The following is a 53,238-nucleotide window of genomic DNA, read 5'->3' as shown; positions in this document are numbered from 1 at the left end:
CCCCGCCCGCTTCTCTCCACACCACCGTCCCCCCCCCCCCCCTCGCCTCATACCCAAAACAAAAGAAGCCCACACCCGGACTTGTTCTCCCCCGCCCCCCCCCCCCCCCCCCCCCCCCGCCCGCTGACTTGTGGGAGCCTGTTGGCGGAGCCGAAGATCGACGCCGATCGCGGACGCGGGTTCACCGACACACATTTGGGGGCGGAAGATGGCGAACGGTGACCTGCTCACCCCGGTCGAACTGGACTTCCTGTGGGAGAGCGCGAACGCCGGTGAGCTGCCGTACCCGCTGCGGCTCCGCTCGCACGGGGCGACCATGGACGAGCGCGGCGCGCTGCGGGCGCGGACGTTCCAGTCGCTGAACCAGCGTCGTCTCGCCGACGAACGCGGCCGTCCCGAGCCGCATATCGAGGACTTCTTCGGTGTCCTCGCGCGGCCGGACCTGAGCCTGGACTGCGTCCAGCTCAACAACCCCGGTACCGAACCGCTGCTCGCGGTCGCGTCGCTGCTCAGCGGCCAAGGCCTGCTGACGGTGCAGGACCCGCGCGGTTTCCACTTCCACCCCATCGCCCCGGACGGCCTCGCGAGCGCGATCGTCTCCCTGCTGCCGCCGGGTTCGCGCGGCACGGAGAAGTCGATCACCCTCCCGCTGGACGGCCTGGTCGGCACCTCGGGGGCGGACTTCCTCCAGCGTCGTCAGCCACAGGTCGACGGCTCCGCGACGTCCGATGAGGACCGAAAGGCCCTGTCGCGGCTCCAGGCGCAGCCGCGGCTTCGCGGCGGACAGTTCGGTGCCAACGCGCGCAGCAAACACGGCACGCGGACCCGGTCTTCGGTGCTGAGCTGGTTCGACACGCAGTCCGGCCGGTACTTCACCCAGGCCACGCGCGGTTCCGACGGACGCGACTGGATCACCATCGCGCCCGCGGACCCGGCGACGCTGCGGCACCGGCTCACGGAGATGCTGGGGAAGATCGCGGCGGACGCTTCGCCCGCGCGCTGACCTGTCGGTCCCTTTCCTGACAGCTGGCGGGACACTTCCCCCGATCCGGCCGCCGACTGTCGTACCCCTTCGCTATCGTGAACCCCCTGGGCGTCCCGAGGCCCAGGAGCCAAGGTGCCGGGAGGGCACGGAGCAATGCACCAGGAACACTTCACACCGATGGCGTTCGACTTCCTCTGGGAGTCCGCCGAGCTCGGCGACCTGCCCTATCCGCTGCGCGTCCGTTCGCACGGCGCCACGGAGGCCGAGCGCCGGGCGCTGCGCCGGCGCACCGACGTCGAACTCCAGGCCCGCGGGATCCGCGACGGCCGGGGAAGGCCGGAGCGGAGGATCGAGGACTGGCTGTACCTCCTCGCCCGCGGTTCGCTGACCATCGACGCGCTGCACATCCCCGAGTTCCAGGCCCCGACGGTCGCCGTGCTCGGCGCCACCGACGGCCGCGACGGGGTGATCGCGATCCAGGACCAGTCCGGGATCTGGCTGCGTGAGGCGCCCGCCGACGGCCTTCCGACGGCGGTCGTCGAACTGCTGCCCCCGGGGCAGCGCGGCTCGGAGGCGTCCGTCACGCTGCCGATCGACGACGCCCGCCGCACCGAGCCGATCCGCGCCGCCGTCAACCCGGCGAAGAAGGCCGAGGAGCCCGAAGCGGCGAAGACCCGGCGTAAGGAGAAATCCCGCGTTTCACTCAGTGAACGCATCACCGCGGATCCCCGCGAGGCGTTCGGCAAGCTCACCGGCCAGCCGAGGCTGCGCGGCGGTCAGCTGGCAGCGAACAGCCGGTCCCACGTTGGCGCCAAGCAGCGGTCACGGGTCCTCGGCTGGTTCGACACCGCCAGCGGGCGCTACCTCAGCACGTCACAAGCAGGTCCAGACGGACGCGAATGGGTCACCGTCTCACCCGCCGACGTCAAGACACTCCGCACGCGCCTGGGCGAAATGGCCGCCGGTGTGGCGGTCGACACACGTTAGGGTGACTCCCTCGTTCACTCTCCGGGAACCCTCGCGCGGCGTCCACCGTTTACGTCCGAGAGGCTCACCACCCTCATCCGTCCAGGCGGGCGGTATCCTGAGGGGCGGGTGTCGGAGCACCATGGGTCGTCAAGATCGTGATGGCGGGTAACAGCATGAGCCGCCCAACCAGGAAGGGTCGAGGCCACCAGGGCCGAGTCGTATGAACCGGAAGAGCGTGCTCAAGAACCCAGTGCTCTGGATTCTCGCGGCGGTACTGGCGTTTCTCGCCTACAACACGATCTTCGACAGTGATCGTGGCTATACCCAGGTGCCGATCTCGATCGCGAACCAGCAGATCACCGCGAACAACGTCAAGGAAGCCTCGCAAGAGGACAAGGAGCAGCAGATCAAGCTGCTGCTGAACAAGAAGATCGAGGTCGAGGGCCAGCAGGTCGACCAGATCATCGCGCAGTACCCGTCGAACGTCGCGGGCGTCATCTACGGTCAGCTCATCGGCCTCAAGAGCGGTGACAACCCGGTCAAGTTCACCACCAAGGTCACCCAGCAGAACGTCCTCACCCAGATCTTGATCTTCGCGATCCCGCTGGCGCTGGTGCTGGGCCTGCTGATGTGGATGATGAACAACGCCCAGGGCGGCGGGAACCGCGTCCTCAACTTCGGCAAGTCGAAGGCCAAGCAGCTCAACAAGGACATGCCCAAGACGACCTTCGGGGACGTCGCGGGCGCCGACGAGGCCGTCGAAGAGCTGTACGAGATCAAGGACTTCCTGCAGAACCCGGCGCGCTACCAGGCACTCGGCGCGAAGATCCCCAAGGGCGTGCTGCTCTATGGGCCGCCCGGTACCGGTAAGACGCTGCTCGCGCGAGCCGTCGCCGGTGAGGCCGGCGTGCCGTTCTACACGATCTCCGGTTCGGACTTCGTCGAGATGTTCGTCGGTGTCGGCGCCTCGCGCGTCCGCGACCTGTTCGAGCAGGCCAAGCAGAACGCGCCCTGCATCATCTTCGTCGACGAGATCGACGCGGTCGGCCGCCAGCGCGGCGCCGGCCTCGGCGGCGGCCACGACGAACGTGAGCAGACGCTGAACCAGCTCCTCGTCGAAATGGATGGTTTCGACGCGCGCGGCGGCATCATCCTGATCGCCGCGACCAACCGTCCCGACATCCTCGACCCCGCGCTCCTGCGTCCCGGCCGGTTCGACCGCCAGATCCCGGTGGCCGCGCCGGACATGCGCGGTCGCAAGGCGATCCTCGAGGTGCACGCCAAGGGCAAGCCGATCGCGCAGGGCACCGACCTGAGCGGCCTCGCCAAGCGGACCGTCGGCATGTCCGGCGCGGACCTGGCGAACGTGCTCAACGAGGCCGCGCTGCTTACCGCCCGCCAGAACGGGCACGTGATCACCGACGCCGCGCTGGAGGAGTCGGTCGACCGCGTCGTCGGCGGCCCCGCCCGCAAGAGCCGGATCATCTCCGAGAAGGAGAAGAAGATCACGGCCTACCACGAGGGCGGGCACGCGCTCGCCGCGTGGGCGATGCCGGACATCGAACCGGTCTACAAGCTGACGATCCTGCCGCGCGGGCGCACCGGCGGTCACGCCCTGCTCGTCCCGGAGGACGACAAGGAGCTGATGACCCGTTCGGAGATGATCGGGCGCCTGGTCTTCGCGATGGGCGGCCGCACGGCGGAGGAGCTCGTCTTCCACGAGCCCACCACCGGTGCCTCCTCCGACATCGAGCAGGCGACCAAGATCGCCCGCGCGATGGTCACCGAATACGGCATGAGCGCCCGGCTCGGCGCGGTCAAGTACGGCCAGGAGCAGGGCGACCCGTTCCTCGGCCGCTCGGCGGGCCGCCAGGCGGACTACTCGCTCGAGGTCGCGCACGAGATCGACGAGGAGGTGCGCAAGCTCATCGAGACCGCGCACACCGAGGCGTGGCACGTGCTGAGCACCTACCGCGACGTGCTGGACGAGCTGGTCATCGAGCTCCTCGAGAAGGAGACGCTGACCCGCAAGGATCTCGAGCGGATCTTCGCGACCGTCGAGAAGCGCCCGCACATCACCATCTTCAACGAGTTCGGCGACCGGAAGCCGTCCGACAAGCCGCCGATCAAGACCCCCGGCGAGCTGGCGATGGAGCGCGGCGAGCCGTGGCCGCCGCCGGAGGAGAAGAAGGAGCAACCGGTGCTGCAGCCGGCGCCGACCCCGGTCGGCACCGTGCAGGGCGGCGGCGACCTTCCCGGTGGCCCGCCGTACGCGCAGCCGGCTCCGCCGCCGGACCCGAACGCGAACCCGTACGCTCCGCCGCCGCCGGGCGCCTACCCCAACGGTGGTCGCCCCAACGGTGGGCCGAACGGCACCGGTCACTGGCCCCAGGCATATGGTGGGCAGCAGCCGGGCGGTCCGGCAGGCGGTTACCAGGGTGGGCCCGTTGGCGGCCCGCCGAACTACGGGGCTCCTCCCGGATGGACCCCGGCCACGCAGCCGGGCGGCCAGCCGAACCAGCCCTGGCGTCCCGCCGAAGACCGCCCGCGCGACGGCTGGTTCGCTGACCAGCCCGGCGGTCAGCAGGACGAAGGACAGCAACGGCGTGACGACGGACAGGACGACACCAAGCGGTAACGGCGTAGGCCCGGTCTTCGACCAAGACCGGGCCGAGAAAGCCGTACGCGAACTCCTGCTCGCCTGTGGCGAGGACCCGGACCGGAACGGTCTCCTTGAGACCCCGGCCCGGGTCGCTCGCGCTTACCGGGAAATGTTCGCCGGGCTCTACACCGAGCCGGACCACGTCCTGGACCGCACGTTCGACGAGGCACACGAAGAGCTCGTGCTCGTGACGGACATCCCGATGTTCTCGGTGTGCGAACACCATTTGTTGTCGTTCCACGGTGTCGCCCACGTCGGCTACATCCCCAATGAGCACGGCAAGGTCACCGGGCTGTCCAAACTGGCCCGCCTCGTCGACCTGTACGCGAAGCGCCCGCAGGTCCAGGAGCGGCTCACCTCCCAGGTCGCCGACGCGATCATGCGCAAACTCGAGCCCCGCGGCGCGATCGTCGTGGTCGAGGCCGAGCACCTCTGCATGGCCATGCGCGGCATCCGCAAACCCGGGGCCAGGACGACGACGTCGGCCGTACGCGGTCTGTTGCAGACTTCGGCGTCCTCGCGGTCGGAGGCGCTGGACCTCATCAAGGGCCGTCGATGACCGCCCTGCCCCGGCCCGGCCGGTGCGCGGTGATGGGCGTTCTGAACGTCACCCCCGATTCCTTTTCGGACGGTGGCCGCTACCTCGGCGTCGAGCAGGCGCTGGAGCACGCGCACGAGATGTGGGCGCGCGGGGCGGATCTGATCGACGTCGGCGGAGAGTCGACGCGGCCGGGAGCCTCCAGAGTGGACGCCGAGACCGAGATTTCCCGGATCATGCCGGTGATCCGCTCGCTCGCCGCCGACGGTGTCACGATGTCCGTGGACACCACGCGTGCCGAGGTCGCCCTCGCCGCCGTCGAGGCGGGCGCGTCCGTCATCAACGACGTCTCCGGTGGGCTGGCCGATTCGAACATGGCGAAGGTCGCCGCCGAGACCGGGGTGCCGTGGGTGCTGATGCACTGGCGTGGGCACAGCAAGGACATGAACGCGCTGGCGTCCTATGAGGACGTCGTCGCGGACGTGCGCGCCGAATTGCTGTCCCGAGTGGACGAAGCAGTCGACGCGGGCGTCGACCAGAACGCGATCGTGCTCGACCCCGGACTCGGGTTCGCGAAGAACGCCGAACACGACTGGGCGCTGCTGAACAGCCTGGACTCCTTTCTGTCATTGGGTTTCCCGGTTCTCGTCGGTGCCTCGCGCAAACGGTTCCTCGGGCGCCTCTTGTCCGGAAAGGACGGAAAGCCCGCGCCGCCGGACGGCCGCGAGAACGCGACCGCGGCCGTGTCCGCGCTCGCCGCGGCGGCCGGTGCCTGGGGAGTGCGGGTGCACGAGGTCGGCGCGAGCATCGACGCCGTGACCGTCGCGGCGGCCTGGCGGAAGGGGAGTCCTGTTGTCTGACCGGATCACGTTGACCGGCTTGCGGGTTTTCGGCAGGCACGGGGTCTTCGACCACGAGAAACGCGACGGGCAGGAGTTCGTCGTCGACATCGTGGTGTGGCTGGACCTCGGCCCGGCCGCCGCCTCCGACGATCTGACCAAGACGCTGCACTACGGCGAGCTGGCGGAACTCGCCGCCGGGATCGTGGCAGGCGAGCCGTACGACCTCATCGAGAGTGTCGCCGGGAAGATCGCCGACGAGGTGCTGCGCGACGAGCGGCTGAGCGCCGTCGAGGTGACGGTGCACAAACCGTCCGCGCCGATCCCGCTGAACTTCGACGACGTCGCCGTCACGGTGCGACGCGAACGATGAGCCGCGCGCTGCTTTCGCTCGGTTCCAATCTGGGGGACCGGCTCGCGTTCCTGCAATCCGCCGTCGACGCCGTGCGGCCGGCTGTCGTAGCCGTGTCGAGTGTTTACGAGACGAAAGCGTGGGGCGTCGAGGACCAGCCGGACTTCCTCAACGCCGTCGTCCTGGTCGACGACCCGGCGCGTGACCATTGGGATTGGCTGCGCACCGGGCAGGCCGCCGAGCAGGCGGCGGAACGCGTGCGCGAACTCCGCTGGGGGCCGCGCACGCTGGATGTCGACATAGTGACCGTGGACGGGGCGCGCTCCGACGACCCCCGGTTGCTGCTTCCGCATCCCGGCACGCCGGAGCGCGCGAGCGTGCTGATCCCCTGGCTGGAGATCGAGCCCGGCGCGGTGCTCCCCGACCACGGTCCTGTCGCCGACCTCCTCGCCGCCCGCCCCGTTTCGGACCGCGACTCCGTCCGGCTGACCTCGCTCACCCTCACCTGAGCATTTCGTCCTCTGAACGCGTTAGTTGGCGATACGCACTACCGCATTCAGAGGACGAAATGCGGTAGTGCGTGGGGCGAACTACCGCATTCAGAGGACGAAACGCGGGAGGGGCGAGAGCAAAGGTCCCTTGCTACCCCAGCGCGGCGCGCAGGGCGGCGATGACCCACTCGGCCTGCCGCATCTGCGAGGGGAACGACGGCCAGCCGTTCATCTTCCCCAGCAGCATCCAGTACCGCTCGGCGCGCGGGTCGGAGCTGATCGCCATGCCGTCGGCCAGCCGTTTCCGCCAGGCCGGGTCGGCGGGGTCCTGCCCGTTCCGCGAAGACTGCGTGAAGATCGTCTCCGCCAGTTCGCGGCCCTCGGCCGAATCAGGCGCGAGGCCGGCTTCGAGTGCTTCGGTCGCCTTCGCACTCCACGCGATCCACAGCTGCTGCTGCTTCTCACCGAAGTCCGCTCCGTCCTCCTCCCGGAGCTTCGAGTGCCACTCGCTCATCCGGCGGATCGACGCGCGGAACTCCTCGTCCTGGACGAGTTCGGCGAACTCGATCCAGGCCTCCAGCTGCTCGGGCGTCGGGTCGTCGGGCAGTTCCGGTTTCGCCGAGCGCATCCGCTCGTAGAACTGCGGATCCAATTCGAGACCTTCGACCATGTCCGCCCAGAACTCGTCGAGCAGACCTTTGCGGTCTTCGTCCGACATCGACGCGAGTTTGTTCATCAATTCGACCTCCTCCAGTGGTGAGTCCCGTTTGGCCACCGCTCGCAGGACCGCGCGGCGCAGTTCCAGCCGCCGGATCTGCTCGTCCAGGGCGGCGACGTGCTGGACCGCGAGGTCCCCGATGGTCGCTTCCCTGGTCAGCGCCCGCTCCACGTCCGCGAGGCCCAGCCCGAGTTCGCGCAGCGTCCGGACCAGCTCCAGGCGTGCCATCGCGGTGGCGTCGTAGAGGCGGTAGCCGGCGTCGGTGCGGTCGGTCGGTGGCAGGAGCCCTTCGTCGGAGTAGAAGCGGATGGTCTTCACCGGCAGGCCGGTCCGTTTGGCCAGCTCCCCGATGGTGAAAACCGCTGCGGTGCCCATGAGCTTCATCGTCGACTCTCCAGTTGGTGGAGAGTCAAGCCTGCCAGGTAGCGTTGGACCATGCACTTCACCCGGCCACGCGAGCTGGCGGTGGCCGGCCTCCTGGGTCTGGTCCTGGCCTATCTGCTCTTCCAGGTCGCCTACGGATCGATCCCCGCGCTTCCGCTCTTCGCCGGAATCACGCTGTTCGTCCTCGCGCTCTGCGAGGTCGTGCTCGCCTTCATCGTCCGTTCGCGGATCAAGGAGGGCCGGGTGCTCGCCGCGATCTCCGTCGCCCGATCGGTGGCCCTCGCCAAGGCCTCGTCGCTCGCCGGATCCGCCATGACGGGGGTCTGGCTGGCGGCCTTCGCGTATCTTTTTCCGCGACGTGACGAACTCCTCGCGGCGAGCGGGGACCTCCGTTCGGCGACGGTCGGGATCGGCAGCTCGGTAGCGCTGGTAGCTGCGGCTTTGTGGCTCGAACACTGCTGCCGGACCCCCGAGGGCGGTGATCGGGGCCCCGATCCCGAGCCGACCGGTTAACGCTCGAGAGCCACCGCTCGAAGTACCGACTAGGTCTCGTTCGGATTACTAGAAGGTACGGTGTTGGGCATGACCGGGGTGGGTGACGACTCGCGCGGCCGCCTTGCGGGTAGGCCGTGGCTTGTCGTCGGCTTGGTTCTCGCCGTCGGCGCGACTCTCGCATTGGTGCTTTCCGACGACCTCCGCTACTTGCGGCTGGGCATCGTCGCGGCGCTGTGGGCCGCCTTGATCGGTGCGTTCCTGGCGGTCCGCTACCGCAAGCACGTGTCGCAGAGCGAGGACGCCGTCGCCGAGGCGCAGGCCGTCTACGAGCTGGAGCTGGAACGCGAGATCGCCGCCCGCCGCGAGTTCGAGCTGGAGATCGAAGCGGAGAGCCGGCAGGCCGCCGAGAACCGCTCCCATGACGAACTCGAAGCGCTCAGAGCCGAGGTGAGCGCCCTGCGTGAAAGCCTCCAGTCGCTCTTCGGCGGTGGCGAGGTCCTCCTCGAACGCGTCGCGCTCACCGCGCAGGCCACCCGGATGCGGTCCCTCGACAACAAGCAGCTGATGAGCGCCGGATCCGAAAACGGCAACGGCAACGGCAAACCCCAGTTGATGCCCGCCAAGAGCACCACGATCGACGTCGACGATCGTGAGCGTGAGCGGGACCGCCCGACCGAGATGCTCGACCGGGTCCTCGAACCCGCGTCCGCCCGGGCCGGGACGCCGCCCGCCGCGCGTCGCAAGCCGTCGAACGGCCAGGTCAACGGCACCAACGGCTACGGCCAGAGCAATCAGGTGCAGCGACCGAAGCCGGTCGACGAATCCACTCGCCGCAGCATGCGCAAGGCGGACGCCCGCGCTTCGAAGGCGGCCGAGGCGCTCGCCGCCGAAGCCGCCCGCCGCGAGCGGCTCGAGATGTCCAACCCCGGCATGTCGCCCGCCGAGGTCTCCCGGCCGATGCCGAGGGTCGACGCGCAGCGCAAGACTCCACCGCCGGTGACGCCCGCCGAGGTGTCCCGCCCGTCCATGCCGGGGGTCTCCCGCGCCGAGGCCTCGCAGCCGTCGATGCCCGCTGTCGCCCGGCAGCCCCAGCGCCCGGAACCCCAGCGCAGCGAACCCCAGCGCAACGAGCCGCCTCGCCGTCCGCAGCAGCCTTCGTTGCAGCAGCGGCTCGACGCCGGCACCGTGCAGCGGCCGCCCGCGTCGCGGCCGGAGGAGCAGACCCGCAAGGAGACACCGCCGGTGAAGCCCGCCGCGCAGGCGAAGCCGGTCAAGCGGGTCGAGCCGGACCGTCCGCGGCCGAACCGCGAGCTCGGCCTGACCCGTCCCGGGATGAAGCCGGTCGAACAGTCCCGCCCGGCCGGTGGCACGCCGCCGCCCGCGAACAAACCCGCCGCTCAGGAGCCGATGGAGGCCACCGGCGAGTGGAAGCCGTCGTGGACGCAGGAGCGCCCGGTCTCCGACCTGAGCGCGGCGTTCCCCAGGAAGGACGACTTCCAGGACCGGTTGCGCCCCACGCCGCCACCGAAGCCTCAGCAGTCCCAGCAGTCGGCGTCCCTGCCGCGGCCGGAACCGCGCCCCGAGCCGCGCCGTGAGCCGGAGCCGCCGACCCCGGTGTCGATCCCGGTCGTGTCCGAGCCGCCTCGCCGGGCCGAGCCCGTGCGGCAGCCGGAGCCCGAACCGGTGCGCCGTCCGGCGGCCGAGACCCCGTCGCGGCACGGTGCCGGCGCCGAGGAGCCGCCCGCGGTCAACCTGACGCTGCCCGAAGAGGTCCGCATGACGCAGAACGGCAGCGGTGGACGCCGCCGCCGGGCGGCGGAGGACTCCTCGGTCTCGCTCACCCCGGCCCCGAACGTTCCGGAACCCACCGGTGGCGGCCGTCGCCGCCGTCCGGACGGCGAGCCCCCCGCCTGGCAGAACTCCGAGTCCTCCGGCGGCCGTCACGGCGGCGGGCGGGCGAAGCCGGACGACGAGGCGCCGTCGCGCAACGGGTCGTCGCACAGCCGTCCGGAGACCCCCGCCGCGGGTTCCCACGCCTCCGGCCGGTCGGTGATGGACCTGCTCGCGGCGAACGGCGCGAACGAGTCCACGCCGCGGCGCAGGCGGCGTGCGGAAGACTGACCGCGTACCGACGGTAGGGTGACCCGCTGTGAGCGAGCCTTCCTCCCCGGCGCCCGGTCTCGACCGGCCACGCCGGTCTCGGTCGATCACCGTGCTGCTGCCGGTGCTCGGGCTGATCGCCGTCGCGCTGTGCGGGCTTTTCGTCTTCGGCACGGTGACCGAGAAGGTCGGTTTGCCCGCGGTGACGATCGGGGTGCTCGCGGCGCTGGTCCCGGTCGCCGTGGTGGTCACGGCTTTCCTGTGGGTCGACCGTTGGGAACCGGAACCGCCGAAGCTCCTGCTGCTGTCCTTCGTCTGGGGCGCTTGCGTCGCGACGATCATCGCGTTGCTGCTCAACAGCGGCGCCGAGGCCGTCGGTGACCTGCTGCTCGGTACCGGCGTGGGCGGGAAGATCAGCGGACTGGTCTCCGCGCCCCTGGTCGAGGAAGCCGCGAAGGCCGCCTTCATCCTGCTGCTGTGGTGGCGCCGCCCGATCGAGTTCGACGGCGTCGTGGACGGCATCGTCTACGCCGGCTTCACCGCGGCCGGGTTCGCCTTCACCGAGAACATCTATTACTTCGGCCGCGCCTTCGCCGAGCACGGCTTCGGTGACGGCACGAGCGCCGGCGTGCTCGCGGCGTTCTTCCTCCGCGGCGTGCTTTCGCCGTTCACCCATCCGCTGTTCGCCGTCATGACCGGGATCGGGCTCGGCATCGCCGCGAGCAGCAAGGTGCGCTCGCTGCGGATTCTGGCGCCGATCGGCGGCTACGTCGTCGCGGTGCTGCTGCACGCGCTGTGGAACGGCGCCGCGTTGCTCGGCGGTGCCACGACCTTCCTGAACGTCTACTTCCTGATCATGGTGCCGCTGTTCATCGGGGTCTTCTCGGTGGTGGTCATGCAGCGGCGCCGCGAGCAGCGGATCGTCGCGGCCGCGTTGCCGCTGATGGTCGACGCGCGCTGGATCGCGCCGTCCGAGGTGCCGCTGCTGGCCAGTCTGTCCGGACGGCGGTCGTGGCGGAAACAGGCGCGGAAGCAGTCGGGGCGAGAAGCGGCGAAGGCCGTCGGCCGCTATCAGGCCAGCGTGACCGAGCTCGCGTTCCTGCGCCGCGGCCGGAAGCTCACCGACGATGCGAAACAACGGCAGCGTGAGCTGCTCCAGGTCCTCAAGACGTCGCGGGCCGAGGCCGTGCGGCTGGCAGACGGCGCGCCGCGCGGATGACCACTGTCAGGTGAAGCTGGTCACGAGGACCGGTTCGGACACGGGCCGGAGGGTTACCCTCGCGCCGTCGTCTGGTACCCGCGCCCACCGAGCGGGACTGGAACGAGTTGAGGAGTTTCGACCATGAGCGTCCACTGGCGCACGCCATGATGAGGCCCGCTCGCCTGGCCGTCGGCGTCGTTTCCGCGGGCCGGGTCGGCAGTGTGGTCGGTGCCGCGCTGTCCAGGGCGGGGCACACCGTCGTCGCCGCTTCGGGCCTTTCCAACGCTTCGGTTCGCCGGGCGGAGCGACTGCTCCCCCACGTGCCCCTCCTGCCTCCCGACGAGGTCGCCCGCCGCGCCGACCTGGTCCTGCTGGCCCTGCCGGACGACGCGCTCGCCGGGATGGTGCGCGGCTTCGTCGCCACCGGCTCCCTGCGGCCGGGCCAGATCGTCGTGCACACCTCCGGCGCGCACGGCATCGACGTCCTCGCGCCCGCCGCCGAGGCCGGGGCGCTGCCGCTGGCCCTGCACCCCGTGATGACCTTCACCGGCCGCCCCGAGGACCTCGACAGACTGGCCGCGTGCAGCGTCGGCGTCACAGCCACAGAGGGTGACGAAGCGGCGTGGAACGTCGGTGAGGCGCTGACCGTGGAGATGGGCGCTGAGCCCGTCCGGGTCCCTGACGAAGCGCGAGCGCTCTATCACGCGGCGTTGGCGCACGGCGCGAACCACCTGATGACCCTGGTCGCCGATTGCGCGGAATTGTTGCGGGAGGCGGGAATCGCCCAGCCCGAACGCCTGGTGGCTCCGTTGTTGTCGGCGGCGTTGGATAATGTTCTGCGACACGGGGACCGGGCGCTGACCGGGCCGGTGGCCCGTGGTGACCTCGGCACCGTGCGTGAACATCTCGCGGTGCTGGCCGAACGTGGCCCCGATGTCGCCCCGAGCTATCGCGCGCTGGCCAGGCGCACGCTGGCGCGCGGCGACGCCGCCGGGCTACTGGACGCCTCGGCCGCCGCCGAGCTCGCCGAACTCCTGAGTGATCCCCCAGATCCCGCCGAAGGGCAGCAAAACCAGTGACCACACCGAAATTCGCCCGAGGCACGCTGCACACCTTCCAGCCGCCCGAGCAGGTCAGCAAGGTGACGCGTGCCCTGCACGGCGTCGGCCGCAAGGTCGCGCTGGTGCCCACGATGGGCGCCCTGCACGCGGGACATCGCGAGCTGATCCGCCGGGCGAAGCGGCTGCCGAACACGGTCGTCGCGACGTCGATCTTCGTGAATCCCCTGCAGTTCGGGGAGGGCGAGGACTTCGAGGCGTACCCGCGTCCGCTGGACAAGGACCTCGAGGTGCTGAAGGAGGACGGCGTCGAGCTCGGCTTCCTGCCCAAGGCGTCGGATCTGTATCCCGACGGGGCCACCGTCACGGTGCATCCCGGCGCGCTGGGTGACGAGCTGGAAGGCGCGGTGCGGCCGGGGCATTTCGCCGGCGTGCTGACCGTGGTGGCGAAACTGTTCAACATCGTGCGGCCGGACTACGCCTTCTTCGGGGAGAAGGACTACCAGCAGCTGGTGCTGATCAAGAAGATGGTGCGTGACCTGAACTTCGACACCCGCGTCATCGGGGTGCCGACGGTACGGGAACGCGACGGGCTGGCGTTGTCCTCGCGCAACGTCTACCTGACTCCGGAACAGCGCGAGGACGCGATCGTGTTGTCGGCGGCACTCACCGCGGGTGCCTTCGTCGGACGCGACGGCGCGGAAGCCGTGCTGGCGACCGCCAGGCAGACCCTCGCCGCGCGACCCGCGGTCGAGGTCGACTATCTGGAATTGAGGGGAATCGACCTCGGGCCCGCGCCCGTGGACGGTGAGGCGCGGTTGCTGATCGCGGCCAGGGTGGGGAGTACCCGGCTGATCGACAACGTCCCGGTGATGCTCGGCGCCGCCGTGGATCATCCGGAACACGCGCTGGACGCAGGGGAATAGGGAGAGTCCACGATGTACCGCACGATGCTGAAATCGAAGATCCACCGGGCGACCGTCACCCAGGCCGATCTGCACTATGTCGGATCGGTGACCGTCGACGAGGACCTGATGGACGCGGCGGATCTGCTGCCGGGCGAACAGGTGTCCATTGTGGACGTCACCAACGGCGCGCGGCTCGAGACCTACGTGATCGCGGGCGAACGCGGCAGCGGGGTGCTCGGCATCAACGGCGCCGCGGCGCATCTGGTGCACCCCGGGGATCTGGTGATCCTGATTTCGTACGCGCAGATGGAGAACGCCGAGGCGGCCACGTTCCGGCCGCGGGTCGTCTTCGTCGACGCGGACAACCGGATCGTCGAGAAGGGCACCAATCCCGGTCACGCGCCGGAGGGTTCCGGGCTGCTGAGCGGCACCGTGACGCTGGCCGACGACGACACGATGACCTTCCCGGTCGCCGAAACCGCCGACGCCCGCCGTCTCGACGCGCTGCTGCACGCCGAAAGCTGAGCCCTTGCTGCTCACGGTCGACGTCGGCAACACCAACATCGTGCTCGGTCTCTACGCCGGACAGGGCTCCGCTGATGGCTCCTCGGCGGGAAAGAGTGCCTCGAAGCTCATCGGTGACTGGCGCATGCGCACCGACGCGCGAATGACCGCCGACGAACTCGCGTTGACCATGCGCGGCCTTCTCGGTCCGCACGCGGACGCGATCACCGGGATCAGCGCGCTGTCCACGGTTCCCGCCGTGCTGCGGGAGCTGCGCGTCATGCTTTCGCGCTACTACGGGCGGTTGCCGAAGATCGTCATCGAGCCGGGAGTGCGCACCGGTGTGCCGCTCCTGGTCGACAACCCCAAGGAGGTGGGCGCGGACAGGCTGGTGAACACCCTGGCCGCGCACCATCTGCACCCTTCCACCGCTTGCGTGGTGGTGGATTTCGGGACTTCGACCAATGTGGACGCCATCTCCGCCAAGGGCGAGTTCCTCGGCGGCGCGTTCGCGCCCGGTATCGAGATCTCGGTCGACGCGCTGGCCGCACGGGCCGCGGCGTTGCGCAAGGTGGAACTGGTGCCGCCGCGGTCGGCGATCGGGAAGAACACCGTGGAATGCCTGCAATCCGGCATCCTCTACGGCTTCGCCGGCCAGGTCGACGGCCTGGTGAGGCGGATCAAGCGCGAACTCTCGCCGGGCGGGACCGATCCCGTCGCGGTGATCGCGACCGGTGGCCTCGCACCGCTGGTGCTCGAGGAGTCCGAGACGATCACCGAGCACGCGCCGGACCTGACCCTGCTGGGCCTCCGGCTGGTCTACGACCGGAACCACGCCTCGGCCCGTACGTGACCAAACCCCGAACTCGCGTGATCAGACACGTAACTCGCGTGATTGAAGACGGAACTCACGAGTTCGCCGCCCAATCACGCGAGTTCGCCTTCCAATCACGCGAGTTCCGCCTTCAATCACGTGAGTTCGCCGTCTGATCACGCCGGTCCCGCCTTCGGTCAGCGGCGTGAGGCGACGATCAGCACCCGCCGCGTCATCAGGTCCTGGTTTCGCAGCGCCAGCTCGATGCTCGCCCGCGGTTTCGCCGGATCCGCGCCGGATTCCGCCGCCAAGTCCGCCACGCGCTCCAGCGAAAGTTCCATTGTCCGCTGCTGCCGTGCCCGCCAGTCCGGCGTCTCCTCGTAAGAGAGGACGTCGAAGCCGGCCGCTTCCAGCAGCGGCCGGTGGTCGGGCACCTGCGGCGGCCGGTTCTCCGGTTGCCCGTCGAAGTCCCAGGTCGTGACGAGCAAGCGCCCGCCGGGCACGAGGATCCGCGCGAACTCCTCGCAGGCGCGTCGCTTGTCGGGCGCGAACAGCAGCGCGTCGACGCTCATCACCGCGTCGAACGACGCGTCCTCCAGTCCGGTGTCCGAGAAATCGCCCAACCGGAAGTCAGCCGCCTTCACGTCCATCGCCTCCGCGCGACGCCGAGCCGAAGCCAGCGCCGTCTCCGCGATGTCGACGCCGGTGAGCGTGGCGTAGGTGCGCGCGGCCACCCACAGCCCGGGGCCGCCCCGCCCGCAGCCGATGTCGGCCAGCCGTCCGCCCGGCTCCAGGCGCGCTTCGGCGGCGATGCGGTGCAGGTCGGTCCGGGTCACGAAGCTGTAGGTGTCGAGTTCGGCGGGGTAGTCGTCGCCGTATACCTCGGTCCAGATCTCCGCCGACACCGCGGACGCGGGCGTACCGAAGGCCGCGGTGAAGGTGGCCTTCCAGTCGGTCATCGTTCACGCGCCCGGAAGACGATGGTGGTGAGCGGCAGGTCGAATTCCCCCGAGGCGGTTTCCGGGTTCCGGTCGAGGAATTCCCGTGCCGTGCGAAGCTTGGCTTCGCGTTCCTCCGCCGGAGCCACCATCAGGTGCGAATGGGTGGCGAGAGTCTCCACCAGGGTTTCCGCCGTCCTGGGTTGTTTGTGACCGAAAGCCTTCCTCTCGAACGGCTCGAAGGCCTCGTGTTCCGGCAGCGATTCGTAGTCGCTCAGCCAGCGCCTGCTCGCCGAGGTCTTGATCAGCGCGTTGAACTCCGCCAGCCAGCCGACGGACTCGTCGTCGTGGTTCCACAGCGCGGCAACGACTCCGCCCGGTTTCAGCACCCTGGCCATCTCCGGGTAGGCCCGGTCGAGGTCGAACCAGTGGAAGGCCTGGCCCACGACCACGGCGTCCACGGATTCGTCGGGTAGCGGGATCTTCTCGGCCGTCCCGATGAGCGGGGTCGCCGCCGGGAATGCCTTGGTGAGCTCTTCGAGCATCTTCGCGTCCGGTTCGACCGCGGTGACCGCGAGGCCGAGGGCGAGTAGCCCTCCGGTGAGCTTGCCGGTCCCCGCGCCCAGGTCGAGGACCTGCTTCGGGTCGACACTCGCGCCCGCCAGCCCCCAGGCCAGTGCCTTTTCCGGATAATCCGGCCGATGTGCGGCATAGGCGGCGGCCTTCGCGCCGAACGAGGCGGCGCGGCGGGCGTGCAGTTCGGCTTCGACGCCGGGAGTGGATGAGTTCACGCGAACCAGGTTAATGGAGAGAAAACCGGCCGGTCCGGACCCGGAAAAGGTAATCCGGTTGGCGTAGGGAAGCGGCGGGTTCGTACGCTGTGCGCCATGACTGAAATCCCCGCATCCGAGGGCGTGAGCCCCGACGAAGACCTGCCGGAACAGATGCGGGTGCGCCGGGACAAGCGCGACCGGATAATCGCGGAGGGTATCGATCCGTATCCGGTCGAGGTGCCACGGACGCACTCGCTGGCCGAAGTGCGCGAGAAGCATTCCGGTCTTCCCGTCGACACCGCCACCGGCGAGATCGTCGGCGTCACCGGCCGGGTCATGTTCATGCGCAATACCGGCAAACTGTGTTTCGCGAGTCTCCGTGAAGGCGACGGCACCGAGTTGCAGGCGATGATCAGCCTCGCGAAGGTGGGCGCGGACGCGCTCGCGGCGTGGAAGTCCGATGTCGATCTCGGTGATCACGTATTCGTCTCCGGTGAGGTCATCACCTCCAAGCGCGGCGAGCTTTCCGTGATGGCCGACTCATGGCGGATCACGTCGAAAGCATTGCGCCCGTTGCCGGTTGCCCACAAAGAGCTGGCCGAGGAAACGCGGATCCGGCAGCGTTATGTCGATCTGATCGTGCGTCCCAAGGCGCGGGACGTGGTCCGTACCCGTGCCGGTGTGCTGCGTTCCCTGCGTGACTCGTTTCACGGCCGGGGATTCCTCGAGGTCGAGACCCCGATGCTGCAAACGCTGCACGGCGGCGCGGCGGCCCGGCCATTCGTCACACATTCGAATGCCTTCGACCTCGACCTCTACTTGAGGATCGCGCCGGAGCTGTACCTCAAGCGTTGCGTGGTCGGCGGTATCGAGAAGGTCTTCGAGATCAACCGGAACTTCCGGAACGAGGGCAGCGACTCGTCCCACTCGCCGGAGTTCGCGATGCTCGAGTACTACGAAGCGTATGCGACCTATGACTCCAATGCGGTGATGACGCGCCGGCTCATCCAGGAGGCGGCGCAGAACGTTCTCGGCACTCAGGTGGTCACTCTCGCCGACGGTTCGGAGTACGACCTGTCCGGCGAGTGGACCACGCTCGGAATGTACGAGTCGTTGTCCGAGGCGTTGTCGGAAGAGGTCACCCCCGAGACATCGGCGGACAAGCTGCGTTCCTATGCCGAAGCGCGGGAGCTGGAGCTCGACCCGAAGTTAGGCCATGGCAAACTCCTCGAAGAACTTTGGGAACAGCTCGTCGGAGATCATCTCCACGAACCCACTTTCGTCCGTGATTTTCCGGTCGAGACATCCCCGCTGACCAGGCAACATCGCAGCAAGCCGGGGGTGGCCGAGAAGTGGGATCTGTACGTGCGCGGATTCGAACTGGCCACCGGATACTCCGAGCTCGTCGATCCCGTGGTGGAGCGTCAGCGTCTGGTGGAACAGGCTCGGCTGGGTGCCAAGGGTGATAGTGAGGCCATGAACCTGGATGAGGATTTCCTCCGTGCGCTGGAGTACGGAATGCCGCCGAGCGGTGGTGTCGGAATGGGGATCGACCGGTTGCTGATGGCGCTGACCGGCCTTGGTATCCGGGAGACCATCCTCTTCCCGCTCGTCCGACCCGAATAACCCGTCCGCGTGACAGATACCTCGATCGTTCTCGTAAACAAGATTTGCGTTATGTCTCGGTAGCGGGTATTAATGTCGCTAGACAAAGTCTTCTGTCCGGGGCATGCCCCGTACCAGATCATTCGTGTAAGCCCCCAGCAGGAGGAAACAGATGGCACAGAAGGTGCTCGTCTCTCTCGTCGACGACCTCGACGGCACTGAGGCGGAAGAGACCGTCGAGTTCGGTTTGGACGGTGTGAGCTACCAGATCGACCTTTCCGCGGAAAACGCGGAAGAGCTTCGTGACGCGCTGGCCCAGTATGTGGAGCACGCCCGTCGCGCGGGTGGCCGTAAGCGCACCGCCATTCGTCCGGTCGCCGGTGTGAAGGCCGCCGCCCGTCCCGCGACCGTGGACCGCGAGCAGAACCAGGCCATTCGCGCCTGGGCCCGCAAGAACGGCTTCCAGGTTTCCGACCGTGGACGTATCCCGTCCGAGGTCGTGGAGGCCTACCACAAGAAGAACTGAGGTCTTTCAGACTCAAGGGCCGCCGGGAAACTTTTCCCGGCGGCTTTCTTGTTCTTGTACACGGTTCAAGCGGGCGTACTCGGTGGGCGCCCATCCGGTCACGGAGCGGAAATCCCGGATGAAGTGCGCTTGGTCGCTATAGCCCAGCTCTGTCGCCAGTTCCGCGTAGTCCGGCCGTTCCTCGGCGGCGATCCGTGCCGCCGCCTCGTTCAATCGGTATACCTGAATCGCCCATTTGGGGGCGGCGCCGACATGTTCGGCGAACAGGCGTTGCAGGCTTCGCTGAGACAAGCCCGTTCGACTTGACAGCTCGCCGACTCTGGTAATGACCGGATCGGCCGCGATTGTTTCGACCGCTTCGATGGCCGTCCTGGCCGCGGCGGTGAGCACGGGATCTTTCGCGAGGAGCAGTTCCTCGCACCGGCGGACCATTTCGAAGTCGTTCGTCGCATTCCGTACCGATTCCGTCACCGGTCCGGCGCCGGGGAAGAGATCGGTGAGCGGAACGGAACCGCCGGAGATCATCGTGACCGGGCCGGCGAGGAATGCCCGGAAAGCCCCCGGCCGGAATCGCACGCCGATACCGTGGTCCCGGCCGGCGACGGTGTGGCGGAAAGGTCGTTTTCCCGGCCCGAACGCCCCGGCCGCGGCATGGAAGAACGTGACGTTCACCGCGAGATTGGGCAGTACCACCTGTTCCTGGGGTGGACGGCCGCTCAGGTCCCAGCGCAGCACCCAGTGGTGGTCGACGAACGGGCGCAGTCCCGGCGCGGGCGGATACCGGACGAGCCTGAACTTCGCCTGCCGCGCGTTGACGATCCCCGCCGGGATCCGGTGCCCGCTCACCCCCTCAACCTAACCTTGTCGCGTTTCTTCAAGACAGCGCGCCGGTTCCCGTGAACTCATGCCCCCATGTCCGAACACGCTGCCCTGATCGCCCCCGCCGCCGCGGAATTCACCGGAATCCTGCGCGGGATCGGCGAGTCCGACTTCGCCGCCCGCACCCCGTGTGCCGAATACGACGTCCGCGCGTTGCTGAACCACCTTCTCTACTGGGGTCCCTGGCTCGAAGCGGCCGGGCGCAAGGCGCCGTCGCCCGAGGTGTCCTCCGGTGAGGCGGAGGCGGGGCTCGTCGGCGACGGATGGCTCGATGACATCGAGAAGCAGACGGCGCGGCTCGTGGACGTCTTCGGGGCGCCCGAGGCTTGGCAGGGGCAGACCACCTTCGGCGGCAACCCGCTGCCCGCGTCGATGGCGGGGTACATGGTGCTGGACGAGTTCGTCTTCCACGCCTGGGACCTGGCCAGGGCGACCGGCGCGGAGCTCACCGTTCTCCCCGACGTCGCCGACGCCGTGTACGCCATCGCGCTGGAGATCGGCGATCAGGCCCGGGCGATGAAGGTTTACGGCGACGAAGTGACCGTCGCGGAGGACGCGACGACGTTCGAACGGGCTTTGGGCGCGACGGGACGGAATCCCGCCTGGACCCTTTAACGGATTCGCGGACAGCCGCCGCATTCCGATTCCGCGGGCAGCAGATAGGAGAAACAGCAGCTTTCGCGGTTTCTCGTCCACTCGCGGCGGCCGTCGGCTCCCGATGCCAGCGTCAGCTTCGACGCCGACGTGAGTGGCGGGAACCTCGATTCGAGGACCAGCGCCGCGTCCGCGACCCCGGCGCCCTCGGCCTCCGGGGTCCCGCCCAGCCGTCCCGCCGACCACAGCGCGTTGTCGAGCGCGTCCGTGGCGGCCGCCCACAGTTGCCGCCGCCCCAGCCTCGTCAGCGGCCCGTAGACGTCGATGAACCGGCTCGCGTGCGCGACGAACCGGCCCCGCAGGACGGCCGCCAGCGCCCGCTCGTCCGGGACGACGACGGCCTCCGCGTGCGCAGACCCCGGGTCCGTGGGCAGGCAGTGGAATCCTCGGAATCCTCGGAATCCTCGGTCGAGGACCGCGATCGAATCCGGGTGGGGCCGGTCGGCGCCGATCCGGAACGCCAGCGCGGACGGCGCCAGCGAGGGGACGCGGCGTTCGTGGTGCAGCAGCATCGCGCCGGCGAAGGCCGGGACGTGCAGGTACCAGGACAGGATCCAGCTCGCCGGGATCCGCTCGGGGATCGCAGGGGCTTCCCAGTACGTCTCGGTCAGCCAGCCGGCGAGCCGCTCCCGCCACCGCACGAGCCGGGCCGGTTCATCGAGCAGGTCGCCGCAGCGGACCCAATCCGGCTCGCCCGCCGGCACGTCTCCGCGGAGCCGGGCTTCCCCGGGCATCCTGGAGAGGGAGGCCTGGAGCCCGTCCGCGGGGGACGCGAGCGCGTAGTGTCGTGACACACCGGCCTCCCGTCGTTAGGTACGCCTTACCTTATATACTATCCGTCACTACTCCGGACGGGTGTCCATCCACTGGGCGGACTCGTGTTCGCGCTCAGCGGACAACGTCCGCCGGGCGGAATCCGGACGCGTGTTCGCACGTTGTGCTTGAGGTAAAGGTGCAGGGCAACCGGAAGATGAAAGAGCGCACGGCCGGAGAACGGCCGGGGCGCGAACGGGCCGCAATCAGCCGTAGTGGTACGCCAGCGCGACCGCGTGGCTACTAGAGTGGTCTCACGGTGCTGAATCCATCGCGGTGATGTCACGATGGAAACGGGCCGCCGTCGCAGCAGTCGAGGGAGTGCACATGTTTGAGAGGTTCACCGACCGCGCGAGGCGGGTGGTCGTCCTGGCCCAAGAAGAAGCCAGGATGCTCAACCACAACTACATCGGCACCGAGCACATCCTCCTGGGTCTGATCCACGAGGGTGAAGGTGTCGCCGCCAAGGCGCTGGAATCGCTGGGCATCGCGCTGGAGGGCGTCCGCCAGCAGGTCGAGGAGATCATCGGCCAGGGGCAGCAGGCCCCGAGCGGGCACATCCCCTTCACCCCGCGGGCCAAGAAGGTGCTTGAGCTGTCGCTGCGCGAAGCGCTGCAGCTCGGCCACAACTACATCGGCACCGAGCACATCCTGCTCGGGCTGATCCGCGAGGGCGAAGGCGTCGCCGCGCAGGTGCTCGTCAAGCTCGGCGCGGACCTCAACCGGGTGCGTCAGCAGGTCCTGCAGCTGCTGTCGGGCTACCAGGGTGGCAAGGAGTCGACCGAGACCGGCTCCGGACGCGGTGAAGGCACTCCGTCGTCGTCGCTGGTGCTCGACCAGTTCGGCCGCAACCTGACCGTCCAGGCCCGCGAAGGCAAGCTCGACCCGGTCATCGGCCGCGGCAAGGAGATCGAGCGGGTCATGCAGGTGCTGTCGCGGCGCACCAAGAACAACCCGGTCCTGATCGGTGAGCCCGGCGTCGGCAAGACCGCCGTCGTCGAGGGCCTCGCGCAGAACATCGTCAAGGGCGAGGTGCCCGAGACGCTGAAGGACAAGCAGCTCTACACCCTCGACCTCGGCTCCCTGGTCGCCGGTTCCCGGTACCGCGGTGACTTCGAAGAGCGCCTCAAGAAGGTGCTCAAGGAGATCAAGACCCGCGGCGACATCATCCTGTTCATCGACGAGCTGCACACGCTCGTCGGCGCGGGTGCCGCCGAGGGCGCGATCGACGCCGCCTCGATCCTGAAGCCGATGCTGGCCCGTGGTGAGCTGCAGACGATCGGCGCGACCACCCTCGAGGAGTACCGCAAGTACATCGAGAAGGACGCCGCGCTGGAGCGCCGCTTCCAGCCGATCCAGGTCGGCGAGCCGTCGCTCGAGCACACGATCGAGATCCTGAAGGGTCTCCGCGACCGGTACGAGGCACACCACCGCGTCTCGATCACCGACGGCGCGCTGGTGCAGGCGGCCACCCTCGCGGACCGCTACATCAACGACCGCTTCCTCCCGGACAAGGCGATCGACCTGATCGACGAGGCCGGTGCCCGGATGCGCATCCGCCGGATGACCGCGCCGCCGGACCTGCGCGAGTTCGACGAGAAGATCGCCGACGTGCGCAGGGACAAGGAGTCCGCGATAGACGCGCAGGACTTCGAGCGCGCCGCCCGCCTCCGTGACGAGGAGAAGACCCTCCTCGGCCAGAAGGGCGAGCGGGAGAAGCAGTGGAAGGACGGCGACCTCGACGTCGTCGCCGAGGTCGACGAGGAGCAGATCGCCGAGGTCCTCGCCAACTGGACCGGCATCCCGGTGTTCAAGCTCACCGAGGAGGAGACCACGCGTCTGCTCCGCATGGAGGACGAGCTGCACAAGCGGATCATCGGTCAGGAGGACGCGGTCAAGGCCGTCTCCCAGGCGATCCGCCGCACCCGCGCCGGTCTGAAGGACCCGAAGCGCCCGTCCGGCTCGTTCATCTTCGCCGGTCCGTCCGGTGTCGGTAAGACCGAGCTGTCCAAGGCGCTCGCGGCGTTCCTGTTCGGCGAGGACGACGCGCTCATCCAGATCGACATGGGTGAGTTCCACGACCGCTACACCGCTTCGCGGCTCTTCGGTGCCCCTCCGGGCTACGTCGGCTACGAAGAGGGTGGCCAGCTGACCGAGAAGGTGCGGCGCAAGCCGTTCTCGGTGGTGCTGTTCGACGAGATCGAGAAGGCCCACCAGGAGATCTACAACACGCTCCTGCAGGTCCTCGAAGACGGCCGTCTCACCGACGGCCAGGGTCGTACGGTCGACTTCAAGAACACCGTGCTCATCTTCACCTCGAACCTGGGTACCTCGGACATCTCCAAGTCCGTCTCGCTCGGGTTCTCGCAGGGGGGCGACACCGCCAACCGGTACGAGAAGATGAAGCAAAAGGTCAACGAGGAAATGAAGAAGCATTTCCGGCCTGAGTTCCTGAACCGGATCGACGACATCATCGTCTTCCACCAGCTGACCAAGGATCAGATCATTCAGATGGTCGATCTGATGGCCGCCCGGGTCGAGAAGCAGCTCAAGGCCAAGGACATGGAGCTCGAGCTCACGCCCAAGGCCAAGGCGCTGCTCGCGAAGCGCGGCTTCGACCCGGTGCTGGGCGCGCGGCCGCTGCGCCGCACGATCCAGCGCGAGATCGAGGACCAGCTGTCGGAGAAGATCCTGTTCGGCGAGATCCAGGCGGGCCAGATCATCCTGGTCGACGTCGAAGGCTGGAACGACGAAGAGGGCGAGAAGGACGACAAGGCGCACTTCACCTTCCGTGGTGAAGCCCGGCCCTCGTCGGTCCCGGACGCCCCGCCGGTCAGCATCGGTGCCGGCTCGACCGAAGAGAACGGTGAAGCCGAGGGCGAGTAAGCCCCGGTCGGTTCCGGAAGTGCCCGTCGCGGGTTTGCCGCGGCGGGCACTTCCGCGTTTCGCACGCGAGTTCGCCGCTCAATCACGCGAGTTACGCGCTCAATCACGTGAGTTACGCGCTCAATCACGTGAGTTACGCGTTCAATCACGTGAGGTACGCGTTCAATCACGCGAGTTCGCCTTTCCGCACAGAGAGCCTGCGGGCGTGGATGGCGAACACGCGTGATTGAACGGCGAACTCGCGTGATCAGGGACGTAACTCGCGTGCTTGGAGGCGGAACTCGCGTGATCGGGGGGCGTGAGACGATGCCCTCGGGTCCGGGAGGGGGTCAGGTGGACGTTCTGGCGATCGATTTCGGTACCTCCAGCACGGTGGGGGTGCTTTCGATCCACGGCAGGGGGACGCAGGTCGTCGAAATCGACGGGTCGGTGACGATGTCGTCCGCGATCTACGTCGACAAGGACGACACCGTCTTCGTCGGCCGTGACGCCGAACGCCGGGCCCGGCTGGATCCGAGCCGGTTCGAGGCGAATCCGAAGCGGCGCATCGACGAGGGCGCTCTCCAGCTCGGTGACGTCACGCTGCCCATCGCCGACGCCTTCGCCGCGGTCCTGCGCCGGGTCGGCGAGGAGGCCGAGCTACTCCTCCAGCGACTGCCCGCGCAGGTGCGGATCTCCCATCCCGCGGGCTGGGGCCCGGATCGCGAGCAGATCCTGCGCGACGCCGCGCTCAAGGCCGGATTCGGTACGACGGTGCTCATTCCCGAGCCGGTCGCCGCCGCCGCGCATTACGCCTCCCTCAACCACGGTCAGCGGCCGCCCGGTCCGATCGCGGTGTACGACCTCGGGGCCGGCACCTTCGATTGCGCGGTCGTCGGCGTCAGCGCCCAGGGGTTCGCCGTGCTGGCCGAGGACGGACTGCGCGATCTCGGCAGTCTCGACATCGACCAGGCCCTGCTGGTGCACATCGGCCGCGAGGTGTCGCATTCCGAACCCGCGCGGTGGCAACGGATCCTGCGTCCGCAGTCGGTCAGCGACCGCCGGACGCGCCGGTCGTTGCTGCAGGATGTCCGTGACGCCAAGGAAAGCCTGTCCCGGCACCAGCAGACCGAGATCCCGATGCCGGAGCCGTTCGGCGACGTGCGGGTGACGCGGACCGAGCTCGAGGCGCTCGTCCGGCCGAGTTTTCTGCGCAGCGCCGAACTCCTGGCCGCCACGATCCGTCGTGCCGGGCTGTCCCCGGACCGGCTCGGCGGCGTCTACCTCGTCGGCGGGCCGAGCCGGATGCCGTTGCTGGCGAGTCTGCTGGCGAATCAACTCAGGATCGCGCCGACCACGCAGGATCAGCCGGAGACGGCGGTCGCGTTCGGGCTGCACCACGTACCCGCGGGTGGCGAGGATTCCCAGCTGACCGTGCCCGCCTTCGCGCCGGTCGCGCCGCCGGTGCGGCAACAACCCGTGGAGCGACAACAGCCGCGGCGCCCGCAGCCGCCGCGCTGGACGGCACCCACGCCCCCACCCCTGCCCCCGCCGGGCCGGAGCTGGCGGAAACCCACGACGTACGGCGTCATCGTGCTCGCCCTCGCGGCGATCGTGACGACGATCGTCCTGCTCAGCGGCGGCGGGGAAGAGCCGGTCGCCGGGCAGGCCCCGGCGAAACCGGTGAGCTGCGACCAGCCGGGGGCGAAGGACGCGAAGGGGTTCACGGACTGCCTTCGCCGGATCGCCGCGGTCGTCCCGCAGGGGGACGACTGCCGGGAAGCGCCGGACGCGGCCGCCACGGTGGGGGCGTCGTCGGCGGTCACCTGTGTGTTCTCCGGCGACAAGGCGTCGAACGCGATCAACTACTACCAGGGCGTCGCGATGACCGGTCTGGAGGACGGCGTCCGGCAGCGGATGACCAAGGGCAAGCCCGTGGAGGGCACCTGGGCGGCCGACGGACTCCGGGGGCGCTACTTGGCGGGCGCGGGCAAGCGAAGCGGCATCGTGCTCTTCGGGACCGAAGACGCGCCGTTGAGCGCGATGCTCGTCTCGACCCGCGCCGACGGCACCGCGCGGACGACCGCGGAGATGGTCGAGTTCTTCACCGCGCAGCTCAAGCCCTGATCAGTGCAGGGTGCCCGCGGGCGTCGCGAGGTCCTCGGTCACCGTAAGCGCGGTGTCCACGATGATCTCCAGCGCCTCCGCCGCGCGGTGCACGGCCAGGCTCGGCGCGGTCGTCCGCGCGGCCTGCTCCGGTGTGTAGGGCACGTGCACGAAACCGCCGCGCACGCCGGGAAAGTCGTTGTCCAGCATGTGCATCAGCCCGTAGAAGACCTGATTGCACACGTACGTCCCGGCGGTGTGCGAGACCGACGCGGGAAGTCCCGCGGTCTTGATCCCCGCGACACACGCTTTCACCGGCAGAGTGGTGAAGTACGCGTTGGGCGCGCCGGGGATCACCGGGACGTCGACGGGTTGCGAGCCCGCGTTGTCCGGGACGCGGGCGTCGATCAGGTTGATCGCGACGCGTTCCGGGGTGACGCCGGTGCGGCCGCCCGCCTGTCCGACGCAGATCACCAGTTCCGGCCGGTACTCGTCGATCGCGTCGCGCAAGGTGACCAGCGAACGCGAGAACACGCACGGCAGTTCGACGGCCACGGCGTCGTGCCGCCGGCCGGTGAGCAGGGAAACCGCCTGCCACGACGGGTTCACCCGCTCACCGCCGAACGGTTCGAAACCGGTGAGGAGCACTGACGTCATGCCCTCACCCTAACGTGTGATGGGCCTCAGGCGGCCGGCTTGAGATCCCCGGGGTAGAGGAACTCGGGCGCCGGTTCGGTGTTGCCGTAGAACCACGCGTCGAAGAAGCCCTGGAGGTCCTTGTGCGCGACGCGTTCGGCGAACTTCTGGAACTCCGGCAGGCTCGCGTTGCCGTCGCGATGGATGGCGGGCCACGTCCTCAGGATGCGGTCGAAGGAAGCCGCCCCGATGTAGTTCTTCAGCGCGTGCAGCGCTACCGGGCCCTTCGAGTAGACGTACGTGAACTCGTTGCCGGGCCCCATGTCGTAAAGCTTCCCGGCCCAGAACCGGTCCGTCGCCTTCTGCACGGCGCTCAGGTAGCGCGCCTTGAGGTCCTGTCCCGATTTCGCCTCGGACCAAAGCCATTCCGCGTACGAGGCGAAGCATTCGTTGAGGCAGACGTCCTTCCACTTGTCGACGGCGACCGAGTCGCCCCACCACTGATGGGCGTTCTCGTGCACGATCGTCGGGACGTTGCCGGCCGCGCCCGAGTAGATCGGCCTGCTCAGCGTCTCCAGCGAGAACCCGATCGGCTCGGCGAGGAAGATGCCGCCCGCCGCGTCCACCGGATACCGCCCGAATTTCGACGCCAGGAAGTCGATGATCTCCGGCAGCCGCGCCTCTGCCTCTTTCGTCGCCGCGGGGGTGCCGGGGGCGTAGGCGTTGATGACCGGGGTGCCGTCGGACAGCTTCGTCCGCTCGAACTCCCATTTGTCGATCGCGACCGTCGTCATGTACGGCACGGCCGGGGTCTCTTCGGCCCAGACGTACGTGGTGTTCTTCCCCGAAGTGAACTGCCCGCGCTCGCGGCCGTTCGAGATGACGCCCCATTCCGAGGGAACGGTGACCGCGAGGTGGAAGGTCGCCTTGTCCCGCGGGGTGTCGTTGACCGGGTACCAGGTGGTCGCGGACTTCGGCTCGCCCGCGACGAACGCGCCGCCGGATTTCGCGTACTGCCAGCCGTTCTCGCCCAGCGACGGATCCTCGATCGGCTGCGGCACACCGTGATAGGCGATCTCGGCGGCGAACCGCTCGTGATTCCGCAGCGGACGCGCCGGGGTGATCACGAGTTCGTGATCACCCGTGCGAGTGAATGCTGCCTTCCGCCCGTCGACCTTGACCGAGTCGACGCTCAGCCCGCGCAGGTCGAGGTTGAACGAGCTCAGCGCCTGGGTGGTCCGGCCGGTGATCGTCTGGTGGCCGGTGAGCTGCTTGGTGGCGGGCTCGTAGCCGATTTTCAGGTTGTAGTCGCCGACGTCGTAGCCGCCGTTGCCGTCCTGCGGGTAGTAGCTGTCGCCCGCGCCGTCGGCGCCGGGTTTCCCGGTGCCGGCGAGGGCGGTCCCGCCGCCGAGGACACTCGCGGCCAGAACGGCGGCGATGACGGCCGCACTCCGGTACCTCATGCACACTCCCAGTCGATCGGCTGTCATTCGGTCACGAAAGTAGCGCCGTGACCTCGGCCGTCCGCCCGGAAAGATCCTTCGTGCCCGGATAATCCCCACTTCCGTAGCCTGATCGGAGTCCGGAGTTCGACAGCGTGCTCTGATAAACACAGCCTGATCGGAGTCCGGAACCCCGACAGCGCGCCCTGAGCCGCACAGTCTGTGGGCTACCCGGTTGCGGCTTCTGGAAAGCTGGGGGCGTGCGTGTGACGCTGCTGGGCCCGGTCGGAGCGGAAGCCGGTGACGGCGCCCCGGTCGACATCGGCGGTGCCCGCCTCCGCATGCTCTTGGCCAGGCTCGCGCTGGACGCCGGCCGCGCGGTCCCGGCGACGGTCCTCGTCGACGGTCTCTGGGGCGCGGAGCCGCCCGCCGACGCGGCGAACGCGTTGCAGTCCCTGGTCTCGCGGTTGCGCAAGGTCCTGCGTGCCGATGGCGTCGCCCTCGACTCCGGCCCCGGTGGTTACCGGCTGGACATAGCCCGCGAAGACGTCGACGTGTTCCGTTTCGAACGGCTGGCCGCGGAGGGTCGCGCGGAGCTGGCGGCGGGCCGGGACGCCGGTGCGGCCGCGGTCCTCGCCGAAGCGCTCGGACTCTGGCGTGGTCAAGCGCTGTCCGACGTACTCGAAGCCCCTTTCGCGCAGGCACCGGCGACCCGGCTGGAGGACTTGCGGCTCGAGGCGGCCGAAGATCGCTTCGAGGCGGAGATACGGCTCGGTGGGCACGGCCGGGTGCTGGCGGATCTGAAGGAGGCGGCCGCGCGGAACCCGCTGCGCGAACGGCTCGCCGGGCTGTGGATCCGGGCGTTGTGCGCGGCGGACCGGCAGTCCGACGCCCTCGCCGTCTACGAGGGGGTCCGCGCGGCACTGGCCGATCAGCTCGGCGTCGACCCGTCGGCCGAACTCCGGGAGATCCATCTCGCCGCGTTGCGTGGTGAGCTCGGCCCGCCGCCCGCGGCCGCCGATCATCTCCCGGTCCGGTTGACCAGTTTCGTCGGCCGTGACGACGAGTTGAAGCTGGTCGCGGAACTCCTCGCGGGTGCGCGGCTGGTGACGCTCGTCGGGTCCGGCGGCGCCGGGAAGACGCGGCTGGCCACCGAGGTCGCGACGCGGCATCCCGCGCACGCGCGCGGCCGCGTCTGGTTCGTTCCGCTCGCCGGCGTTCGCGACCCCGGCGACCTGCCCGGCGCGGTCTTCGCCGCGCTGGAGCTGTGGGATCTCGGCCTTGCGCACGGCGACCCGATGCGGCGCCCGGCGGACGCGCTGGCCAGGGTCGTGGAGACGCTCGGCGCCGGCGAATCGGTGCTGGTGCTGGACAACTGCGAGCATCTGGTCGACGCGGCCGCGGAGCTGGCGAACACCTTGCTGCGACGTGTGCCGACGCTGCGCGTCCTCGCGACGAGCCGCGAGGCGCTGGCCATCGACGGCGAGACGCTGTGCCCGCTCGGCCCGCTGTCCGTCCCGGAGGGGACGCCGACGGTCCCGCAGGCGGCAGAGGCGGGCGCGATCCGGCTGTTCGTCGACAGGGCGGTGGCCGTGCGCCCGGACTTCGTCCTCGACGAGTCCACTGTGGACGGCGTCGCGCAGATCTGCCGACGGCTCGACGGGATGCCGCTGGCATTGGAACTGGCCGCCGCGCGACTGCGGTCGATGACCGTCGCGCAGATCTCGCAGCGCCTCGACGACCGGTTCCGCCTGCTGACCTCGGGCAGCCGGACGGCGTTGCCGAGGCAGCGCACGCTGCGTGCCGTCGTCGAGTGGAGCTGGGATCTGCTCGACGACGCCGAACGCGTGCTGGCCAGGCGGCTTTCGGTCTTCGGGGCCGGTGCCGAGGTCGAAGCGGTCGAAGGCGTCTGCGCCGGGGACGACCTGCCGGTCGGGGACATCCTGTACGTCCTCGGTTCGCTCGTCGAGAAGTCCATTGTGGACGCGATGACCGGCGATCACGGTGAGCCGCGGTACCGCATGCTGGAGACCGTCCGGGCGTACGCGGCGGAACGGCTCGACGAGGCCGAAGAGCGAGAACAGCTCACGAAGACGTATCACCATTACTACGCCCAGCTCACCGAGCGGCTGGAGCCGATGCTGCGGACGGCGGATCAGCTCGTCGCCATCTCGCGCTACGACGCGGAGCACGGCAACATCGTGACGGCGCTTCGCCAGGCCATCGACGCGGGTGACGCGGAAACGGCGACGCTCCTGTTCGGGAACACCTTCTGGTATTGGCTGGTCAAAGGCGACAGCGACCGGGTCGAGTCCTTCGTCGCCGAAGTGCTCGCTTTCGGTGACCGGCTGGAGGAGGACTTCGCGGCCGCGTTCCGGGCGATGCGGGAGATCACCGCGATGGTGCCGGGAGTCGGCGACCGCGAAGCCGTGCGGGTGCTCATCGACGACTGCGTGCGGACAAACGCGCACACCCGGTTCGCCGGTCTGGCCATCGGCCTGCCGATGCTGGCCTTCTTCAGCCAGCACAAGGAACTCGCGCATCGCGAGGTCGAGCGGGCGTTGGCGAGCCCGGACCCGTGGGCCAGGTCGGCGGGGTCGTGGGCGCAGAGTTTCATCCTCGCCGACGACGGTGACCCTGAGGGCGCCGACAGGGCCAGAGACAGGGCCTACGAAGGGTTTTCGGCTCTCGGCGACCGCTGGGGCACCGCGATGGCGGTGGGGATGAAGGCGAGCGACATCTCGATGTCGGGCGATCACGAGACCGCGCTCGCGCTGTACCGGCGTGGGCTCGCCCTCGCGCTCGAACTGGGTTCGCAGGACGACGTGATCCAGCAGCGCTGGCGGCTCGCGACGGAGTACGCGCGGGCGGGTGACCTCGAGACGGCGATGCGCGAGATGCGTGACGCGGAGCGCTACGCGGTCGACACGGGCAACGACCAGCTCGCGGTGATGGTGCTGGTGGGGAAGGCCGATCTGCTCAGCCGCGCCGGACGCGTCGACGAGGCGCGCGCGGTCGGCGCCCGGTTCCGGGAGCTGATGGCGACGGTGCCGATGCCGGGCATGTTCGGTGACGAGTACGGCGGGTACATCGACACGGAAGTCGCTCTGGCCGCCGGAGAGCTGGAGGAGGCCGAGCGCGGTGCCGCGATCGTCGTGAAATCCACCGCGGAACGCGGCGACATGCCGGACCTCTCGCGGATCGTCGAGGTCTTCGGCCTGATCCGGTTTCGGCAGAGGCGTCCCGAAACCGCTGTCCGGCTGCTCGGCGCGGCGAAGCTCCTCCGCGGCAGGCAGGACCTCGGGGAACCCGGGATCCGGCAGCTGATCGAAGACCTCAAGGAGCACTTCGGCGAGGAGCGCTACGAAGAACTCCTCGTGCAGGACGCCGGTCTGTCGCGTCCGGACCTGGTGGCCTGGATCAGCCGGGAAGTGAGCGCGTGAAGAAGGGCTCCTCGCCTCGGCAGAGGCAAGGAGCCCTTCACGCGCGTTCCCCCTGACCCCCGTCAGACGCGCTTCCGGTAAGCCCACGTGGCGAGCGGGAAGAAGACCGCGATCGCGGCCGCCATCCAGATCAGCGCCCCGGTCAGCGGGCCGGCGACCGGACCGCCGTTCATCAGCCCGCGCAGCACGTCGGACATCTGCGTCACCGGGCTGATGTCGGCCCACGCCTTCAGCCAGCCGGGCATGGTGCTCGTCCCCACGAACACGTTGCTGCCGAAGGTCAGCGGCATCAGCACCACGAACATCAGGCCCTGCACCGCACCGGGGCTCTTCACCAGCATCCCGACGAACACCGAAGCCCAGCAGAACGCCAGCGCGAACGCGATGACGAGCACGATCGCCAGCGCGAACCCGGCCGGTCCGGTCTGGATCCGGTAGCCCATGATCGTCGCGACGACCATCAGCACGGCGATGCACACCAGATACCGCACGATATCGGCCAGTACGGCGCCGATCAGCGGCGCGGACCGGGCGATCGGCATCGCGCGGAACCGGTCGAACACGCCCTTGGTGACGTCGGTGTTCAGCTGGACGCCGACGGTCATGCTGGCCTGCAGGATGTTGAACACCATGATGCCGGGCACGATGTTCTGGAGGTAGCTCTCCGTACTGCCCATGATCGCGCCACCGAACAGGTAGACGAACATGACCAGGAAGATGATCGGCGCGATGGTGACGTCGGCCAGCTGTTCCGGGTTCTTGCGGATCTTCAGGATACCGCGCCAGGCAAGGGAAAGCCCGTGCCGCACGCTGCTGGACGGTGAAACGTGCCGTGGTGGTGCGGGCATCGCGATGGTCGTCATACCAGGCTCCCTTCCGGAGTCGTATCCTTTGTGGACTTATCCGTCTTCTTGCCGGTCAGCGCGAGGAACACCTCGTCGAGGCTGGGCAGCCGCAGCGCCAGCTCGTCCGCGGTGATCCCGGCTTCGTCCAGCTTGCGGACCAAGGTGGACAGCAGGACGGGGTCGGCGACGGGCGCGGTGAGCAGCCCGGTGTCGTCGTCCCGGTTCGGCCGGGCCCCGGTGAGCCCGGTCAGGATGCGCTCGACGGCGTCGAGATCGGCGAGCGCGCTGGGCCGGACCTGCAGTGTCTGGCCGCCGGTCCGCCGCTTGAGCTCGTCGGCCCGGCCGTTCGCCACGACCTGCCCGTGGTCGAACACGGTGATCGTGTCGGCCAGCTGGTCGGCCTCCTCCAGGTACTGCGTGGTGAGCAGCACCGTCGTACCGTCCGCGACCAGCGTCCGGACCACCGCCCAGACCTCGTTGCGGGCGTGCGGGTCGAGTCCGGTGGTCGGCTCGTCCAGGTACAGCACCTTGGGGCGGCCGACCAGGCTCGCGGCGAGGTCGAGCCGCCGCCGCATCCCGCCCGAGTAGGTCTTGATCGCCCGCCCGGCGGCGCCGGTCAGCTCGAACCGCTCCAGCAGCTCGGCCGCGCGCCTCTTCGCGTCCGCCCGCGAGAACTCCAGCAGCCTGCCGATCAGGACGAGGTTCTCCGTACCGGAAAGGTCCTCGTCGACCGACGCGTACTGCCCGGTCAGCCCGATCATGCTCCGGACGGCCATCGGATTCTTGACGACGTCGTATCCGAACACGCTCGCGTGGCCGCGGTCCGGTCGGATCAAGGTGGCCAGGATCCGGACGGCGGTCGTCTTCCCCGCGCCATTCGGCCCCAGCACCCCGACCACCTTGCCCGCCGGGACCTCCAGATCGACCCCGTCGAGCGCCTTCGTTTCCCCATAGTGTTTGACCAGGCCCTCGGCCCTGATCGCGTGAGTCATCGTTTCCTCCTGTGGATCTCGCCCCGTGGACAAAGGTGCACCCGCCGCCTGGCAGACCGCGCACAGCGCGCTGGCAGTTACTGACAAGGACTGATAAGCGCTGGTAGACGGGGTGTGAGGAGGTTGTGGAGGTGTTGTGGAGAGCGCCGCCATACCGCCGATGATCGGCATACTCGACGTCATGGTGATCGAAGAACGGGTGGTCCGACCGGCGCGCCGGGGTACCGGGCGCAAGCTGGCAGGCGGGCTGCTCATCGCGGCGATCGTGCCGTTCGCGGTGCTGACGGCACTGCGGCTGGTGGGCTACGACGGCAACACCTATACGATCGCGGCGCTCGCGCTGACGCCGTACGCCGGGATCGCGACGCTGGTGCTCGGTGTCCTCGCGCTGGTGCTCCGCCGCTGGTGGACCGCGGTCGTCGCACTGGTGCTGACCTGCACGATCGCGTCGATCGTGCTGCCTCGCGCCTTCGAAGGCGAACAGAAGGCGCTCGGCGGGAAGCACGTCCGCGTACTGGCGTCGAACCTGCTCGGCGGCCAGGCGGATCCGGCGAGGATCGTCGGCTACGTGAAGGAACACCAGGTCGACATCCTGAGCCTGACCGAGATGACGCCCGAGTCGATCACCGGGCTCGAACGGGCCGGGCTCTTCGAGCTCCTGCCGTACCACGTGCTGCATCCGGCCGAGTGGGCGTACGGCTCCGGGCTGGTGTCGAAATACCCGCTCACGCCGCTGAAACTGAGCGGCGATTCGGACGACAAACAGCCCAGCGCGAGCGTGGACCTCGGCGACGGTGTGCGGATCGAGGTCGTCGCGGTCCATCCGGCGGCGCCGATGTGGGACAGGCACGCGTGGGTCGACGAGGCCAAGGACCTGCCCTACGCCGACGCCGAGCACGACATCCGGATCCTGGCGGGCGACTTCAACGCCAGCCTTGACCACGCGCTCCTCCGCGAACTGCTGACCAGGGGATACGTGGACGCGGCCGATCAGCTGGGGAAGGCGTTGCAGGGCACCTGGACGAACGGGAGGGTGCCGCCGGTGCCGATCGACCACGTGCTGGCGGACAAGCGGACGGCCATCGCGGATTTCAGGGTGCTGGAGACACCCGGCAGCGATCACGACGCCGTCTACGCGGAGGTCGTCCTGCCCTGAGCGAGGTCCAGACCGCCCGAACACACGTGTCGTCCCTCCGAGCACGTGTGCGTCCATCCAGTCACGCGAAACCGCCAGCCGTGCACCGGCAGTACGTACCTAAGACACGGTTGGCTCTGACCCGTCCTTGCCACTCACGAGGCGAGCAGCGCGTCCAGCGCCTTGAGGGTTTCGAGGCCGTTACTCGCCAGTGAAACGCCACGGCCGTGTCTGACCTGCGGCTCGCGGGGGTTGATCCGGACCAGGGCGCCGGTCGCGGCGCTGGCCAGTTCCGCATAGCGCCGCACCGTCGGCACGGCCTGTCCGGCGCCGAGTTCCACCACCACGAGGTCGCGATGCGCGCGACGCCACATGGTCAGCTCGTCGAGCTGGGCCTGACTACGCTGACCGAGCCAGTCGTAGTCGCCGAACATCAGGATGTTGGGCCGGGCCAGGCCGCCGCAGCGCGGGCAGGACGGCAGCGGCTCCAGCGCGCGCATCGTGTCTTCGTCGATCGGGACGTCGATGTCGTCGGCCGGCCAGATTTCGCCGGTGCACCGGGCGAGGCACTGCAGGTGGTGGATGGACCCGTGCGCTTCGGCGACGTGCGGATGGCCCGCCTTCTGGAACTGTCCGTCCACATTGGACGTGAAGACGCGGGTGCCGCCGGGTTTGCCCGTTCCCCAGGACAGCAGGAGACCGAAGCCGTCGTGCGGGACGGTGGCGCGGTACAGCGCGAGCCGGTGCCCGTAGAAACCCCAGGCCAGCTCGGGGTCTTCGGCGAAATGTCGTGGGTCGGCGAGTTCGACGAAACCGATGCCCAGCCGCTCGTACGGCGGATACGCCTTCCAAAAACCCTCGTCACCCCGGAAATCGGGCAGGCCGGAGTCGACACCCATCCCGGCACCGGCGCAGACGAGCAGCGCGCCGGCGCCGTCGATCAGTTCCGCGGCTCGTTCGAGCTCACTCACCCGGCTTCGAAGCCTGGACGACCTCGAATTCCAGCAGGTTCGCGCCGCTGGAGACCGGCTTCGCGCGCTCGCCCGCGTGTGCCTCGCGCGCCGGGCCGGACGCCCACGCCTGGTACGCCTCTTCGGACTCCCACTTGGTGTAGACGAAGTAGCGCGACTCGCCGGACACCGGGCGGAGCAGCTCGAAGCCGAGGAAGCCCGGCTGGTCGTCGACGGCGTGCAGCCGCGCGGCGAACCGCTTCTCCAGCTCGGGGCCTGCGCCTTCGGGTACCTCGATCGCGTTGATCTTCACGACAGCCATGCCGCCAGCCTACGACGAAACTCTTTTGCGCGGCGATGTGATGCGTGGGACCTTCGCGGGGATGGCTGACACCAAGATCCACATCTCCGGAGCGAGTGTCGCCGGCCCGGCGCTGGCCTTCTGGTTCACCCGGTACGGCTTCCAGGTGACCGTCGTGGAGCGCGCGCCGACGCTGCGCCCCGGCGGCCAGGCCGTCGACCTGGGCGGAACGACCAAAGAGGTCGCCTGCCGGATGGACCTGGACGAACGCATCCGCGCGGCGTACACGGACACGACCTGCCGGACTACCCCCGCCCCCGGCCGCGTTTAGTCCTCTGAATGCGTCGCTGACGCCACGCATTCAGAGGACGAAACGCGTGGCGAAAGCTCCCAGCGCATTCAGAGGACGAAACGCGGGTGGCGTCAGCCTCGCAGGGTGCCCGGCAGCAGTTCGGCGTCCGGCGGGATCGCCGTGCCGTGGAACCAGGCGTCGAAGAACGGCCGCAGGTCCTGCTCCGAAAGCTTGATCGTGAACGCCTCGAAATCCGCCCAGGACGCGTTGGCGTTCCGGTACGCCGCCGGCCACTCCTTCAGCAGCCGCGCGAACGCTCCTTCGCCGATCTTCCGCCGTAGCGCGTGGATGGCCAGGATCCCCTTGTCGTAGACGCCCCGGAACTCCTGCCCGGCTCCCATATCGACCAGTTTCGGCGTCCAGAAGTCCTTGCTGCCGCGCATGATCTCGAGGGCGGCGCGGTAGCGGTCGTCCAGGTTCTGGTTGTCCCGCGATTCCTGCCACAGCCATTGCGCGTACGAGGCGAGGCATTCGTTGAGGCAGATGTCGGACCACGAATTCAGCGTCACCGAATCGCCGAACCACTGGTGTGCGGTTTCGTGCACCACGGTGATCAGGTCGGCCCATTTCGCGTAGGTGGGCCTGGTCTGGGTCTCCAGCGAGAAATGGATGTCCTCGTCGAGATAGATGCCGCCCGCCGCGTCCACCGGGTACGGCCCGAACTTCGAGCTCAGGAAGCCGATGATCTCCGGCAGCCGCCTGCCGGTGTCGCGCCGGTCTTCGGCGCCCGGCGCGTACGCGTTGACCACCGGTGTCCCGTCCGGCAGTGCCATCCGGTCGACGGTGAACTTGTCGATCGCCACCGTGGTCAGGTAGGCCGCCACGGGCGTGCGTTCCTGCCAGGACGTCGTGCTCCAGCCGTTCACCGAGCTCTGCTGGATCTCGCGCCCGTTCGAGATGACGGTCCAGCCGTCCGGCACCCGGGCGGTGAGGGTGAACATCGCCTTGTCACGCGGGGTTTCGTTGACGGGATACCAGAACGACGCCGAATGCGGCTCACCGACGATGAACGCGCCGCCGTCCTTCGACTTCTGCCAGCCGTTCTCGTTGCCGCCCGCCTTGGGGGTCGCCGACGGGTCGCCGCCGTAGACGACCTTCGTGCGGAAGGTGGTCCCGTTCCGGATCGGCTCGGCGGGCGTCACCACCAGTTCGAATTCGCCCTCGCGGGCGAACTTCGCCGGTTTCCCGTCCACTTCAACGGACTGGACCGTCAAGCCGCGTAAGTCCAAGTTGTACCGATTGAGGTCCTGAGTCGCTTTCGCGATCACCGTCGTGTCGCCGTCGAGACGGCCTTTCCCGGGGTCGTAAGTGATCCCGACCTGGTATTCGGCCGCGTCGTAGCCGCCGTTGCCGTCCATCGGGTAGTACGGGTCGCCCGCGCCCGAAGCGCCAGGCGCCGGGTTCATCGGTGGCGGCGGCGGGGGTGTGGCCGGAGGAGGATCGGCGGTGCAGCCGATAATCAGGGCGCAGACGACCCCCAGGACCAGACCGGCGGCGGGGACACGGCTGCGCATGGAGGGGAGCTTAGTGGTGATCCAGTGCGACGGGTTGATCACTTTCGGCGGCGACGGACCGCCGATCGTCCTTCTGCACGGGCTCATGGGCAGGGCGACGACGTGGTGGCGGGTCGCGCGAAGGCTCGAACCGTACGGCCGTGTGCACGGCCTCGACGCGCGTGGTCACGGACGCGGACCACGCGGCGGGCCCTGGCGCACCGAGCGGTTCGCCGACGACGTCGCCGCGGTGCTGCGGACCTTCGAGGAGCCCGCGGTCCTGATCGGGCATTCGATGGGCGGCCTGCACGCCTGGGTCACCGCGGCGATCCATCCCGAGCTGGTCCGCGCCGTGGTCTGCGAGGACTTCGCGCCGGATCAGCGCGGCCGGACCGTGGACACCTGGCGCGGGTACTTCGAATCGTGGCCGGTCCCGTTCCGATCGCTGGCCCACGTGCGGGAGTTCTTCGGCGACACCGGCGACTACTTCGTCGAATGCGTCGAGGAACGTGAAGACGGCTACCACCTGATCGCGTCCCTCTCGGACCTCTACGAGATCGCGGCGGAATGGGGGCGGCGTGATTTCTGGGAGTTCGTCGAGCGGGTGAACTGCCCGCTGCTCGCGATCGAAGGCGAACGGACCGCGATGCCGCACGGCCAGCAGGCCGAACTGGCCGCACGCGTGCCCGGCGGCCTCGGACGGCACATCGTCGTCCAAGGCGCCGGGCACGTGGTGCACGACGAAGCGCCGGAGACCTACCTCGGTGCCGTCGAAGCGTTCCTCTCCGACGTCATCGGTCAGCCCTTCGCCAGCTGAGCGTCGATCCAAGCGCGCAACCGCGCTTCGCCCGGGTAGCCGATGTTGCGCGAAGACGGCAGTTCGGCGGCGTCGCGGACACCGACCAGCGTCGGCAGGTAGCGGATGTTGTACCGGCTGGACAGCTCCGGGCTCCGGTCGACGTCGACCTCGCCCAGCAGGAACCGGCCGCCGTATTCACCGGCGAGCCGCTCGATCACCGGCTTCATCTGGCGGCACGGCGGGCACCAGGTCGCGCCGAAGTCCATGATGACCAGCTTCTGCCGCGAGATGTCCATGACCTCGGCGTAATTGGCCGAAGTCACCGTCATCACGTTCTCGGCCGTCGGTGCGGCGGAAGCCACGCCGTTGCCGAATCCGGTGATGAGGGCCAGCACGCCGGCCAGCACACAGACGAATCTTTTGAGTTTGGACAAGACGATCTCCTTGGCGGTGAGGAGTCCACTCAGGACGAAGAGGCGGTCGGCAAACCGTTCGAGACCCAGTCTTCGATGCCTTCGCGGTACTTGCGGATGTTCGTGTACCCGAGTTCCAGCAGGCGCCGTCCGACGAATTCACTGTTGCGGCACGGCGTGTTCGCGCAATAGACGACGATCGCGGCGGTCTTGTCCGGGAGCACCGCCGGTGCCAGGCGGTCGGTGAATTCGGCCGCCTGTTCGTACGGGAACCCCGGAATGTTGCGAGCTTCGGGAAGATGCTCTTTTTCGAAATAGGCGACCGGCATCGTGTCGACCACGATCACCGATCCGGCCTCCAGCATGGAGAGCAGTTCCGTACGAGTGATCAACGGCAGCATGGTGCCCCTTTTCGGCAGGCCGTGATTGACGATTCCCATCGTCGGCCGACCGCCGGGACACGCTCTAGTGCCGCCTCGGCATGCCGACGGGTTATCCGGCGGCCAGCCTGCCGTGGCGGTGCAACCAGGTGCGGTACGGCGCCGTCCGCTCGGCGAGCCGCCAATATCCGGCCGTCGCCTCGTTGGCGAGTTCCGTGACGCCGGGCGCGCACGGACCGTCCTCCCGCCAGGCGAGCACATGCCGCACGCACATCGGCGCACCCGCCAGCGGCCGGATGGCCAAGCCGTCCGACGGCGGCCGGGTCGGCTGGACCAGCCCGACGCCGTGCCCGCCGCTGACCAGGTCTTCCCGCGCGGTGTCGATGTCGACGTCGTGCGTGATCCGCGGGTCGAAACCGTGCGCGAGACACATCTCGCGGAACACCACCCGGCAGCCGTCGCCGCCGCTCGAGACGATCCAGTCCTCCCCGGCCAGTTCGCCGAGTTCGATCTCCTCTTCCCCGGCGAGCGGGTGTCCGGCGGGGAGCGCGACGAACGACGGCTCCTCGACCAGGGTCATCGTCCGCACCTCCGGCGGCACCGGGAGGCCGCGCCCGCCGCAGATCATGATCAGCGCGAGGTCGACGCCCCGGTTCGCGACCTGCGCGAGCAGCCGGGTGCGCGAGGTGTCCGCGCGGGTGCGGAACGGTTCGCCCGGCCGCAGGTCGCGCAGTCCGCCGAGCAGCGAACCCGTGATGGCGCTGTCGTTCCAGCCGATCCTGATCGGTTCACCGGTCTCGGGTTCCTGACGGTGGAAGTCGTGCTCCAGCTCGTCGAAGGTGAGCACGATCGCCCGTGCCCGCCGCAGGATCAGGGCGCCGAGTTCGGTGGGCCGCACCCCGTGCTGGTCGCGGTGGAACAGCGGGCCGCCGACCATCCGCTCGATCCGGCGCAACTGATGGCTGAGCGCGGGCTGCCCGAGCCCCAGTCCGGCGGCGGCACGGTTCAGACTGCCGTGGGCAGCGATCTCACAGAGCACGCGAAGATGCCGAACCTGAATCTCCATGACTTCGTATACCGCGACCCGTTCGCGCCCGGCACCTCCGAAAGTCGAGAGCGGCGATTTCTCATAATCCGATGACAACATTCAGTGGCAATACCCGTGCCATCGAGCCGTGGCTACGTTCGGTCGACGCCTCTTCTCCCGCATATCACGCGATTCAGGAGCCGTCTTGCCGCGACCACTGCCGCTCACCGAGCATTGCGCCGATCCGCTGGCGCGGGCCGAGCACGTTTGCTTCGGCGTCAGCCCGTTCAACAGCCATTTCACGGTGGACCGTATCGCCGATCTCGCCCGCTGGGCGATGTCGGCCTTTCGAGGTTTTCATTTCTTCGTCCCGGACGGGCCGTCCGCCTTCACCCTCGAAGCGCTCGGCTACGACCCGGTGCGTGCCACGCAGAAGGCGCAGCGGCAAGGCAATTACACGCGTAACAAGATCGTCCGCGCGTTGCGGCAGGTTTACCCGTCCGATCCGCACAAGCTGATTCTGGACGCCGCGGTGCTCGAATCCGATCCCGCGTATCTGGGCCTGCTCTCCGAGGCGCACCGGCGGTTCGCCACCGATCAGGAGTTCGCCCGGCAATGCCTCGGCGCCACGGGCTGGGTGCTGGACCGGCGGCTGCCCGAAGGCGAACACCCCACGCCTGACCAGCTGCGCAGCGCCGTCCGGTATTTCCTGGCCGAGTTGCCGATGTTCGTCGGCACCGTCGCCGTGGCCGGGGTCGGCAGTTCCGTGTTCGCCTATCACCAGCGGGTCCCGTTCCTCGAACGGCTCTACCGCGGCGAACTCTCCTGGCGGCCACTGCCCGGTCAGGGCTTCGTCGTCCTCGAACAGGCCGTCCCGGAACGGGTGGAGTGACCATGGAACACGACGACTTCTCGTTGCGCAGGGTTCCCGCCGAACGCCGCTACTCCTGGATTTCCGTCGCACTGCAACGGTTCGGGCAGGTGTCCTCGTTCCACCAGTTCCTGCTGGGCGCGGTACTCGGCTTCGGCATGACCTTCTGGGACGCGGTGCTCGCCATCACGATCGGTTCGGTACTGCTGGAGATCATCACCATCCTGATGGGTGTCGCCGGCACCCGGGAAGGACTTTCGACGTCGGTGCTCGCCCGCTGGGCGGGCTTCGGCACCGGCGGATCTTCGCTGGTCGGGCTGCTGATGACGGTGAGCCTGGCGGGTTGGTTCGGGGTGCAGAACGACGTGTTCGCCCACGGTCTCCACGCGTTGATGGGCGGCCCGCCGGTGTGGGTGTGGGCGCTCGCCGGCGGCGCGCTGGTGACCGCGATCGTCGTGTTCGGCTTCCACGCGATGGCCTGGACGGCGTATCTGACGGTGCCCGCTTTCCTCGCGCTGGCGGGCTTTTCGATCATCACCGCCCTCGACGACCATTCGCTGCCCACGCTGATGTCCGAGCCGCCGCCGGGGCCGTCGATGTCGCTGGCGCAGGGCACCACGCTGGTGGCGGGCGCGTTCATCATGGGCGCGATCATGACCCCGGACATGACCCGGTTCAACCGGACCGCGTCCGACGTGGTCAAGCAGACGCTGGTCAGCGTCACCCTCGGCCAGTACCTGATCGGCCTGATCGGGGTGCTGCTCGCGCACGCGGCGAAAAGCGCCGACGTGGTCGGGATCATCACCTCGTCGTCGGGGGTGCTCGGCACGCTGATCCTGGTCACCGCGATCTTGAAGATCAACGACTGGAACCTTTATTCGTCCTCGCTGGGGCTGGTGAACGCCGTCCAGGTGCTGCGGTCCCGGCGGCTGGACCGCACCACCGCGACCCTGCTGCTCGGCGGTCTCGGCACGGCGCTCTCCGCGATCGGCATCCTCGACCATTTCACCGCCTTCCTGACCTGGGTCGGCGTGCTCACGCCACCGGTGGCCGGCGTGGTGATCGCCGAGTACTACGTGGTCCGGCGCTGGGAACCGGTGCTGGAAGCCACCCGCGCGTCCGGGGAACTGCCTTCGACTTGCCCGTCCTGGGTTCCCGCCGGGCTGATCTGCTGGGTGGCGGGGGCCGCGGTGGGCATCTGGCTGCCGTGGGGAATCCCTACCGTGAATTCCGTTCTAGGTGCTTTTCTGCTGTATATTCTGCTCGGCAGACGGACCGCCGCCGCGGTGCTTCCCCCGGCCATGACTTCTTTCGACGGATCGAAAACCCGTTCGTGACATAGGAGTTCGACGTCGTACAACTGGATGTCCACCACCTGCGGGTGATCCGGGCGATCGCGGACACGGGCAGCCTTTCCCGTGCCGCGATCGCTCTCGGTGTCACCCAGCCCGCGGTTTCCGCGCAACTCAAACGGCTGGAGAACATGCTGGGTTATCAGCTGTTCGAGCGGCGCGAGGGCAGCGTGACCCCGACGCCGATGGGCGAACTGCTGTTGCGCCGAACCGCCGCTTTGCTGCCACAGCTGGACAAACTGCTCGAAGACATCGAGCAGCGCGTCTGCCCGAGCGGTCCGCCCGACGTCGTCCGGGTGGCGGCGGTGGCGAGCGCGCTGGTGGCGCGTCTGCCTTCGCTGGTGACCAGGTTGTGGCCGGAGGTCTCCGAAGTGCAGGTCGTGCACGACGACCATCCCGAACGGCTGCTGCCACTGCTGGCTCAGCGGCGCGCGGAGTTGGGGCTGGTCAAGGACTACCCGGGACACGAGCTCGAAATCCCCGCGAACGTGGACACCGAGGTGGTGGTGACCGAGCCGACCTTCGTGCTGCTACCGGAAGACCATCCGCTGGCGCGTGAGGAGACCATCGACCTGTATGCGCTGCGGGACGAAGCGTGGGTGATGGTGTCCGATTCTTCGGCGGCCACGTTCACCAGGTATTTCGTGGAGACCTGCGCGCGGCACGGGTTCAGCCCGTCGGTCGCCCATCAGGTGACTTCGCAGCAGGTGGCGTTGCTGGTGGTCCGGTCCGGCGCGATCGGGCTGTCGCAGCCGATCTGCGATCCGCGGAACCAAGGTCTGGTGACCCGGCCGCTGCGCGGGGAGGTGTTGCCGCGCAGGCATGTCCTCGCGTGGAACAAGGAGACCTTCGTGGCGGGGCGGCGGGCGGAGCTGATCTCCGCGGTGGTCGAAGCGTACTGGGCCGAGGCGAGGACGGCGCCGGTCTATGCCGCCTACCTGGACAGAGGTGGCGCACCAGGGCCGGGGTGAAGGGGACTTTCCCCGCATCGGATGCGGGGAAAGTCCCCTTCGGTCCGGGCCGAGGCCAGTACTCGGGCCAAGGCCGGGTGCTCGTGTCACGGCCGGGTGTTCGTGTCGCGAAAGCCACTTTCGCAGCACAACATATTGGCCTTACCCCTCCTCAAGAGAACGAGGTGGGTTCAGGCCGTCTTACATCCCCGGAAAGAGGAACTCGTCCGGCGGCCGCACCGTGCCGTCCAGCCACGCGCGGTTGAAGTCGACGAGGTCGAGCTGCGTCATCGCGGAGACGTAGAGCTCGAAGTCGTGCCAGTTCTGGTTTCCCCGCGGGTTGATCATCGGGAATCCCGCCATGATCTGGAAGAACACGTCGTCGCCGATGAGACGCCGCAACGCGTGCACCATCAGCACCGCTTTGGTGGTGGGCGCGAATTCGGCCCCCTTGCCGGGATCGGTGAGCTTGGGTGCCCAGAAACCCGCGTCGCCGCTCACCTTGGCCACCATTTCGCGGTACCGCCGGTCCAGGTCGGCTCCGTTCTTGGCCTCGTCCCACAGCCACACCGCGTACTGCGCGACGGATTCGGGCATCAGCGCGTCGCGCCACATCTTGCCGCTCACCCCGGCTCCCCACCATTGGTACGCGGTGGCGTACACCAGATCGGCGATGGTGGCCGCGCGGCCGTACACCGGCCGGGTCTGGGCGCCGTGCGTGTAGCCGAGGGAGCGGTCGAGGAACAGGCCGCCCGCCGCCGATTGCGGGTAGTCGCCGAATTTCCCGGTGAGGAATTCCAGCACCTCGGGCAGCCTGCCGCCGAGCTCGCGCTTGCCCGTCGCGCACGGATGATAGGCGTTGATCGCGGTCCGGCCGCCGGGAAGCGTGATCCTCTCGACCTCCCAGCGCCCGATGCCGAGCATGGCCGTGCTCGGCGCGAGGGCGGTGTCCTCCGACCAGGTGACAGTGTGCCGTCCGGCACCCGCGGGTACATCGGAGATCTGAGAACCGTTGCCCAGCACCGAGAATTCGTCCAAGACGGTGACGGAGACGTGCAGGGTCGCCTTGTCGGCTTCGGTGCCGTTGACGGGGAACCAGGTCATCGCCGAACGTGGCTGCCCGGTGGCCACGGCGGAATCGGCGTAGGCGGACAGCCAGCCGACCCGGCCGCGCGCCGTGGCGATGGGCTCCGGGCGCCCGTCGTAACCGACCACGACGGTGAACCGCCTGCCTTCGACCAGCGGGGTCCGCGGAGTGATCACGAGTTCGTGTTCGCCCGCCCGCCGGAACGTGGCGGCCACCCCGTCGACGGTGACCGACCGTACGGTGAGCCCGCGCAGGTCGAGGTCGAACCGGCTCAGGTCCTGGGTGGCCGTCGCGGTGATCGTCGCTCTGCCGCTCAACAGCATCGCGTACGGCGCGTAGTCCAACGCGAGCGAGTACTTGTCGACGTCGTAACCGCCGTTGCCGTCCTTCGGGTAGTAAGGATCGGGGCCGAGGACGGTGCCGTCGGGCGAGACGTGCACGTACCCGTCGCTGCCGGGTGCCGGCTGAGCCGCCGCCGAAACCGGGCAGGCGCCGATCATCGTGGTGGCGAGCAACGCGGTGCACAGTGGCTCCTGCCACCGAATCCGCACGGTCATGAACGAGCCTTCTCTCTACAGGGGAGGATGCCCGGTCATCGTGCGTACGTCGGCGCCGCGCGCGGCACTGCCAGCCGGTCATGCCACGGGGTTATCCCGGCCGATAACGCCGCGGCATACCCGCCAGGGACTACCCCGCGCCGCGCCGGGAAAGCGATCGTCGGGGCATGCCGCCCCTCCCCGCGCTGCTCGCGCTGACGACGACGGTCTTCCTCGGCTGCCTCACCGAAGTGCTGCCCGCCGGGTTGCTGCTGGGCATGTCCGCGGAGCTGGGGGTTTCGCCGTCGGCCACCGGTCAGCTGGTGACGGTCTACGCGCTCACCACCGCGCTCACCGCCATCCCGCTCACCGGCGCGACGCTGCGCGTACCGCGCAAACGGTTGCTCCTGGCGCTGATCACCGGCTTCCTGATCACCAATCTGCTGATCGCCGTGTCCTCTTCGTACCCGCTGATCCTGGCCACGCGAGTGGTCTCGGGGGCGCTGACCGGGGTGATGTGGTCCCTCGTCGCCGGTTACGCGATGCGTCTCGCCCCGCCGGGACTCACCGGCCGCGCGCTGGCCGTGGCCATGGCGGGCACCCCGATCGGTTTCGCCCTCGGCGTGCCCGCCGGTACCGCGCTCGGCGAACTGGCCGACTGGCGCTGGGCGTTCGCCGCGATGGCGGTGATCACCGTGCCGCTGCTGGCGTGGGTGCTCGTCGCGGTGCCCGCCGTGCCCACCGGGCCCTCGGGTCCGGCGGGCCCCACCCGGCCGCTGGCCGCGTCACGGCTGCCGGGGATGCGGCCCGTGCTGGCGACGGTGGCGCTGTTCTCGTTGGGGCACAACGTGGCCTACACCTACATCGGGCCGGTTCTCGCCGGGCTCGACACGGCGGCGCTGCCGGCCGCGGCGCTGCTGGTGTTCGGTTGTGCCACGGTGGGCGGGCTGGTCGCGGTCGGCTCCGCGCTCGACGGCCGTCCTCGCGCCGTTCTGCTGACCTGCACCGCCGTGACCGCCGCCGCCATCCTCCTGCTGGGCGTGAGCGACGGGGTCCACGCTCTGGTGCTGGCCGCCGCGGGCCTGTGGGGTCTGGGTTTCGGCGGCGCACCGGCCGCTTTCCAGGCCGTCACCGCCCTGATCGCGGGCCCCACGGCCGACGCCGCCCAGTCGCTCACGATCGCGGCCTGGAACGGCGCCGTCGCCGGCGGAGCGCTCATCGGCGGTCTGCTGCTGCCGCTGGGAACGGGTCTGCTCCCTTGGTGCGCCGCCTTGATCGTCCTGTCGCCGCTGCTGTTCAGCCGGCGAGTCGTGCTTTCAGCGCCCGCGGATCGGTGCCGGACCCGACGATGAGCGGCCAGACGTCGGAGCCGAGGAAGCCGGTCTCGTCGGTCGCCGCGGTCGCGCCGCAGGCATCGCGCTCCAGACCGTGCCGTGCCGCCACCGCGGTGACCGCGTCCTTTGTGGACTGTCCGAATAGGCCGTCGACGGGGACGGCGAAACCGCGTGCCCGCAGGAGTTCCTGGGCCATTCGCACCCGCGGCCCGCTGTCACCGGGTTTGAGCAGCGGCCACTCCGGCAGGTCCACCTTGGGCGATGGGGAGCCCAGCAGCCTGCCCACCTCGGCGCGCAGTTCCGGAAGCCGGTTGTACAACACGGTTCCGGGGCATTCGGTCGAGTTGAAGTCCCGGTGTCCCTTGATGAACTTCGGCGAGATGCCGTACCGCGAAGCGATGTACGCGACCATCTTCACCAGCGAGTTCCAGAGCGCCGGCGTGACGTCCTCTTTGCTGTAGAGGCCTTCGTTCTCGATCCCGATGCAGGTGCTGTTGTTGTTGCCCACGTTCGCGCCCAGCACGTGCCGGGTTCCACCGCGCACGATCTCCAGGCTGCGATGCCGCCCTTCGGTGATGTGCCCGCCGCGGCTGTTCGTGAACTGCTGGCCGCTGTCGACCCAGCCACGGGTGTCCATGTGGAAATTCTGGATCGCACGCGACGCCCAGAAGGCGTGTTCGAGCGTGTAGTCGGTGACGTTCCCCGGTTCGACCGTATGGTGCACGACGATGTAGGTCGGCTTGTGGTTCTGCACCTCGATCGTCCCGTTCGGCGGCCGCGCGCCCCACGCGGCCGTTCCGTGGATCTTCGGTTCCGCTATCACCCCGGACGCCGCGTCCGCGGCGGAAATCGTCGCTGTCCCCAGTAGCCCGACGGCGCTTACCGTCAGGCCGCCCTTGAGCGCGGTACGTCGGTCGAAGTCGGCCACGGGCGAAACTCCCATCATGCGCGTTGGCCGGAAAACTAACCCGCCATCGCGTCGATGACAACCATTGACCAACTTTTGTCGTAATGCGTCAGTGTTCACCAGGGAGGGCGAACAGGCCGTCCCCGGTCTGTTCGAGCAGGCCGTCGACCAGCAGGGAGTCGAGACAGCGGTCGCGCTGCCCGGATTCGCTCCAGACGAGATCGAGCCGCGCCTTCTCGACCGGGCCTTCACTGCCGCGCAGAACGTCGAGCAGCAGCCCGCGTACCTGGCGATCGGTCCCGGCGAACTTCTGGACCTGCTTCGCGGGCCCGGCGTAGGCGGGTCTGCCCGCGTGCTGCCAGGCGCAGTCGTCGTAGATCGGGCAGTCCGCGCACCGCGGTGACCGCGCGGTGCAGACGAGCGCGCCGAGTTCCATCAGCGCCGCCGAAAGTTTCGCGGCGGGCGCGTCCTCCGGCGGCAGCAGCGCCTCGACGTCGGCCATGTCGCGGGTGTTCGACGGCGGCCCGGCGTCGCCCGCGCCGTGCACCGCCCTGGCCACCACGCGCCGGACGTTCGTGTCGACCACCGGCGCCCGCTTGCCGTAGGCGAAGGCCGCGACCGCGCGCGCGGTGTACGCGCCGATGCCCGGCAACGCGAGCAGAGTGTCCACATCGGACGGAACGACGTCGCCGTGTTCGGCGGCGATGACGGCCGCCGCGGCGTGCAGCCGCAAGGCGCGGCGCGGGTAGCCGAGCTTGCCCCAGGCACGCACGACCTCGCCCTGCGACGACGCCGCCAGCGCCGACGGCACCGGCCAGCGCGCCATCCAGTCGAGCCAGCTCGGCTGGACGCGCGCGACCGGCGTCTGCTGCAACATGATCTCACTGACGAGCACACCCCAGGCGGTGCAATCCGGTTCACGCCAGGGCAGGTCGCGCCCCACGTCGTCGAACCATTCGGTCAGCACATCCGCGTCGACGCCCACCGCGCCAGCTTAAAACCCCTACTCGACCTCGGTCAGGCGGCCCAGCTTCACGTCGTAGACGAAGCCGCGCACGTTGTCGGTGTGCGGCAGGAAGTCGCTGCGCCGGACGCGACGCACCGACCGGCGCACGCTGTCCTCGACCGCGCGGAACGCCTCGACCGACCAGGTCGGCCGGAGCCCGCTGGCCGCTTCGAGCTCGTCCTTGAAGTCGTCTTCGGTGACCATGGACAGACCGCATTCGGTGTGCTGGACGATCAGTACCTCGCGGGTGCCCAGTTTCCGCTGGCTCAGCGCGAGCGAGCGGATCATGTCGTCGGTGACGACGCCGCCCGCGTTACGCAGGATGTGCGACTCGCCCTGGATCAGGCCGAAGATCTCGAACACCCGGATCCGGGCGTCCATACAGGTCAGAATCGCCACCTGCAGTGATGGCCTCGCGGACGAGCGGTCGCCGGGAGCGACTTCACCCAGCTCCTGGTTCCGCTTGAGCAACACGTCGATGGAGGTCACCGGGTCATGGGAACAGGACGGGGCGGAGGAGGGCAACACTTCGGGGCTCACGTCACGGCCCGAACCAGCGTTCTTCAGCCGTTCGAGGCGGTGCCGAAGTGCGGCCGACCCGCAGTTCCGTGGCCAGGGTGATCACCTTCGGCCCGACCCGGTCGGCCGAGCTGAGCAGCAGCTTGCCCGCCGCCTTGCCCTTCTCGAGCACCGGCTGGTGGACCGTGGTGAGCCCGGACCGTTCGGCCTCGGTGATGCCGTCGAAACCGGTGACCGTCAGATCCTGCGGTACGCGCAGCCCCCGCCGTTCCGCTTCGGCCAGCGCGCCGAGCGCGAGGATGTCGGAAGTGCAGATCACGGCGGTGACCTGCGGATACGCGTCGAGCAGCTGCCGTGCGGCCGAGGCGCCGTCGTCGACGGTGTGGTCGAAGCGCTCGACCACCGGCACGGTCGCCCAGTCGACCCCGGCCGCGGAGAACGCGGCGGCCAGCGCCTCCAGCCGGATCCGCTGGACGTGGAAATGCGCGGCGCTCTGCCGCTGGATGGAGACGAAGTCGTCGTTGCGCTCGCGGGCGAGCCGCATGCACAGCACACCGATCTGCCGGTGCCCCAGCGAGATGAGGTGTCCGGCCATCGCGGTGACCGCGGCCGCGTCGTCCGGGCCGACCCGGTCGACACCGTCCACGCGCGGCTGGTCGACGATCACCGTCGGCACCGGGCGCTCCAGCACGGCGCCCAGATGCGGGTCGTCGTCGGGGACCGAATAGACGACGAAACCGTCGACGCCGGCGCGGTGCACGGCCGCGACGTCCTCGCGGCCGGGGCTCGCCGGGACCAGGTGCAGGCCGACGCCCGCGTCTTCGCAGGCCAGCGCGAGCCCTTCGAGCACGCCGATGGCGGCGGGGTCGCGGAAGGCGTAGGAGAGGTTCTCGGTGAGCAAAAGACCGACAGCGCCCGCCTTGCGCGTCCGCAGTGAACGGGCCACCGGGTCCGGGCCCGGGTAGCCGAGGCGGCGCGCGGTCTCGAGGACGCGACGGCGCAGCTCAGGGGACAACTGGTCCGGTCGGTTGTAGGCGTTCGAGACGGTGGTCCGCGACACACCGAGCTCTGCGGCCAACGACGCCAGTGTCGCCTGCCTCCTGGTGCGGATAGGACGGCCCATCCGCAAACCGTAACGGTTCAGAACGTTTTGCAGAAGCATCACCCGACGTGTGGCAGGTCTCGATTCAGAGTGACCCTGGGTACAGCTCGCACCAGCGCGGCGGGCCCGGTCGGCCGGATGGGGTACAGTTGAATCTGACAACGGTTTCCATTACCCGGCATTGGGGACACCTGGCCTGGGCATCCGCAGGAGTGCAGTAAATGAATTCCCGCCGTACTAAGAGTGTTTTCGCGGCCGTGTCGGCCTTGGCCGTCCTCGCGCTCGGCGCGACGGCTTGCGCGTCCGCCGACAAGGCGTCGACGGGCTCCGGACCGCAGAACGCGTCCGCCGCGAATCCGGGTGGCGGCGAGAAGATCAAGGTCGTCGCCTCGACCGATGTCTGGGGCAGCGTCGTGACCGCCGTCGGCGGCGACAAGGTCGAGGTCACCTCGATCATCCACGACCCCTCGGCCGACCCGCACTCCTACGAGACCACCGCGAGCGACGCCATCGCCGCGAAGAACGCGAAGCTGACGCTGTCCAACGGTGGCGGCTACGACGACTTCTTCTCGAAGCTGGCCGACCAGGCCACCGGCGCGCAGAAACTGGTCGCCGTCGACATCGCCGCGACCGGCAACGAGAACGAGCACGTCTGGTACAGCCTGCCCGGCGTCGAGAAGATCGCCGCCCAGGTCGCCGCGAAGCTCGGCGAGATCCAGCCCGCCTCGAAGGACGCCTTCACCGCCAACGCGACCGCGTTCAAGGGTAAGACCCAGGAGCTGCTGAAGAAGGTCTCCGGGCTGGGCGCCTCGGGGGCGAAGGTCGTCGCGACCGAGCCCGTCGCGCACTACCTGCTCGACAGCGCGAAGGTCACAGACTCGACTCCGCCCGCCTTCGCCGAGGCCGTGGAAGCGGAGCAGGACGTGCCCGCCGCCGCGCTCAACGAGGTCAAGCAGTTGATCGCCGGCAAGCAGGTCAAGGCGCTGATCAACAACGCGCAGACCACCACCCCGGTCACCCGGCAGGTCGTCGGCGACGCCAAGAACGCCGGGATCGCGGTCGTCGACGTCACCGAAACGCTTCCTCAGGGTGTGACCGACTACATTGCATGGATGACCAAGGAAGTGGACTCGCTGGCGGGAGCACTGAAGTAGTGACTTCCGTACCTGCCGAGGCGCGCCCCGCGGTCCATATCCGCGGGGCGAGCCTCGCGTTCGGCTCCAGGACCCTCTGGTCCGGGCTCGACCTGGACGTCGAACCCGGCGAGTTCCTCGCGATCCTCGGGCCGAACGGCTCCGGGAAGAGCAGCCTGCTCAAGGTCCTGCTCGGTCAGCAGGGGCTGCCGGAGGGCACGGTCGAGATCGCGGGGCGGCGCCCCGGCGGGACGAACCGGCGGATCGGCTACATCCCGCAGCAGCGCGCCCTCGACGAGGGCCTGACGATGCGCGGGGTGGACCTGGTCGGCCTCGGCCTGGACGGGCACCGGTGGGGCACCGGGCTCTTCGGCCTTTCGAAACGACGTCAACTGGTGTCGAGGGCGATCGAGTCCGTCGGCGCCCAGGCGTACGCGAAGCAGCCGGTGGGGCGGCTTTCCGGCGGCGAGCAGCAGCGGCTCCGCGTCGCGCAGTCGCTGGTCGGCGACCCCGAGGTCCTGCTGTGCGACGAGCCGTTGCTCTCCCTCGACCTCGCGCATCAGCGCGCGGTCAGCGAGCTGATCGACGAGCGACGGCGTTCGGCGGACACCGCCGTCCTGTTCGTCACCCACGAGATCAATCCGATCCTGTCCTATGTGGACAGGATGCTCTACCTGGTGAACGGCCAGTTCCGGATCGGTAAGCCGGACGAGGTGATGAACTCGGAGACGCTGTCCGAGCTGTACGGCACGCGGATCGAGGTGCTCAAGGTCGGCGGGCAGATCCACGTCGCCGGGGCGCAGAGCGCGCTGTGCGAGGACGAACCCCACCACATCGACGAACAGGCTTCTTAGCGCCGTGGCAGACGAAGTGAGGTCATTCGTGCGGTCCGGACCACACGCGGAACCCGCCCCGGCCGGTGGCCTCGGGATCGGGGCGGCAAGGCGCCTCGGCAGGCCGGCTCGACCGACGGCGCGAACTCGCGCCCTGGCGACGCGATCGCGGTCGCGGGTTCTTGGATAGACACCGTGGACAAAATGTTCGACTTCGCCCTCACCGGCGAGCTACTCGGCCTCGACTTCGTGCAGACGGCGTTGCTCGCGGCCGCCGTCCTCGGCCTGGTCGCGGGTGTACTGGGCCCGCTGGTGGTCATGCGCCGGATGTCGTTCGCCGTGCACGGCACCGCCGAACTGGCCTTCACCGGCGCGGCGGGGGCCTTGCTGCTGGGCGTCGGCGTCGAACTCGGCGGCCTCGCGGGCGCCGTCATCGCCGCCCTGCTGATCGGGATCCTCGGTGGCCGCGAGTCCGAACGCGACTCCGTGATCGGCGTGATCCTCGCCTTCGGCCTCGGCATGGGTGTGCTGCTGCTGTCGTTCTACGAAGGCCGCAGCGCCAACAAGTTCGGCATCCTGGTCGGCCAGATCATCACCATCGACTCGACCAACCTGAACCTCCTCGTCGGTGCCTCGGTCGTGGTCCTGGTGGTGCTCGCGGTGATCTACCGGCCGCTGCTGTTCGCCACGGTCGACCCGGCGGTCGCGACGGCGCGCGGCGTGCCGGTGCGGCTGCTGTCGCTGATCTTCGCGGTACTGGTCGGGATTTCGAGCGCGCTCGGCGTGCAGATCGTCGGCGCGCTGCTCGTGGTCTCGCTGATGGTGACCCCGGCCGCGGCGGCGGCGCGGGTCACGGCGAGCCCGTGGAAGGCGACAGTGCTGTCGATCGTCTTCGCGGAGATCGCGGCACTCGGCGGGATCATCCTCTCGCTCGCGCCCGGGAAGCCGGTCAGCGCGTTCGTCACGGCGATCTCGTTCGTGATCTACCTGGTCTGCCGCCTCATCGCGTGGCTGCGCGGCAGGAGTTCGCGGATCCGCGTCGAACCGACGGCGGCCGCGCGGCCCGCTTTGCGCTAGCGTCCTGAGTCGTTGATCCCCGCCATGCATCCCTTGTGGGCGGTCGCGGGCATGGCTCGTGCCGCGTTGGTCGGGTGGGTCGTGGGGGGGGGGGGGGGGGGGGAGCAAAAAACCCCCCCCCCCCCCCCCCCCCCCCCCCCGGGGCC

50 protein-coding genes are annotated in these 53,238 nt (G+C 69.0%); 30 read left to right on the top strand and 20 right to left on the bottom strand.

All coding sequences use genetic code 11. The features are described 5' to 3' along the window. The first annotated feature begins 208 nt into the window (after window positions 1-208). The 7 genes from ACZ6DT_RS00250 (at window position 209) to folK (ending at window position 6,854) form a co-directional block, all read left to right on the top strand. Complete coding sequence (locus ACZ6DT_RS00250; protein ID WP_465586451.1) at window positions 209-1,003, top strand: ESX secretion-associated protein EspG; 795 nt, start codon at window positions 209-211, stop codon at window positions 1,001-1,003. A gap of 135 nt (window positions 1,004-1,138) precedes the next feature. Next, window positions 1,139-1,972 (top strand): ESX secretion-associated protein EspG, encoded by an 834-nt coding sequence (locus ACZ6DT_RS00245; protein ID WP_465586449.1) that lies wholly within the window; start codon window positions 1,139-1,141, stop codon window positions 1,970-1,972. 202 nt (window positions 1,973-2,174) lie between these two features. Further along, complete coding sequence (gene ftsH / locus ACZ6DT_RS00240) at window positions 2,175-4,592, top strand: ATP-dependent zinc metalloprotease FtsH (RefSeq protein ID WP_465586446.1); 2,418 nt, start codon at window positions 2,175-2,177, stop codon at window positions 4,590-4,592. After that, window positions 4,561-5,175, top strand: a complete 615-nt coding sequence (gene folE / locus ACZ6DT_RS00235; protein ID WP_465586443.1) for a GTP cyclohydrolase I FolE — start codon at window positions 4,561-4,563, stop codon at window positions 5,173-5,175. The genes ftsH and folE overlap by 32 nt, the downstream gene beginning before the upstream one ends. Next, on the top strand, window positions 5,172-6,014 hold the full coding sequence (folP, locus tag ACZ6DT_RS00230) for a dihydropteroate synthase (RefSeq protein WP_465586440.1): 843 nt from the start codon (window positions 5,172-5,174) through the stop codon (window positions 6,012-6,014). Before folE ends, folP begins: the two co-directional genes overlap by 4 nt. After that, complete coding sequence (gene folB, locus ACZ6DT_RS00225) at window positions 6,007-6,366, top strand: dihydroneopterin aldolase (protein WP_125694967.1); 360 nt, start codon at window positions 6,007-6,009, stop codon at window positions 6,364-6,366. The genes folP and folB overlap by 8 nt, the downstream gene beginning before the upstream one ends. Beyond that, the gene (folK, locus tag ACZ6DT_RS00220; RefSeq protein ID WP_465586436.1) at window positions 6,363-6,854 is read left to right on the top strand and encodes a 2-amino-4-hydroxy-6-hydroxymethyldihydropteridine diphosphokinase; all 492 of its coding nucleotides are present in this window, start codon (window positions 6,363-6,365) and stop codon (window positions 6,852-6,854) included. Before folB ends, folK begins: the two co-directional genes overlap by 4 nt. A gap of 133 nt (window positions 6,855-6,987) precedes the next feature. Here folK and ACZ6DT_RS00215 read toward each other — a convergent pair whose 3' ends face one another. Further along, window positions 6,988-7,929 (bottom strand): MerR family transcriptional regulator, encoded by a 942-nt coding sequence (locus ACZ6DT_RS00215; protein WP_465586433.1) that lies wholly within the window; start codon window positions 7,927-7,929, stop codon window positions 6,988-6,990. Between the two features lie 60 nt (window positions 7,930-7,989). On the opposite strand from ACZ6DT_RS00215, the gene ACZ6DT_RS00210 reads away from it, so the two are divergent. The 7 genes from ACZ6DT_RS00210 (at window position 7,990) to ACZ6DT_RS00180 (ending at window position 15,057) form a co-directional block, all read left to right on the top strand. Further along, window positions 7,990-8,451, top strand: coding sequence for a DUF3180 domain-containing protein (locus tag ACZ6DT_RS00210; RefSeq protein WP_465586430.1), 462 nt, complete (start codon window positions 7,990-7,992; stop codon window positions 8,449-8,451). 69 nt (window positions 8,452-8,520) lie between these two features. Then, entirely contained in the window at window positions 8,521-10,554 is a 2,034-nt protein-coding gene (locus tag ACZ6DT_RS00205) for a DUF6779 domain-containing protein (RefSeq protein WP_465586427.1), read from the top strand. Between the two features lie 28 nt (window positions 10,555-10,582). Next, complete coding sequence (locus tag ACZ6DT_RS00200; RefSeq protein ID WP_465586424.1) at window positions 10,583-11,752, top strand: PrsW family intramembrane metalloprotease; 1,170 nt, start codon at window positions 10,583-10,585, stop codon at window positions 11,750-11,752. 134 nt (window positions 11,753-11,886) lie between these two features. Further along, window positions 11,887-12,813 (top strand): Rossmann-like and DUF2520 domain-containing protein, encoded by a 927-nt coding sequence (locus tag ACZ6DT_RS00195; RefSeq protein ID WP_465588729.1) that lies wholly within the window; start codon window positions 11,887-11,889, stop codon window positions 12,811-12,813. After that, window positions 12,810-13,718, top strand: a complete 909-nt coding sequence (gene panC, locus ACZ6DT_RS00190; protein ID WP_465586421.1) for a pantoate--beta-alanine ligase — start codon at window positions 12,810-12,812, stop codon at window positions 13,716-13,718. Before ACZ6DT_RS00195 ends, panC begins: the two co-directional genes overlap by 4 nt. A 12-nt stretch (window positions 13,719-13,730) precedes the next feature. Next, window positions 13,731-14,225 (top strand): aspartate 1-decarboxylase, encoded by a 495-nt coding sequence (gene panD / locus ACZ6DT_RS00185; protein WP_465586418.1) that lies wholly within the window; start codon window positions 13,731-13,733, stop codon window positions 14,223-14,225. Between the two features lie 4 nt (window positions 14,226-14,229). Then, on the top strand, window positions 14,230-15,057 hold the full coding sequence (locus ACZ6DT_RS00180; protein ID WP_465586416.1) for a type III pantothenate kinase: 828 nt from the start codon (window positions 14,230-14,232) through the stop codon (window positions 15,055-15,057). A 158-nt stretch (window positions 15,058-15,215) separates the two neighbouring features. Here ACZ6DT_RS00180 and ACZ6DT_RS00175 read toward each other — a convergent pair whose 3' ends face one another. Together ACZ6DT_RS00175 and ACZ6DT_RS00170 are read right to left on the bottom strand one after the other, a co-directional pair. Beyond that, window positions 15,216-15,977: a class I SAM-dependent methyltransferase gene (locus ACZ6DT_RS00175; RefSeq protein ID WP_465586413.1), complete on the bottom strand. Its 762-nt coding sequence runs from the start codon at window positions 15,975-15,977 to the stop codon at window positions 15,216-15,218. Then, a complete protein-coding gene (locus ACZ6DT_RS00170) occupies window positions 15,974-16,747 on the bottom strand; it encodes a class I SAM-dependent methyltransferase (RefSeq protein ID WP_465586410.1) in 774 nt (257 codons plus the stop codon). Before ACZ6DT_RS00170 ends, ACZ6DT_RS00175 begins: the two co-directional genes overlap by 4 nt. 96 nt (window positions 16,748-16,843) lie before the next feature. Between ACZ6DT_RS00170 and lysS the strand changes: the two genes are divergently transcribed. Both lysS and ACZ6DT_RS00160 read left to right on the top strand, forming a co-directional pair. Then, window positions 16,844-18,355 carry a lysine--tRNA ligase gene (gene lysS / locus ACZ6DT_RS00165; protein ID WP_465586407.1) on the top strand — a complete coding sequence of 504 codons (1,512 nt, stop codon included), beginning with the start codon at window positions 16,844-16,846 and terminating at the stop codon, window positions 18,353-18,355. A gap of 151 nt (window positions 18,356-18,506) precedes the next feature. Next, window positions 18,507-18,860 carry a histone-like nucleoid-structuring protein Lsr2 gene (locus ACZ6DT_RS00160; RefSeq protein ID WP_005165380.1) on the top strand — a complete coding sequence of 118 codons (354 nt, stop codon included), beginning with the start codon at window positions 18,507-18,509 and terminating at the stop codon, window positions 18,858-18,860. A 12-nt stretch (window positions 18,861-18,872) separates the two neighbouring features. On the opposite strand, the gene ACZ6DT_RS00155 is transcribed toward ACZ6DT_RS00160, so the two are convergent. Further along, complete coding sequence (locus ACZ6DT_RS00155; RefSeq protein WP_465586404.1) at window positions 18,873-19,706, bottom strand: AraC family transcriptional regulator; 834 nt, start codon at window positions 19,704-19,706, stop codon at window positions 18,873-18,875. A gap of 66 nt (window positions 19,707-19,772) precedes the next feature. Between ACZ6DT_RS00155 and ACZ6DT_RS00150 the strand changes: the two genes are divergently transcribed. Continuing rightward, on the top strand, window positions 19,773-20,354 hold the full coding sequence (locus ACZ6DT_RS00150) for a TIGR03086 family metal-binding protein (protein ID WP_465586401.1): 582 nt from the start codon (window positions 19,773-19,775) through the stop codon (window positions 20,352-20,354). On the opposite strand, the gene ACZ6DT_RS00145 is transcribed toward ACZ6DT_RS00150, so the two are convergent. Further along, the gene (locus ACZ6DT_RS00145; RefSeq protein ID WP_465588727.1) at window positions 20,351-21,127 is read right to left on the bottom strand and encodes a (2Fe-2S)-binding protein; all 777 of its coding nucleotides are present in this window, start codon (window positions 21,125-21,127) and stop codon (window positions 20,351-20,353) included. The two genes, ACZ6DT_RS00150 and ACZ6DT_RS00145, sit on opposite strands and share 4 nt — an antisense overlap. A 406-nt stretch (window positions 21,128-21,533) precedes the next feature. On the opposite strand from ACZ6DT_RS00145, the gene ACZ6DT_RS00140 reads away from it, so the two are divergent. Both ACZ6DT_RS00140 and ACZ6DT_RS00135 read left to right on the top strand, forming a co-directional pair. Further along, window positions 21,534-24,092 carry an ATP-dependent Clp protease ATP-binding subunit gene (locus ACZ6DT_RS00140; protein ID WP_465586398.1) on the top strand — a complete coding sequence of 853 codons (2,559 nt, stop codon included), beginning with the start codon at window positions 21,534-21,536 and terminating at the stop codon, window positions 24,090-24,092. 333 nt (window positions 24,093-24,425) lie between these two features. Continuing rightward, window positions 24,426-26,198 (top strand): Hsp70 family protein, encoded by a 1,773-nt coding sequence (locus ACZ6DT_RS00135; RefSeq protein ID WP_465586395.1) that lies wholly within the window; start codon window positions 24,426-24,428, stop codon window positions 26,196-26,198. On the opposite strand, the gene pcp is transcribed toward ACZ6DT_RS00135, so the two are convergent. Continuing rightward, a complete protein-coding gene (gene pcp / locus ACZ6DT_RS00130; RefSeq protein WP_465586392.1) occupies window positions 26,199-26,834 on the bottom strand; it encodes a pyroglutamyl-peptidase I in 636 nt (211 codons plus the stop codon). It lies immediately after the preceding gene. 26 nt (window positions 26,835-26,860) lie between these two features. Continuing rightward, the gene (locus ACZ6DT_RS00125) at window positions 26,861-28,276 is read right to left on the bottom strand and encodes a M1 family metallopeptidase (RefSeq protein WP_465586389.1); all 1,416 of its coding nucleotides are present in this window, start codon (window positions 28,274-28,276) and stop codon (window positions 26,861-26,863) included. A 239-nt stretch (window positions 28,277-28,515) separates the two neighbouring features. Between ACZ6DT_RS00125 and ACZ6DT_RS00120 the strand changes: the two genes are divergently transcribed. Then, window positions 28,516-31,698 (top strand): BTAD domain-containing putative transcriptional regulator, encoded by a 3,183-nt coding sequence (locus tag ACZ6DT_RS00120; RefSeq protein WP_465586386.1) that lies wholly within the window; start codon window positions 28,516-28,518, stop codon window positions 31,696-31,698. Between the two features lie 62 nt (window positions 31,699-31,760). On the opposite strand, the gene ACZ6DT_RS00115 is transcribed toward ACZ6DT_RS00120, so the two are convergent. Continuing rightward, window positions 31,761-32,561 (bottom strand): ABC transporter permease, encoded by an 801-nt coding sequence (locus ACZ6DT_RS00115; protein ID WP_465586383.1) that lies wholly within the window; start codon window positions 32,559-32,561, stop codon window positions 31,761-31,763. After that, window positions 32,558-33,535 carry an ATP-binding cassette domain-containing protein gene (locus tag ACZ6DT_RS00110; RefSeq protein ID WP_465586380.1) on the bottom strand — a complete coding sequence of 326 codons (978 nt, stop codon included), beginning with the start codon at window positions 33,533-33,535 and terminating at the stop codon, window positions 32,558-32,560. Before ACZ6DT_RS00110 ends, ACZ6DT_RS00115 begins: the two co-directional genes overlap by 4 nt. Before the next feature lie 160 nt (window positions 33,536-33,695). On the opposite strand from ACZ6DT_RS00110, the gene ACZ6DT_RS00105 reads away from it, so the two are divergent. Then, window positions 33,696-34,691 (top strand): endonuclease/exonuclease/phosphatase family protein, encoded by a 996-nt coding sequence (locus ACZ6DT_RS00105; protein ID WP_465588724.1) that lies wholly within the window; start codon window positions 33,696-33,698, stop codon window positions 34,689-34,691. 134 nt (window positions 34,692-34,825) lie between these two features. Here the strand turns inward: ACZ6DT_RS00105 and ACZ6DT_RS00100 are convergent, their stop codons facing one another. Together ACZ6DT_RS00100 and ACZ6DT_RS00095 are read right to left on the bottom strand one after the other, a co-directional pair. Further along, window positions 34,826-35,641, bottom strand: coding sequence for an SIR2 family NAD-dependent protein deacylase (locus tag ACZ6DT_RS00100; protein WP_465586377.1), 816 nt, complete (start codon window positions 35,639-35,641; stop codon window positions 34,826-34,828). Then, on the bottom strand, window positions 35,634-35,942 hold the full coding sequence (locus tag ACZ6DT_RS00095; RefSeq protein ID WP_465586374.1) for an antibiotic biosynthesis monooxygenase family protein: 309 nt from the start codon (window positions 35,940-35,942) through the stop codon (window positions 35,634-35,636). The genes ACZ6DT_RS00100 and ACZ6DT_RS00095 overlap by 8 nt, the downstream gene beginning before the upstream one ends. Before the next feature lie 61 nt (window positions 35,943-36,003). Between ACZ6DT_RS00095 and ACZ6DT_RS00090 the strand changes: the two genes are divergently transcribed. Then, window positions 36,004-36,252, top strand: a complete 249-nt coding sequence (locus ACZ6DT_RS00090) for a hypothetical protein (protein ID WP_465586371.1) — start codon at window positions 36,004-36,006, stop codon at window positions 36,250-36,252. Between the two features lie 92 nt (window positions 36,253-36,344). On the opposite strand, the gene ACZ6DT_RS00085 is transcribed toward ACZ6DT_RS00090, so the two are convergent. After that, window positions 36,345-37,787, bottom strand: a complete 1,443-nt coding sequence (locus ACZ6DT_RS00085) for a M1 family metallopeptidase (RefSeq protein WP_465586369.1) — start codon at window positions 37,785-37,787, stop codon at window positions 36,345-36,347. On the opposite strand from ACZ6DT_RS00085, the gene ACZ6DT_RS00080 reads away from it, so the two are divergent. After that, window positions 37,786-38,583 (top strand): alpha/beta fold hydrolase, encoded by a 798-nt coding sequence (locus ACZ6DT_RS00080; RefSeq protein WP_465586366.1) that lies wholly within the window; start codon window positions 37,786-37,788, stop codon window positions 38,581-38,583. The genes ACZ6DT_RS00085 and ACZ6DT_RS00080 overlap by 2 nt on opposite strands. Here ACZ6DT_RS00080 and ACZ6DT_RS00075 read toward each other — a convergent pair. The 3 genes from ACZ6DT_RS00075 to ACZ6DT_RS00065 all read right to left on the bottom strand — a co-directional run bounded on the left by ACZ6DT_RS00075 (window position 38,565) and on the right by ACZ6DT_RS00065 (window position 40,424). Next, window positions 38,565-38,999: a thioredoxin family protein gene (locus ACZ6DT_RS00075; protein WP_465586363.1), complete on the bottom strand. Its 435-nt coding sequence runs from the start codon at window positions 38,997-38,999 to the stop codon at window positions 38,565-38,567. The genes ACZ6DT_RS00080 and ACZ6DT_RS00075 overlap by 19 nt on opposite strands. Window positions 39,000-39,028: 29 nt before the next feature. Next, window positions 39,029-39,379 carry a rhodanese-like domain-containing protein gene (locus tag ACZ6DT_RS00070; RefSeq protein ID WP_465588721.1) on the bottom strand — a complete coding sequence of 117 codons (351 nt, stop codon included), beginning with the start codon at window positions 39,377-39,379 and terminating at the stop codon, window positions 39,029-39,031. 91 nt (window positions 39,380-39,470) lie between these two features. Beyond that, window positions 39,471-40,424: a LysR family transcriptional regulator gene (locus tag ACZ6DT_RS00065; protein ID WP_465586360.1), complete on the bottom strand. Its 954-nt coding sequence runs from the start codon at window positions 40,422-40,424 to the stop codon at window positions 39,471-39,473. Between the two features lie 166 nt (window positions 40,425-40,590). On the opposite strand from ACZ6DT_RS00065, the gene ACZ6DT_RS00060 reads away from it, so the two are divergent. Genes ACZ6DT_RS00060 through ACZ6DT_RS00050 form a run of 3 tightly spaced genes read left to right on the top strand, consistent with a single transcriptional unit; the run spans window position 40,591 to window position 43,579 of the window. Further along, entirely contained in the window at window positions 40,591-41,277 is a 687-nt protein-coding gene (locus ACZ6DT_RS00060; protein WP_465586357.1) for a tRNA-dependent cyclodipeptide synthase, read from the top strand. Window positions 41,278-41,279: 2 nt separating this feature from the next. Further along, window positions 41,280-42,593, top strand: a complete 1,314-nt coding sequence (locus ACZ6DT_RS00055) for a purine-cytosine permease family protein (protein WP_465586354.1) — start codon at window positions 41,280-41,282, stop codon at window positions 42,591-42,593. A 44-nt stretch (window positions 42,594-42,637) separates the two neighbouring features. Further along, the gene (locus tag ACZ6DT_RS00050; protein WP_465586351.1) at window positions 42,638-43,579 is read left to right on the top strand and encodes a LysR family transcriptional regulator; all 942 of its coding nucleotides are present in this window, start codon (window positions 42,638-42,640) and stop codon (window positions 43,577-43,579) included. Between the two features lie 180 nt (window positions 43,580-43,759). Here ACZ6DT_RS00050 and ACZ6DT_RS00045 read toward each other — a convergent pair whose 3' ends face one another. Next, window positions 43,760-45,202, bottom strand: a complete 1,443-nt coding sequence (locus tag ACZ6DT_RS00045; protein ID WP_465586348.1) for a M1 family metallopeptidase — start codon at window positions 45,200-45,202, stop codon at window positions 43,760-43,762. A gap of 167 nt (window positions 45,203-45,369) precedes the next feature. On the opposite strand from ACZ6DT_RS00045, the gene ACZ6DT_RS00040 reads away from it, so the two are divergent. Then, window positions 45,370-46,533 (top strand): MFS transporter, encoded by a 1,164-nt coding sequence (locus ACZ6DT_RS00040; RefSeq protein WP_465586345.1) that lies wholly within the window; start codon window positions 45,370-45,372, stop codon window positions 46,531-46,533. Here the strand turns inward: ACZ6DT_RS00040 and ACZ6DT_RS00035 are convergent. From ACZ6DT_RS00035 to ACZ6DT_RS00020, 4 genes are all read right to left on the bottom strand, one after another. Further along, window positions 46,478-47,443, bottom strand: a complete 966-nt coding sequence (locus ACZ6DT_RS00035; RefSeq protein WP_465586343.1) for a peptidoglycan recognition protein family protein — start codon at window positions 47,441-47,443, stop codon at window positions 46,478-46,480. The two genes, ACZ6DT_RS00040 and ACZ6DT_RS00035, sit on opposite strands and share 56 nt — an antisense overlap. Before the next feature lie 88 nt (window positions 47,444-47,531). After that, on the bottom strand, window positions 47,532-48,407 hold the full coding sequence (locus ACZ6DT_RS00030; RefSeq protein WP_465586341.1) for an HhH-GPD family protein: 876 nt from the start codon (window positions 48,405-48,407) through the stop codon (window positions 47,532-47,534). Window positions 48,408-48,425: 18 nt separating this feature from the next. Then, the gene (locus tag ACZ6DT_RS00025; RefSeq protein WP_465586338.1) at window positions 48,426-48,917 is read right to left on the bottom strand and encodes a beta-class carbonic anhydrase; all 492 of its coding nucleotides are present in this window, start codon (window positions 48,915-48,917) and stop codon (window positions 48,426-48,428) included. Between the two features lie 52 nt (window positions 48,918-48,969). Then, on the bottom strand, window positions 48,970-50,070 hold the full coding sequence (locus ACZ6DT_RS00020) for a LacI family DNA-binding transcriptional regulator (protein ID WP_465586335.1): 1,101 nt from the start codon (window positions 50,068-50,070) through the stop codon (window positions 48,970-48,972). Between the two features lie 200 nt (window positions 50,071-50,270). Between ACZ6DT_RS00020 and ACZ6DT_RS00015 the strand changes: the two genes are divergently transcribed. The 3 genes from ACZ6DT_RS00015 to ACZ6DT_RS00005 all read left to right on the top strand — a co-directional run bounded on the left by ACZ6DT_RS00015 (window position 50,271) and on the right by ACZ6DT_RS00005 (window position 53,092). Beyond that, a complete protein-coding gene (locus ACZ6DT_RS00015) occupies window positions 50,271-51,203 on the top strand; it encodes a metal ABC transporter solute-binding protein, Zn/Mn family (RefSeq protein ID WP_465586332.1) in 933 nt (310 codons plus the stop codon). Continuing rightward, on the top strand, window positions 51,203-52,036 hold the full coding sequence (locus ACZ6DT_RS00010) for a metal ABC transporter ATP-binding protein (RefSeq protein ID WP_465586330.1): 834 nt from the start codon (window positions 51,203-51,205) through the stop codon (window positions 52,034-52,036). Before ACZ6DT_RS00015 ends, ACZ6DT_RS00010 begins: the two co-directional genes overlap by 1 nt. A gap of 174 nt (window positions 52,037-52,210) precedes the next feature. After that, window positions 52,211-53,092: a metal ABC transporter permease gene (locus tag ACZ6DT_RS00005; protein WP_465586327.1), complete on the top strand. Its 882-nt coding sequence runs from the start codon at window positions 52,211-52,213 to the stop codon at window positions 53,090-53,092. Window positions 53,093-53,238: the final 146 nt, after the last annotated feature.

The organism is Amycolatopsis sp. NPDC041971 (genome assembly GCF_055588925.1).
This window is presented reverse-complemented; position numbering and strand designations above follow the sequence as displayed.

What these genes read in the sequence shown, in the direction of transcription:
- ftsH (WP_465586446.1), top strand. Translation starts at nt 2,175, where the DNA reads ATGAACCGGAAGAGCGTGCTCAAGAACCCAGTGCTCTGGATTCTCGCG.
- ACZ6DT_RS00070 (WP_465588721.1), bottom strand. Translation starts at nt 39,379, where the DNA reads ATGCTGCCGTTGATCACTCGTACGGAACTGCTCTCCATGCTGGAGGCC.
- ACZ6DT_RS00160 (WP_005165380.1), top strand. Translation starts at nt 18,507, where the DNA reads ATGGCACAGAAGGTGCTCGTCTCTCTCGTCGACGACCTCGACGGCACT.
- ACZ6DT_RS00125 (WP_465586389.1), bottom strand. Translation starts at nt 28,276, where the DNA reads ATGAGGTACCGGAGTGCGGCCGTCATCGCCGCCGTTCTGGCCGCGAGT.
- lysS (WP_465586407.1), top strand. Translation starts at nt 16,844, where the DNA reads ATGACTGAAATCCCCGCATCCGAGGGCGTGAGCCCCGACGAAGACCTG.
- ACZ6DT_RS00110 (WP_465586380.1), bottom strand. Translation starts at nt 33,535, where the DNA reads ATGACTCACGCGATCAGGGCCGAGGGCCTGGTCAAACACTATGGGGAA.
- folK (WP_465586436.1), top strand. Translation starts at nt 6,363, where the DNA reads ATGAGCCGCGCGCTGCTTTCGCTCGGTTCCAATCTGGGGGACCGGCTC.
- ACZ6DT_RS00095 (WP_465586374.1), bottom strand. Translation starts at nt 35,942, where the DNA reads ATGGCTGTCGTGAAGATCAACGCGATCGAGGTACCCGAAGGCGCAGGC.
- ACZ6DT_RS00150 (WP_465586401.1), top strand. Translation starts at nt 19,773, where the DNA reads ATGTCCGAACACGCTGCCCTGATCGCCCCCGCCGCCGCGGAATTCACC.
- folP (WP_465586440.1), top strand. Translation starts at nt 5,172, where the DNA reads ATGACCGCCCTGCCCCGGCCCGGCCGGTGCGCGGTGATGGGCGTTCTG.
- ACZ6DT_RS00210 (WP_465586430.1), top strand. Translation starts at nt 7,990, where the DNA reads ATGCACTTCACCCGGCCACGCGAGCTGGCGGTGGCCGGCCTCCTGGGT.
- ACZ6DT_RS00040 (WP_465586345.1), top strand. Translation starts at nt 45,370, where the DNA reads ATGCCGCCCCTCCCCGCGCTGCTCGCGCTGACGACGACGGTCTTCCTC.
- ACZ6DT_RS00105 (WP_465588724.1), top strand. Translation starts at nt 33,696, where the DNA reads ATGATCGGCATACTCGACGTCATGGTGATCGAAGAACGGGTGGTCCGA.
- ACZ6DT_RS00140 (WP_465586398.1), top strand. Translation starts at nt 21,534, where the DNA reads ATGTTTGAGAGGTTCACCGACCGCGCGAGGCGGGTGGTCGTCCTGGCC.
- ACZ6DT_RS00245 (WP_465586449.1), top strand. Translation starts at nt 1,139, where the DNA reads ATGCACCAGGAACACTTCACACCGATGGCGTTCGACTTCCTCTGGGAG.
- ACZ6DT_RS00215 (WP_465586433.1), bottom strand. Translation starts at nt 7,929, where the DNA reads ATGGGCACCGCAGCGGTTTTCACCATCGGGGAGCTGGCCAAACGGACC.
- ACZ6DT_RS00080 (WP_465586366.1), top strand. Translation starts at nt 37,786, where the DNA reads ATGGAGGGGAGCTTAGTGGTGATCCAGTGCGACGGGTTGATCACTTTC.
- pcp (WP_465586392.1), bottom strand. Translation starts at nt 26,834, where the DNA reads ATGACGTCAGTGCTCCTCACCGGTTTCGAACCGTTCGGCGGTGAGCGG.
- ACZ6DT_RS00115 (WP_465586383.1), bottom strand. Translation starts at nt 32,561, where the DNA reads ATGACGACCATCGCGATGCCCGCACCACCACGGCACGTTTCACCGTCC.
- ACZ6DT_RS00055 (WP_465586354.1), top strand. Translation starts at nt 41,280, where the DNA reads ATGGAACACGACGACTTCTCGTTGCGCAGGGTTCCCGCCGAACGCCGC.
- panD (WP_465586418.1), top strand. Translation starts at nt 13,731, where the DNA reads ATGTACCGCACGATGCTGAAATCGAAGATCCACCGGGCGACCGTCACC.
- ACZ6DT_RS00090 (WP_465586371.1), top strand. Translation starts at nt 36,004, where the DNA reads ATGGCTGACACCAAGATCCACATCTCCGGAGCGAGTGTCGCCGGCCCG.
- ACZ6DT_RS00045 (WP_465586348.1), bottom strand. Translation starts at nt 45,202, where the DNA reads ATGACCGTGCGGATTCGGTGGCAGGAGCCACTGTGCACCGCGTTGCTC.
- ACZ6DT_RS00015 (WP_465586332.1), top strand. Translation starts at nt 50,271, where the DNA reads ATGAATTCCCGCCGTACTAAGAGTGTTTTCGCGGCCGTGTCGGCCTTG.
- ACZ6DT_RS00065 (WP_465586360.1), bottom strand. Translation starts at nt 40,424, where the DNA reads ATGGAGATTCAGGTTCGGCATCTTCGCGTGCTCTGTGAGATCGCTGCC.
- ACZ6DT_RS00145 (WP_465588727.1), bottom strand. Translation starts at nt 21,127, where the DNA reads ATGCCCGGGGAAGCCCGGCTCCGCGGAGACGTGCCGGCGGGCGAGCCG.
- ACZ6DT_RS00250 (WP_465586451.1), top strand. Translation starts at nt 209, where the DNA reads ATGGCGAACGGTGACCTGCTCACCCCGGTCGAACTGGACTTCCTGTGG.
- ACZ6DT_RS00020 (WP_465586335.1), bottom strand. Translation starts at nt 50,070, where the DNA reads ATGGGCCGTCCTATCCGCACCAGGAGGCAGGCGACACTGGCGTCGTTG.
- ACZ6DT_RS00175 (WP_465586413.1), bottom strand. Translation starts at nt 15,977, where the DNA reads ATGACCGACTGGAAGGCCACCTTCACCGCGGCCTTCGGTACGCCCGCG.
- ACZ6DT_RS00205 (WP_465586427.1), top strand. Translation starts at nt 8,521, where the DNA reads ATGACCGGGGTGGGTGACGACTCGCGCGGCCGCCTTGCGGGTAGGCCG.
- ACZ6DT_RS00085 (WP_465586369.1), bottom strand. Translation starts at nt 37,787, where the DNA reads ATGCGCAGCCGTGTCCCCGCCGCCGGTCTGGTCCTGGGGGTCGTCTGC.